Below are 43,591 nucleotides of genomic sequence, written 5' to 3' on the forward strand. Positions count from 1 at the left end.
ACGAGGTCCTGCTGCTCCGGGCTCTGCACCATGCCGGGGAACTCGCCGAAGACGCTGATGTCGAGCTCGCCGCCGAGGACGCTCCGGTAGAACTCCATCGCCTCCCGGGCCTCGGTGCGGAACGACAGGTACGGGTTGAGGTTGGGCATGACTGCTCCTGGTCGTGTTCGGACTGCTGAGGATCCCCGCCGCGCCTCAGTCTCCGCTCCGTCGCGCGCCGCCGCAAGGGCAGGGGTACGACCGCGCCGACACCCCGTCCCGGAGGTGCGGTGCCGGAGGGAGGGTCAGGGGTGCGCGGTCTCCCCGAGCCACTCCGCGAACGTCTGCCGGCCGAGGTCGGCGTCGGGTCCCGGAAGCGCCTTGCCCTCCCGCATTCCCTTCATCTGCGGGCCGGGCACGCTCAGCGCCGGAACCCAGCCGCGGTAGCCCTGGTGTCGCGCGAATGCCCGGATCATGTCGGCCAGCTGTTCCTCTCGCGGCCCGGCGAAGTCCGCCACGCGACCCCGCGGCTCCCCGACGGCGAGAGCTGCGAGACGCTCGCCGACCTCGCGGGCGGCCACCGGCTGCGTGCGGGCCCGGGGTGCCACGTGGAGCGGGCCGAGCGTCGCGCGGGCGAACATCTGCGCGGCGAACTCGTGGAACTGGGTGGCGCGCTGGATCGTCCACGGCACGGGTGACGCCTCCACGATCTTCTCCTGCGCGACTTTGCCCGCGTAGTAGTCGTAGGGGATGCGGTCGATGCCGACGATCGAGAGGAGCACCGCGTGTCGCACGCCCGCGTCGGCGGCGGCCGACAGCAGGTTGCCGGTCGCCGCGGTGAAGAACTCGATCGCCGCGCTCGCCTTCAGCGTCTCGATGCTCGCGACGTCGATCACCGCGTCCGCTCCGCGCAGCGCCTCGGACAGCCCTCTCCCGCTCACCAGATCGACGCCGGTCGAGCGGCTGAGCACCACCGCGTCATGCCCCGCCTCCCGGACCGCGTCCACGGTGTGCCTGCCCACGACGCCGGTGCCACCGGCGACAGCGATTCTCATGCGTGCGTTCTCCTTCGTCTCGGGAATGGTCCTGCCTCTCCGACGATGCAGCCCGCCCGAATGTGAGGCGATCGGCGACATCCGCCGTGCCCGCGTGCGTCGCGCAGGGCCAGGATAGGAGACGATGGACGACCTCGAAGCCCCTGAATCCGAGCGGCGACCCCTGCTGGCCCTCGCGTACCGCCTGCTCGGCACGGTCGCCGACGCGGAGGACGCCGTGCAGGAGACCTACGCGCGCTGGTATCGGATGTCGCCCGCGGAGCGAGCGGCGATCGTCAACCCGGCCGCGTGGCTGACGAGGGTCGCCGGGCGCGTCTGTCTCGACGTGCTCGGATCGGCGCGTGCCCGCCGCGAGACCTACGTCGGTCCGTGGCTGCCCGAGCCGGTGCCGCACGGTTCCGCGTTCGCCGGGCCGCCGCACCCCGACCCGCTCGACCGCGTCACCCTGGACGAATCCGTCGGCCTGGCGCTGCTCGTGGTGCTGGAGTCGCTCACGCCCGCCGAGCGTGTGGCCTTCGTGCTGCACGACGTCTTCGGCGTGCCGTTCGCCGAGATCGCCGAGACGGTCGGACGCACCCCCGCCGCGGTCCGGCAGCTCGCCTCGCAGGGGCGCCGACGCGTGCGGGCTGGGCGATCCGGAGTCGCCGACCGAGCTCAGCACGACGCGGTGGTGCGGGCGTTCCTCGGCGCGGCGGCCACGGGTGAGTTCGACCGGCTCGTAAGGCTGCTCGACCCCGACGTGGTGCTCCGCTCCGACGCCGGAGGCAAGAAGTCCGCGGCACTGCGACCCGTGGTGGGGGCCGACCACGTGGCCCGGTTCGTGCTCGGCATCGCGCGCCGAAACCCCGAGGCCGAGGTCGCCCTCGTGTCTGCGCCGGACGGGCTCGCACTGCTCGCGACGCTCGATGGGGATGCGGACGCGGTGTTCTCGTTCGTCGTGCGCGGCGACCGGATCGCCGAGGTCTTCGCGGTGCGCAACCCCGACAAGCTCACGCAGTGGCGGGATCCTCGCGGTCGCTAGCATGACGAGGGTGACGACCCCCACCGTGCGTCCCGGTATCGCCGAGCGCCTCGCCCGCATGATCCGCCTCCCCACCGTCTCCGCGGAGCTGGACGAACGCGGCCTCGCGCCGTTCGAGGAGTTCGCGGCGCTGCTCGCCGAGCTGTACCCGCGCACGCACGCGGAGCTGACCCTCGAGCGGCACACCGACCTGGGGCTGCTGTTCCACTGGGCGGGCACGGGAGCGGTGACGGGCGGACCCGTCGTGCTGATGGCGCACTACGACGTGGTCCCGGTCGACGAGAGCGACGCCTGGACCCATCCGCCGTTCGCGGGGGTGATCGCCGACGGCTCGGTGCACGGGCGCGGGGCGCTCGACGACAAGGGGCCGCTGATCGTGGTGCTCGAGGCCGTCGAGAACCTGCTGACCGACGGCTTCCGCCCGCCGCGCGACGTGTACCTGTCGTTCGGCGGGAACGAGGAGACCTACGGGCGGGCGGCCGAGGAGATCGCGCGGGTGCTGCGCGACCGCGGCATCGTGCCGTGGCTCGTGGTCGACGAGGGCGGGGCGGTCGTCGACGCACCGCTGCCCTTCGTCCCCGGGCGTGCCGCGATGATCGGTGTCGGCGAGAAGGGCGTGATGACGCTGCGGCTCTCGGCGCGCGGCGACGGCGGGCACGCCTCGGCCCCACCCGCACTCACGGCCGTGCGCCGCGTGGCCCGCGCGGTCGACCGCCTCGGCCCGGACACCTTCCGGCCGCGCGCCTCGACCGCGGTGCTGCGCATGCTCGGCGTGCTCGGCGCGCAGACGCCGGGACCCGCGCGGCACCTCCTGCGGCTGCTCGCCGCGACGCCACCGCTCACCGCACGGCTCTTCGCGACGCTGGGCGGCGAGCCCGCGGCGCTGGTGCGCACGACGGTCGCGCCCACCATGCAGTCGGGCGGCACCGCCGCGAACGTGCTGCCCTCGCAGGCGTCGGCCACGGTGAACCTGCGCATCGCGCTCGGCGAGACCACGCAGCAGACCGTGTACCGCGTGCGCCGACGGGTGCGCGATCCGCTCGTCTCCGTGGAGGTGATGGAGGCCAGTGAGCCGTCGCCGGAGTCGTCGACCGAGAACGCGCAGTTCGCCCTGCTCGCCGCGGCGCTCGAGGTCTCGCACCCCGGCGTCCCCGCCGTGCCGTACGCGATGATGGCGGCGACCGACTCCCGGCACTTCCACCGGTTCGCCCCTGCCGTGTACCGCTTCGCGCCGCTGGACATGTCGAATGCGCAGCGCGCATCGATCCACGGCGTCGACGAGAGCGTGGAGATCGCGGCGCTGGAGCGGGGGGAGCGGTTCCATCGCGCCCTCCTCGAACGACTAGGGTGATCTCACCCCCTCCGGGATCCACCCCGGCACCCGACCTCTCGAAGCCGGAGACGCGATGACGCGCACCCGCACCCTGGGCACCCTCGCCGTGGTCGTCGGCTTCCTCGCGTTCGTCGAGTTCACCAGCGGCGTGCTCCAGGGGTACTACACGCCCATGCTCAGCGACATCGCCCGCCACCTGGGCATCCACGACGCCGACGTGAACTGGCTGGAGGGGTCGCAGCTGATGCTGTCGGCACTCGTGGTGCCCGCGTTCGCGAAGCTCGGCGACATGCTCGGCCACAAGCGCATGCTGCTGATCTCGACCGCCGTGACCGCGGCCGCCGCGCTCGTGCTGCCGTTCACCGACTCGTTCGCGGTGTTCCTGCTCGCCTGGTCGCTCATGGGCTTCTATGTGGTGTGGCTGCCGCTGGAGATCGCCCTGATCTGGTCGCGGTCACGGCGCATGGAGGGGCGCTCGTCGATCACGGCGAAGGCGGCGGGCCTCCTGGTCGCCGCCCTGGAGGGTGGGGCGATCATCGGCGCCCTCGTCGGCGGCGCGCTGATCGACGCCCTCCCGCTGACGGTCGTGCTGCTCGTGCCCGCCGTGCTGATCGTGGTGTGCTTCTTCGTGATCCTGTTCGGCGTGCGGGAGTCGCCCGAGCCGACCGGCGGCGTGTTCGACACGGTCGGCCTGGTGCTGATCTCCCTCGCGCTGCTGTGCTTCACGGGCGGGCTCAGCCTGCTGCGCCTCGAGGGCGGCCTCGGCAACCCGTGGTCGTGGGCGGTCGTGGCGCTGGGGCTTCTGCTGGTCGTGCCGTTCGTGCGGTGGGAGCTGCGCTGCGACGACCCGCTGATCGACGTGCGCATGTTCCGGTCTCCGGCGCTCGGGCCCGTGTTCCTCACGGCGGGACTGTTCGGGGTGAGCGTGCTGGGCGCGCAGGCGCCGCTGTCGACCTTCGCGCGCACCGACCCGGAGGTGTACGGCTACGGGCTGGGGACGACCGGCTTCGCGACGTCGCTGATCATCGGGGTGTACCTGGTCGCGATGATCGCGGGCGCGCTGCTGTTCCCGGTCGTGGCGCGCTGGGCGTCGCCGCGGATCACGCTCCTCGGGGCGTCGGTGCTGGTGGGCATCGGTTTCCTGCTGTTCCTGCCGTTCCACGACGCCTATGGGCAGGTGATCGCGAACATGGTCGTGGTGGGGCTCGGCTCCGGCGCCCTCGTGGCGGCGCTGCCGGCCGCGGCGGCGTCGGCGGCTCCGGCGACGCAGACGGGCGTCGCGACCGGGCTCACCAACTCCGTGAAGACCGTGGGCGGTGCGATCGCCTCGTGCGTCTTCGGCATCGCACTCCTGCACGGCGTCGCGAGTGGTGCGGGCGCGGTCGCCGACGGGACGGCGGGGTCGCTCGCGGGGTATGTCACGGTGTGGGTCGTCTGCGGGGCGACCGCGCTCGCCGCTGCGGTGCTCCTGCTGTTCGTGCCGAAGCAGGCGTTCACGGATCGCGCGGTCGAGGCCGAGGCGGCACCGGTCGCCTGACGGCCGGGCGAGCAGCGCGGTCGGACGGATCGGCCGCGTCAGGCGTCGCGGTCGAGGCCGAACGTGCGCTTCAGCAGGGCCTGCACATCGCGGTCGAGACCGTCGATCCGGGTGTGCACGGCATCGAAGCGCGCGTCGACGGCGTCGAACCGGGCGTCGACCGTCGCGAAGCGGGCGTCGATCGCATCGAAGCGGCCGTTCATCTCGTTGCGGAGCCCGCCGACCTCGCTGCGGAGCACGCGGACGAACATCGTCGACATCACGGTCAGGGTGCCGCACATCAGAGCGGTGAACGCGCCGATCATCGTCCAGATCTGTGCCGCATCCATCGATTCCATCTCCTCATCGTCGCATCGGATGATCCACCCTGCCAGCATCCTGGTGCCGGGCCCGACCACGTCTCCGAGAACCGCGGGACGGGGTGCTCGGCGCGTATCGGTGCAGCGAGAGTGGTCCTGCGACGGCGCGGTCAGGCGTCCTTCGGCGGGTTGTACATGAACTCGACGCGGATGCCGTCGGCGTCCTCCACGAAGGAGGCGTAGTAGCGCTCCGAGTAGCGGGGATACTCCTTGGGCTCCCGCACCGCGCTCCACCCGGCGTCGAGCGCGAGCGCGTGGAAGCGGTCGACCTCCGCGCGCGACGGCATCGCGAAGGCGAGGTGCTGCCACCCGATGCGTCCGTGCCGATGCGGCTCCGAGTCCTCGTCCCACGTGTAGAGGATGATCTCGGTCTCGTCGCCGTTGTGCCACGAGATGGAGTGGTCGTCCTCCCCGCCGGACTCGTAGCCGAGCGCGGTCAGGACGGGATGGAACTGCGCCCGCCCCCGCTCGAGGTCGCCGACGGTGATGCCCAGGTGATCGAGGAGTGCCATCGGCCCAGTCTGTCAGCGATCGCCGACGGTGTCAGTGGGGAGCGTGATACTCGGCTTCGCCCCGCTTCCAGTACCCCTTCACGACGGCCTTCGCGGTGTCGACGCCCCACCGGTCGAGAAGCGCGCGACCCGGCTTGACGATCGACTGCTCCGCCGCGATGAACACGAACGGATCGGTGCCGACGAGGTCGTCTCCCGACAGCGACTCCAGGAACGCGATCAGCGCCGAGCCGGCCGGGTCGTCCCCGCGGTGCAGCCACTGCACCGGTACCGGGGCGGCGAGGTCGAGCTCGCCGCTCTCGGCCACGGTCTCGATCACGATGCGGGCCGGGGCGTCGTCGGGGATCAGCGCGGCGAAACGGCGGATCGCGGGGATCGCGGTCTCGTCGCCGACGAGCAGCCAGGAGCCGGGGGTGCCGGTGACGACGGCGGCGCCGCGCGGACCGCCGACGCCGATCTCGGAGCCAAGGCGCGCGGTGGCCGCCCACGGTGCGGCGACGCCCTGGTCGCCGTGCACCGCGAACTCGACGTCGAGCCAGTCCTCGCCCCACGCGAGCGGCGTGTACTCGCGGCTGGGCGCGGCGCGCAGTTCCTCCACCGACTCCACGGGGCCGTCCGGGAAGAACAGGCGCATGTGGTCATCGGCGCCGGGGGAGTCGAATCCGGCGAGGTCCGGCCCGGTGAGGCGCACGCGCACGAAGTCGGGGGCGAGCCACTCGCGCGCGGTCAGGGTGACGGTGCGGAAGCGCAGCTCGAGGCCGCGACGCTCGATCGTGAAGCCGGATTTCGTATCGCTCATAAAGTAAGGCTAACCTAAAAAGCACGACGGATGGTTCCCTGCGATCCGCTCCGTCCGACCGGCGCCCTCGAGTGCGCGACCACCCCGCAGAACAGGAGTCTCTCCATGTCCGTGCCCAGAACCCTCACCGCCACCAGCGTCGCCCTGGTCGGCCTGCTCGCGCTCTCCGGCTGCGCCACCGGCGCCGAAGCCGAACCCGAGGAGACCGCCGCCGCCTCCGGCACCGTGACCGTCGAGGACAACACGGGCGAACACGAGATCGCCACCCCGCCCGCCTCGGTCGTCGCCCTCGACAACCGCACCTTCCAGACCCTGTCCGACTGGGGCATCGAGCTCTCCGCCGGCGCCGTCTCCCTCATGCCGGAGACCGTGTCGTACGCGAAGGACGACGGCATCGTCGACATCGGCCTGCACACCGAGCCCGACCTGGAGGCGATCGTCGCGGCCGACCCCGATCTCATCATCAGCGGTCAGCGCTTCACGCAGCACAACGCCGCGATCGCCGAGCTCGTGCCCGACGCCACGATCATCGACCTCGAACCGCGCGACGGCGAGGCGTTCGACGCCGAACTCACGCGCCAGACCACCGTGCTTGGCGAGATCTTCGGCAAGCAGGACGAGGCGCAGAAGCTGGTCGACGAGTTCGACGCCGCGGTCGAGCGGGCCAAGGCCGCCTACGACGAGGCCGACACCGTCATGGCCGTCAACACCTCGGGCGGCCAGATCGGCTACCTCGCTCCGACCGTCGGCCGCTCGCTCGGCCCGATCTACGACCTCCTCGGCCTCACGCCGGCCCTCGAGGTCGACGACGCGAGCGATGACCACCAGGGCGACGAGATCTCGGTCGAGGCGATCGCGGCCTCGAACCCCGACTGGATCCTCGTGCTCGACCGCGACGCGGTGTTCGCGGCGGAGACGCCCGACTACGTGCAGGCCGCCGAGATCCTGGAGAGCTCCGAGGCCCTCGCCGGCGTCACCGCGGTGAAGGACGAGCAGATCGTCTACATGCCCACCGACACATACCTGAACGAGAGCATCCAGACGTACACCGCGTTCCTGAACGACCTCGCCGACGCGCTCGAGAAGAGCGCCGACAAGTAAGGGCCGGGTGGCGGCGTCCGCGATCAGGGCGCCGCCACCGGCATCCCCCCATGACCTCTCCTCTCCTCGCCCCGATGCCGCGATCGTCCGCGCGGCTGTTCGACCCGAAGCTGCTCCTCGGGGTGCTCGTCGTCGCGGTTCTCCTGGCGCTCTCGCTCGTCACCGGCGTCTACGACATCGCCGGTGCCGACGACGGCGCGCAGATGTTCCAGATCACCCGCGTGCCCCGCACGATCGCCCTCGTGCTGGCCGGGGCCGCGATGGCGATGGCGGGCCTGGTGATGCAGCTGCTCACCCAGAACCGCTTCGTCGAGCCGACGACGACCGGCACGACCGAATGGGCGGGCCTCGGCCTGCTCGCCGTGATGCTGCTGGTGCCGCAGCCGTCCCTGCCGCTGCGCATGGCCGGGGCCGTGCTGGCCGCCTTCGTCGGCACGATGGTCTTCTTCGCCTTCCTGCGGCGGGTGGCGCTCAAGTCCTCGCTCATCGTCCCCATCGTCGGCATCATGCTGGGGGCGGTCGTCGGCGCGATCACCACCTACCTCGCGCTCGTCACGAACTCGCTGCAGATCATCGGCGTGTGGTTCGCCGGCAGCTTCACGTCGGTCATGCGCGGCCAGTACGAGATGCTGTGGATCGTCGCGCTCATCGGGGTGATCGTGTTCCTCGTCGCCGATCGGCTGACCATCGCGGGACTGGGGGAGGAGATCGCGACGAACGTCGGGGTGAACTACAACCGGATGATCCTGCTCGGCACCGTGCTGATCGCCGTCACCACCGGCGTCGTGACGGTCGTCGTCGGCAACCTGCCCTTCCTCGGACTGATCGTGCCGAACATCGTGTCGATGGTGCGCGGCGACGACCTGCGCAGCAACCTGCCCTGGGTCTGCCTGCTGGGCATCGCGATCGTCACCGTGTGCGACATCATCGGCCGCACGATCATCATGCCCTTCGAGGTGCCCGTGTCGCTGATCCTCGGGGTCGTCGGGGCGGTCGTGTTCGTGCTCCTCCTGCTGAGGCAGCGTCGTCGTGGCTGAGCGGACGGCGACGGAGTCCCGGCCGGACGCGAAGACCCGGTCGGCCGGTTCCTTCACGACGCCGCGCGCCCGTCGCCGCTACGTCGTGGTGCTGGTCGTGCTCGCCGTGATCGCCGCCGGATCCGCGTTCGGGCTCCTGGCGTGGGACAACCCGATGCCCGTCGGCACGCCGGGGTTCTGGCGCATCGCCCAGCACCGCGCGACCGCCGTGGTCGTGATGGCCGTCGTCGCCGTGGCCCAGGCCGTGGCAACCGTGAGCTTCCAGACCGTCACGAACAACCGCATCATCACGCCGTCGATCATGGGCTTCGAGTCGCTCTACCGCGTGGTGCAGACCACCACCGTGTACCTGTTCGGCGTCGCGGGGCTGGTCGCCGTCCAGGGGGCGGGACAGTTCGCCCTCCAGGTCGTGATCATGGTGGGCCTCGCCGTGGTCCTCTACGGGTGGTTGCTCTCGGGGCGCTACGGCAATCTCCAGATCATGCTGCTCGTGGGCATCGTGATCGGCGGAGGGCTGGGCGCGATCGCCACGTTCATGCAGCGGTTGCTGACGCCGAGCGAGTTCGACGTGCTCGCGGCCCGCCTGTTCGGCAACGTGTCGAACGCCGACCCGGCGTACCTCCCCCTCGCGATCCCGCTGGTCGCCGGAGCCTCGCTGCTGCTGTGGTCGCGGTCGCGTCGGCTCAACGTGCTCGCGCTCGGTCCCGACGCGGCCCGTTCCCTCGGGATCGATCACCGACGCGAGCAGTTCCTCGTGCTGACGCTGGTCGCGGTGCTCATGGCGACCTCGACCGCCCTGGTCGGTCCGATGACGTTCCTCGGGTTCCTCGTCGCGACGCTCGCCTACCAGTTCGCCGACTCGCACGACCATCGGCTGATCTTCCCGGTCGCGGTGCTCACCGCGTTCTCGATCCTCGCCGGGGCGTACTTCGTGATGAAGAACGTGTTCTACGCGCAGGGCATGGTGTCGATCCTGATCGAGATCGTCGGCGGCACCGTGTTCCTCCTCGTCATCCTCCGAAAGGGCAGACTGTGATCGCACTCGACGGCGTGCGCCGTGACTACAGCAGCGAGGTCGCGATCGGACCCGTCGACCTCCGCATCCCCGCGGGCGGCATCACCGCCCTCATCGGACCCAACGGCGCGGGCAAGTCCACGCTGCTGACGATGATCGGCCGGCTCAACGGCATGGACGCCGGCGCCATCGAGATCGCCGGACTGGATGTGGCGTCCACGAAGTCGAAGGACCTGGCGAAGGTGGTGTCGATCCTGCGGCAGGAGAACCACTTCGTCACGCGCCTCACCGTCCGCCAGCTCGTCGGGTTCGGGCGCTTCCCGCACTCCCAGGGGCGCCTGAACCGGCACGACGAGGAGGTCATCAGCCAGGCGATCGACTTCCTCGACCTCGGCGCGCTGGAGGGGCGATACCTCGACGAGCTCTCCGGAGGGCAGCGACAGCGGGCCTACGTGGCGATGGTGCTCGCGCAGGACACGGAGGTCGTGCTGCTCGATGAACCCCTCAACAACCTCGACATGCGGCACGCGGTGCAGATGATGAAGCACCTGCGGCGGGCGGCCGAGGAGCTAGGGCGCACGATCGTCATCGTGCTGCACGACATCAATTTCGCCGGTCACTACGCCGACCACATCTGCGCCATGAAGGACGGGCGGGTGGTGGAGTTCGGCCCGCCCGCGCAGATCATGACCGACGACGTGCTGACCCGCGTGTTCGACACCGAGGTGCGGGTGGTCGAGGGACCCTCCGGTCCCCTCGCGGTGTACTACTAGAGCTCGATGCCGTGGTCTTCGTCGTTCACGCCGGCGTTGTGGCCGCGGCGCGACTCGTAGCCCAGGAACCACCCGAGCCAGACGATCGCGGCGAGCAGCACCCCGAGCCACACGTTCTGGAAGATGAGACCGACGACCACGCCGACGATCAGCAGGCCGAGGGTGACGGTGATCCGGAGCGCGGCGCGGGACATGGCCTCAGCATACGTCCCGGCGCCCCGTGGGCGTGCGGCCGTATCGCGGCTCAGCGGCGACGGTGGTCCTCGGGGGCGAGCCGGGGTCCGCGTCGCGGTTCGACCAGGCCGCTCGCGAAGATGAGCCGGATCACGCGCTGGCGGTGGCCGGACCACGGCTCCAGCAGCTCGATCATCCCCGCGTCGTCCGTGCGATGACCCGCGAGGGCGTGGCCGACCTCGTGCGCGAGATGGTAGTCGCCCACGCTGACCGCATCCGGGTCGCCCAGCGCGCGGATCCTCGTCTCGGCCGCGGTCCACACGCCCACGCCGGGCAGGCTCGTGAGCACGCGGTCGCGGTCCGCTCCTGTCTCCGCCGCCTGCACGGCCCGCGCGATGCGGTCGCCGCGTTCGGCGGCGCGCACGATCGTCCTGGACTGCGGGGGTTCGACGCCCGCGCGGTGCCACGCCCACGACGGGATGCGCCGCCACTGCTCGGCGGTCGGCGCGACGGCCATGGGGCGCGGGGTGGGGCCGGGTGCGCGGTCGCCGTAGCGCGAGACCAGGTAGCGCCACGCGCCGAACGCCTGCATCGAGGTGACCTTCTGCTCCAGGATCGCGCAGGCGAGCGCGTCGAACACCTCGTCGGTGCGGGCGAGCCGGATGCCGGGGTTGCGCCGGGCGGCTTCGGCGACGAGGGGGTGGTGCGACGGGTCGAACCCGGTGGGGTCGTCGGTCGCGCCGCAGAGCGCGGGGACGAGGGACAGGGCGTGGTCGGCGCCCGGACCCCATGCGGTCGCCGTCACGGCGTTCCCCGCCATGCGCAGCGCGAGCGTGGACGGGCCCTGCGGAGTGCGCACCGCGCGCCAGATGACGTGACCGTCGAACACGGTGGTCGGGTCGGTGCCACCGCGGCGCAGCATCCCCACCGTGCGACGGAGGTCGAGGGGATGCGGCGGACGGTAGGTGGTCTCCCGCCGCAGGTCCGCCGGCACGGCCGCAGGGGGCGCTGACGGAGCGGTGAGGGTCATGCGCCCACCCTACGCGGCGCTCCTGACATCGGCTCCCGGCGTGCGCCGCGGCCCGCGGGGGCCGTGCTCGGCACGATGGCCGAGCCGCGCGGGCGTGCTCTCAGAAGCGGTCGGGCGAGGGGGTGCCGTGGCCATAGCGGATGACGACGTCGGCGTGGCGATCGAACCGGTAGCCGATGCCGCGGACCGTCCGGACGATGTCCTCGTAGCGGCCGAGCTTGGCCCGCAGCCGGCGCACGTGCACGTCGATCGTGCGCTCGCCGGGGGCCTCGTCGTCCTGCGCCTGCCACAGGGCGGAGACCAGCTCGCTGCGCTCGATCGTGCGGCCCTCGCGGAGCACGAGGTACTGCAGCAGCTCGAACTCCTTGTACGTGAAGGCGGCGGACTCGCCGTCGATCAGGACGCGCTTGCGGGAGATGTCGACGGTGACCCCGGTCTCCTCCGGCACCGCCTCCTCTTCGGCTGCGGCCTTGGTCCTGGCGATCGCGCCGGGCTCCTGCAGGGCGAGCCGGACGACGTCCAGGTCGCGGCCACCCGAGCCGTGCGGGGCGAGGGCGACGGTCGCGTGCGTCTCGGCGCCGGGCGCGAGCTCGGCGAGGGTGCGGCGGAGGGCGTCGACGAGGAGCGGGAGGCTGACGCCGGCTTCTGCTGCCTTGATCTCGTCGAGGCCGACGTAGAGGGCGAAGCCGCGCGGAGAGCGGACGGCGGGGAGGTCGGCACCGGCGGTGGCGGCGGAGTCGCTGCCGGGGTGGACGGTGCGGACGGGGGCGGTGGTGGCGGGACGCTCGAGAAGGGCGGAGTTCGACATGATGATGGAGTCCTCAAGACGTGAGCCCGAAGCGACGGGGGCTCGGATGCATTGCATGAATGACCGGCGGAGCCGGGAAGCGAGCAAGGGTGGATGCTCGAGACGCTGCTCCCGCAGATGGCGAGGAGTCAGGTCAGGCGGGGTGGCTGTTCGTTCAGCGACACATTCGGCAACACATGCCAACGCGACCGGGCATCATCATCCCGGCAGTCCCGTTCGCCTCCTGGGCGGACAAAGGGCGTGCGTTGGTGGTCATGGGGGGATTATGTCCGATCGTGACGACGCATGTCAAAACGCCCGGGCGTGGCGGAGGGGCGTAACGTGGCACGGATGACGATCTCGCACACCGTCGGCGGCTTCATCCTGACCGACGAGAAGGACGCATCGCGGTATACGCTCACGCGCGACGGGAAGCTGGTCAGCGTGCTGGACTATCGCGACGACGGCCACACGATCGCCCTGACCCGCGCCTTCACCGTGCCGACTTTCCGCGGCCATGGCTACGCGGGAATCGTGGTCGACGGGGCGGTCGCCGACATCGAGGAGCGGGGCGACCGCACGGTCGACGCGGTCTGCTGGTACGTGGCGGAGTGGTTCGCCGCGCACCCCGAGCGAGCCGGAGTCCTCCGCCGCCGCTGAGGCGCGAGTATGACGCCGTGTTACGTGCACGGTCGTGCTTCCTCCGGCCGGCTCGGCTGCCCGCGGCGGGCCTCAGACCGAATGTCGGAGGTCGTTCGTACGGTGTGAGTATGCGGATCCTGCACACCTCGGACTGGCACATCGGCCGGACCTTCCACGGCAACTCCACGCTGGAGGCGCTCGCCGAGGTGCTCGCCGCGCTGACCGTCCAGGTCGAGCAGGAGGGGGTCGACGTCGTGGTCGTCGCGGGCGACGTCTTCGATTCGGCGACGCCGTCCGCCGCGGCGTACACGCTCCTCGGCGACGCGCTGGTGGCGCTGCACGCCACGGGCGCGCGGGTCATCGTGACCAGCGGCAACCACGACTCGGCGGCGCGACTCGGCTTCCAGTCGCGGCTGCTCCGCGACGGCATCCATGTGCTGACCGATCCGCTCGCGATCGGGCGGCCCGTCACGATCGCCGACGACCACGGCCCCGTGCACTTCTTCGGCATCCCGTACCTCGAGCCCGCCATCGTGCGGCAACACTGGCCGGAGGGTGACGCCGACGGGCGGCAGCTGCGCACGCAGGCACAGACCATGGCCCATGCGATGCATCTCGTCCGCGCGGGGATGCAGGAGCACGACGGGCGCTCCGTCGCGATCGCCCACTGCTTCGCCGCGGGTGTCGAGCCCACCGAGGGCCTGGAGCGCGAGGTGCGCCAGGGCGGCCTCGACGTCGTCCCGCTGAGCGTGTTCGACGGCCCCGACTATGTGGCGCTCGGCCACATCCACGGGCGGCAGCAGGTGAGCGAGCGCGTGCGGTACGCCGGAGCGCCCCTGCACTACAGCTTCGGCGAGCAGCACAAGCCCCGAGGGTCCTGGCTCGTGGACCTCGACGCCGACGGGCTCGCCCGGGTCGAGTGGCGGGAGCTGCCGGTGCCGCGGCGTCTCGTCACGCTCACCGGCAGCTTCGCGGAGATCCTGTCCACGGAGAACATCACCGCCCATGCCGACGACTGGGTGTGCGCGGTGTACACCGATGCCGTGCCGCAGTCCGAGCCCATGCGACGACTGCGCGAGGCGTACCCGCACTGCGCCATGGTGCAGCACCAGCCGATCGCCACGGGTGAGACGGCGGAGCACTCGTACGCACAGCGCCTGCGCTCCGCGGTCACCGACGCCGACCGGATCGGGGCCTTCCTCGAGCACGTGCGCGCCGGGCAGGGCGTGACGGAGGTCGAGCGCGAGCTGATCCGCGAGGTGCTCGACGACCGCGTCCGAGCGGAGGCTCTCGTCTAGATGCGTCTGCACCGCCTGGAGGTCGAGGGATTCGGACCCTTCCGCGCACGCCAGATCGTCGACTTCGACGCGTTCGCCGACGACGGCATCTTCCTGATCGCCGGTCGCACGGGCGCCGGGAAGTCGAGCATCCTCGACGCCGTGTGCTTCGGCTTGTACGGCGGGGTACCCCGGTACGAGGGTGGCGAGAAGCGGTTGCGCAGCGACCACTGCGAGCCGGACGACCCGTCGGAAGTGGTGGTCGAGTTCAGCACGCCGTCCGGCCGCTACCGCGTGACCCGGTCGCCGGAGTACCTCCGCCCCGCGCGCCGCGGTGGGGGCATGACGAAGCAGGCCGCAGCCGTCTCGCTCGAGGAGTCGACCGCGTCGGGGTGGGTCGGCCGAGCGGCGCGCGCCGTCGATGTGGCGCAGGAGCTCGATGAGATCCTCCAGCTGAGCAGGGAGCAGTTCCTGCAGGTGATCCTGCTCGCGCAGAACCGGTTCTCGGAGTTCCTGCTGGCCGGAAGCCGGGACCGGCAGTCGCTGCTGCGGCGGCTGTTCGGCACCGAGCGCTTCGAAGATGTGCAGGCGCGCTTCGACGAGCGGCGCCGACAGGCCGAGCAGGCGCTGGGTTCGCGGCTGGCGACGGTCGTCGCGCGACTCGAGGAGGCCGAGCGCCTGGTGACGGACGCGGGCCTGGGCGGGGAGAACGGCGGCGGTGAGGACATCGGCGGCGAAACGACGGAGACCGCGACGACGCCCACTGTGCAGGATCGGCTCGACGCGCTCGGGCGCGCACTCGCTCGCGCCGAGTACCGCTCCGAGCGTCGGGCCTCGGAGCGTGCCGACGCCGAGCGGCGGTCGGCGGAGGCGGACGCGGCGCTGGCGGCGCGGCGGGAGGATCGCCGTGCCCAGGTCGAGCGCGACAGGGCACGCGCGGCCCTCGCCCGCCTCGACGCCGAGGAGCCCCGGATCGCGGAGGCCAGGGTCGAGCTCGGGAACGCGCGTGCCGCTGAGGCGCTGCGACCGACCATCGCGGCCGCGGCTCGCGCGCGCGAGGCCCTGGCGGAGGCTGTTGCAGGCGAATCGCGCGCCGCGGAGGAGTGGACGGCGTACGGCATCGAGGTGGACGACCTGGAGGCGTGGGTCACCGAGCGCCTGCGCGAGATCGGCGGGTGGGAACGCGCGGTCGTGCTGGAGCGGCACGCGACCGAGCGCGACGCCGAGCAGCGGGCCGCGGAGGCCGATGCGGCCTCGGCGCAGGCGCGGGTCGAGACGGCCGAGACCGAGCGCGACGCCCTTCCGGTCCAGCTCGCCGAGGTGGAGGCGGAGCGTGCCGCCGCCAGAGACCTCGCCGCGGGTCGACCGGGGCGGGAGGCCGCACTGCTCGCCGCGAAGGACCGGTGGGATGCCGCCAGGACGGCCGAGCGTCTCGCCGCGGCATGCGACGCAGCGGAGGCCGAGCTCGCACGGGTGACCTCGGAGCACGCGACGGCGCAGTCCCGGCTCGCGCAGCTGCGCCAGCGCCGCATGGACGGGATGGCGGGGGAGCTCGCCACGGCCCTGGTGGAGGGTGAGGCCTGCGCCGTCTGCGGCTCGACGGAGCATCCCGCGCCGGCCACCCACACCGACCCCGTCTCGGTCGACGACATCGCCCTGGCCGAGTCCGCCCGCGACGCGGCGGCGGCGGGGGAGCGCGCCGCCGGCGACACGTGCGCCGGGCTCCGTGCCGAGCTCGCGGCCGCGACGGCGAAGGCCGACGGACGCGATCCTGAGCGCGCCGAGCGCGAGTACCGGACCGCCGAGGACGAGCACACCGCCGCGGTCGAGGCGGAGCAGCGAGCGGCAGAGCTCGAGGCCGTGCGCGCCGACCTTCTTGCTCGGAAGGAGCGTCAGGACTCCGAGGTCGCGACGGCCGCAGCGGCGCTGGCCCAGGCGCGCGAGCACCTGGCGCTGCTGGTGCAACGGAACGGCGACGCGGACGAGCAGATCGCGCAGGCCCGTGGCGACGCGGCATCGGTCGCCGAGCGGATCGCCGAGACCACCGCCCGCACCGAGGTCGCCCGGCGGCTGGCGGGCGCGCGCGCGGAGCGCTCTCGTCGAGAGAGGGCGGTCGTCGAGGCCGACCGGGAGCGCGATGCCGCGCTGCTCGCCTCGGTGTTCGCCGAGGTCACGGATGCAGAGGAGGCTCTCCGCTCGTCGGCGGAGCAGGAGGCGCTCGACGCCCGCATCACCCAGCACACGGTGCAGCGGGAGAAAGAACGGGAGATCCTGTTCGACCTCGAGCTGAAGACGCTGCCCGAGGAGCCGATCGACACCGCGGCCGCAGAACGCGTGTCGAGCGAGGCCCGGGCGCTCTGGTCGGCCGCCGTCGACGCCGCGACCGTCGCCGCTGGAGACGCCGCCCGGTTGTCCGGACTCCTCGCCGCGGCCGGGGACGAGCACGCGCGCACGGCCGAGGACGCGGCGGAGTTCGAGGTGCTGAAGAACCTCGCCGACACGATCGCCGGGCGCGGCGCGAACACCCGCAAGATGACGCTCGAGACCTTCGTGCTCGCCGCGGAGCTGGAGGAGATCGTCGAGGCGGCCAACCGTCGCCTGCACGACATGTCGGAGGGGCGTTACCAGCTGCGCCACTCCGACGCACTGGCGGCGCGAGGGGCCGCGTCGGGCCTCGGGATCGTGGTGGCCGACGCCTTCACCGGCCAGACCCGACCTCCGCAGTCGCTGTCCGGCGGCGAGACGTTCCTCACGTCGCTCGCCCTCGCGCTCGGACTCGCCGAGGTCGTCACAGCGCGCGCCGGAGGGATCCGCCTCGACACGCTGTTCATCGACGAGGGCTTCGGCTCGCTCGACGGCGACACGCTCGACATCGCCATGCGCACACTCGACGAACTGCGCCAGGGCGGTCGCACGGTGGGGGTGATCAGTCACGTGGAGGCCATGCAGGAGCAGATCCCCGCACAGCTCACCGTGCGGGCGCTGGCGAACGGTCCGAGCGTGATCGAGGCGCGCTGACGCGGGTCAGACCCCGTACTCGGCGCGGATGACGTCGCGCAGCTGGACGCTGCATCGCGCGACCGCGGCGCGCCAGTCGGTGAGGGCGCCGTCCTCGGCCTGATCGGAGACGGCACGGAACGCGCGGATCGGCACCCCGAACTGCCCGGCCACCCAGATGTACGCGTAGGTCTCCATGTCGACGAGGGCGGCACCGGTGGGCCGGATGACCGCGGTCACCTCGGCGTCCTCCACGAAGTGGTCTCCGGTCGCGATCAGCACGCCGTCACGGCCGGTGCTCACGCGTGCGGGAAGCGAAACGTGCTGGCCGGAGACGCCGTCGAGGTCGGTCACGTCGTGCTGGAATGCGGAGCCGATCTCGTGGACGGTGGCCTCGAGCCCCGGCTCGATGGCCCCCGCCGTTCCGACGACGACGACCTCGTCGTAGCGCCGGGCGTCGAGGGCGCGGGTGAGCGCGTAGGTGGCCTGCAGCTTGCCGGGGCCGGTGACCAGCCGGTCGAAGCCGTCGAGCTCGTCGGGGAAGGCGGACAGTTCGGACGCGAGCGCGGCGACGAGGAGTTTCACTGCCTCATTCTCTCAGGTCTCGGCTGGATGCCGCGTGCGAGCGCCGCGCCGCCGCCCCGCCGCTGCGCGGAGGGAGGATACTGGGGCCAGGCGAAGAGCGGAGGATCACGTGTCGTTGCAGAAGCAGATCGCGGAAGACCTGGGTGTCCGGCCCGACATCGACCCCGAGTCGGAGGTGGAGCGGAGGGTCGGCTTCCTTGCGGACTACCTGCGCACGACGGGTGCCAGGGGGTACGTGCTCGGCATCTCCGGCGGTCAGGACTCGACCCTCGCCGGCCGGCTCGCGCAGCTCGCGGTCGAGCGCGTGCGGGCCGAGGGCGGCGAGGCCACGTTCCTGGCGGTACGGCTGCCCTATCGCGTGCAGCACGACGCGGACGATGCGCAGGCCGCGCTCGACTACATCGCCCCGGACTCCTCGGTCGAGGTGAACATCCAGAACGGCGTCGACGGCGTGGAGCGCGACATCGAGGCGGCGGTCTCCGGCGACATCACCGACTTCAACCGCGGCAACATCAAGGCGCGACTGCGCATGGTGACGCAGTACGCCCTCGCGGGACACGACGGCCTGATCGTGATCGGCACCGACCACGCGGCCGAGGCCGTGACGGGGTTCTACACGAAGTTCGGCGACGGCGCCGCGGACGTGCTGCCGCTGTCGGGCCTCACGAAGCGACAGGGCCGCTCGCTGCTGCAGTTCCTCGACGCGCCCGACCGGTTGGCGCTCAAGGTGCCCACGGCCGACCTCCTCGATGGCCAGCCCGGACGAGCCGACGAGGACGAGCTGGGGCTGACGTACGAGCAGATCGACGCGTTCCTGGAGGGGGAGGAGGTCGACCCTGACGTCGCCGGTCGCATCGAGTCGCGCTACCTCGCGACCCAGCACAAGCGCCACCTCCCCGTCACTCCCGACGACACCTGGTGGCGCTGAGGCGTCGAGGGAAGGGCGCGGTCGCGCTCGCTTTCGCCCGTGTCGGATGCCGCGGATAGTGTCGAAGCATCCGAGAGAACGGGAGAATCGTGCGGATCGACACGGAGGCGCAGCGGGTCGTCTGGAGCGCGAGCGACCTCAAGGCGGCGGCGGAGTGCGAGTTCGCCTGGTGTCGGGCGATCGACGCGAAGCTCGGCCGCGTGCCGGTGGTCGAGGAGCCGGAGGATGCGACGCTGCAGCGGGCCGCGCAGCTGGGAGACGTGCACGAGCAGAACGTGCTCGACCGGTACCTGAGCGAGCTCGGGCCGGAGCGGGTGCACCGCGTCGACAAGATCCGCTCGAACGATCCTGAAGCTCTGGCCGCGGCCGTCGGCGAGACGATCGATGCCCTGCGCTCCGACGCGCTGGTGGTGTTCCAGGCGGCGTTCGCGACGGAGGACTTCGTCGGCTTCGCGGACTTCCTGCGTAAAGACGCCGACGGGCGGTGGCGCGTGCAGGACTCCAAGCTGGCGCGGAAAGCCCGCGTCACGGCGCTCATGCAGCTCGCGGCATATGTCGATCAGCTCGATCGCCTCGGCATCCCCCGGGCCGACGAGGTCGACCTCATCCTGGGCGACCACAGCGTCAGCACGCACGCGGTTGACGATCTGCTGCCGCTGTTCCGGGTGCGTCGGGCGCGGCTGCGCGCGCTCATCGCGGATCGGGCCGTGGCCGAGGGACAGGAGGGAGAGCCGCTGGCGTGGGGCGACGACCGCGGCGATCTCCGCATCGTGGCGTGCGGACGCTGTGCGACGTGCGAGGAGCAGGTGATCGCCCACCGCGACCTGCTGATGGTCGCGCGGATGCGGCCCGTCCAGCGCGCGCGGCTGCGCGCGGCGGGCATCGAGACGATCGACGACCTGGCCGCGGCGTCCGGGGCCCCGGAGGGTATGAACGTCGACACGTTCGAGAACCTCCGGTCGCAGGCGAAGCTCCAGCTCCGCGCCGATGTCGAGGGCGCACCGACGTACGACGTGCACTACGCCGCTGCGATCCACACGCTGCCGGTACCGAGCCACGGCGACATCTTCTTCGACTTCGAGGGAGACCCGCTGTACACCGAACCCGCGCCAGACGGAGAGTCGGAGTGGGGCATCGACTACCTGTTCGGGTGGGTCGACAACGCCGATCAGTACACCGCGCTGTGGGCGCACACGTTCGCCGAGGAGCGCCGGGCGCTGGAGACGTTCCTCGATTTCGTGAAGCTCCGCAGGGCCGCGCACCCGGGCATGCACATCTACCACTACGCGCCGTACGAGACGTCGCACCTGGTCGCGATGGCCGCCCGCCACGGAGTCCGCGAGGGCGAGGTGGACCGGTTGCTGCGCGAGGGCGTGTTCGTCGATCTGTATCCGCTGGTGCTGCGCACGGTCCGCGTGGGGTCGCGCTCCTACTCGATCAAGAAGCTCGAGCCGCTCTACATGGGCGACGACGTGCGCACGAGCGACGTGCAGAAGGGCGACGACTCGATCGTGCAGTACGTGGCCGCGCGGGAGCTGGCGGCGGCGGGCGCGCAGGCGGAGGCCGACGCGGTGTTCGCCGACCTCGCCGACTACAACCGCTACGACTGCGTGTCGACGAGGCGGCTGCGCAACTGGCTGATCGAGATCGCGCGCCGAGAGGGGGTGACGCCCGCGCCTCCGGACGACGCCGACGAGGTGATCTACGAGCCGTCGCCTCGCTCGCTGGCCCTGCTCGGGGATGCCGAGAGGGACGTGGAGGCCGGCGGCGACGGGCTCGTGCATCGGATCGCGGCGGCGGCGATCGACTACTTCCCCCGGGAGGCGAAGAGCTTCTGGGTGTCGCACTTCCAGCGACTCCGCGAGCCCGTGACCATGTGGGATGGCACGCGCGACGTGGTCAAGGTCGATGCGCCATCCTCGCGCGTGCGGAGCGACTGGAGCATCGGCGAGGGCCGGAGGGTCATGTCGCGCGAGGTCGAGATCCGGGGGGAGGTGTCACCGGGCACGACCCTCGGCCCCGGCGCTCAGCCGTTCGCGCTGTACGACGCGCCGGCGCCGTTCGACACCGAGGTGCCGTCGCGCGCCGTGCACGTGCCGCACACCGTGAGCGTGCGGGAGGTGCTCGACGACGGCTATCTGATCGTCGAGTCGGCGGTGCAGGGGCAGACGTGGGACGAGCTGCCGGTCGCCCTCACCCCGGCCGCGCCCCCGCGGGTGGTGTCGCTGCAACAGGCGATCGACGAGTGGGCCGATGCGGTGCATGCGGCCGCCCCGGGGTTCCCCGACGATGCGGCGACCGACATCATCCGGCGGCGCCCGCCTCGCACGGTCTCCGGGGCTCCGCTGCCGGAGCCGGGGAGCGATACGATCGACGCGATCGTCCGCGGGGTCCTCGACCTCGATCGCAGCTACCTCGCCGTGCAGGGCCCTCCCGGAACGGGCAAGACGTACACGGGATCGCGGGTCATCGCGCGTCTGGTGAACGAGCACGGCTTCCGGGTCGGTGTGGTGGCGCAGTCGCACGCCATCATCGAGACGCTGTTGGAGCGGATCGTGGCCGACGGCGTCGCGCCCGCTCAGGTCGCGAAGGCCCCGAAAGACGACAGCGGCGATCCCTCGTACACCGTCATCCCCAAGAACGGCATGGCGGCGTTCCTCGCCGAGCACGAGCATGAGGGGGCCGTGGTCGGCGGGACGGCGTGGGACTTCAGCAACACGCAGCGCGTGGCGCGCGGGGGCCTCGACCTCCTGGTGATCGATGAGGCGGGACAGTTCTCGCTCGCGTCGACGATCGCGGTCGCAGCCGCAGCACAACGGCTGCTTCTCCTGGGCGATCCGCAGCAGCTTCCGCAGGTCAGTCAGGGGGCGCACCCCGAGCCGGTCGACACGTCCGCGCTCGGATGGGTGATGGACGGCGATCCCGTCGTGCGACCGGAGTACGGCTACTTCCTGGCGCAGTCGTGGCGCATGCATCCGTTCGTGGCCGCCCCGGTGTCGCAGCTCGCGTACGCCGGCAAGCTCGCGTCTGCGCCAGGTACCGAGCGGCGGTCGATCGAGGGCGTCGACCCGGGGCTGCACATCGTCCCCCTGCGCCATCGCGGCAACGCGACCCAGTCGCCCGAGGAGGCTGCGGAGGTCGTCCGCATCGTGCGGGACCTGGTCGGTCGCCCCTTCCGCGACAACGATCCGGCGGGCTCCGCGCGGCCGCTCACCCCGGCGGACATCATCGTGGTCGCGCCGTACAACGCCCAGCGTCAGCTGGTGCACGACGCGCTCGAGGCGGCGGGCTTCGGTGAGGTGCCGGTGGGCACGGTCGACAACTTCCAGGGCAAGGAGGCCGTGGTCTCCATCACCTCACTCGCGGCGTCGAGCGGCCGCGACGCGCCTCGGGGGCCGGAGTTCCTGCTGCTGCAGAACCGGCTGAACGTCGCGATCTCGCGCGCCCAGGTGCTGGCCTACCTCATCCACTCGCCCGCGCTGCTCGACGACCTGCCCTACACGCCCGAGGGCGTCGCGCGGCTGAGCGCCTTCGCGCGGCTCGTGGGTGCGGCGGAGGAGGACTCGTGACGCCGGCCGATGCGCGGCCGAGTGCCGACGGCATACCCGCGGCAGAAGACGTCCTCCGTGCCGCCGCCGGGTGGGCCTGGTTCCCGCGGGGCAGCGAGCACGTCCGCGACGACCTGCTCCTCGTGCGCTACCCGGAGCGCTTCGGAGGCGGGGTGCGCGGCTCGCAGGTGTCGTCGACGCGTTCCGCCGCGGAGGTCGTGGAGCGGGCGCTGGAGCGCGTGGAGGCCTGGGGCGAGACCGTCTTCACGTTCTGGACGAACCCGGCCGACGAGCCCGACCTCGAAGAGGAGTTGGTGGGCCGCGGGGCCGAGCACGTCGACACCGTCACGGTGTTCGCCCGTCCGACGACTGAGGGCGCGGTCGATGTGCCGCCGGGCGTCTCGGTCGAGGTCGTGCGCACGGTCGACCAGCTTCGGGAGGTGGATGAGATCAACGTCCCCGTCTGGGAGCAACGGCCGCTCGACGACGACGGGCTTCGCGCCGAGTTCGCGGAGCTGACGGCCGCCCTCGATGCGGGCACCGGGTTCCGGGTGCTGGGTCGCATCGACGGTCGCGCGGTGAGCACGGGCGGGTGCACGATCGTCGACGGGTTCACGCGACTGTGGGGTGCGGCGACCCTCGACGGCGACCGAGGGCGTGGTGCCTATCGGGCCGTGCTCGCGGAGCGGCTGCGGGAGAGCGCGGCGCGCGGTGCGGCGACCGCGCTGGTCAAGGGCCGCGTCGCGACCTCGGCGCCGATCCTCGCCAGGGCCGGATTCACGCGGTACGGAGACGAGCGCGCGTACCGCCTGACGCGCTGACGCGGTGACCCGTCATGCGTTGCCGTGCTGACGCGCTGCCGTGCTGACGTGCTGCCGTGCTGCCATGCTCACGCGCTGACGTAGCCTCGGGCCCCCCGGGGTCGGGCCGCCCGGGTCAGACGGTGCCGTACAGGCGGTCGCCCGCGTCGCCGAGGCCGGGCACGATGTAGCCCTTCTCGTTCAGGCGTTCGTCGAGGGCACCCAGCACCAGGGTCACATCGCGGTCGCCGGCCATCGCCTCGATCGCGGCGACGCCCTCGGGGGTGCCGAGCAGGCAGATGGCCGTGACGTCTTTCGCGCCGCGGTCGAACAGGAACTGGATGGCCGCGGCCAGCGATCCACCGGTCGCGAGCATCGGGTCGATCGCGAAGCACTGGCGGTCGCTGAGGTCGTCCGGCAGCCGCTCGGCGTAGGTGGTGGGCTCGAACGTCTCCTCGTCGCGGACCATGCCGAGGAAGCCGACCTCGGCGGTCGGGAGCAGCTTCACGAGGCCTTCGAGCATGCCGAGGCCGGCGCGCAGGATGGGGACGACGATGGGGCGCGGCTCGGAGATCTTGACGCCCGTGGTGGTGGTGACCGGGGTCGTGATCTCCACCGGCGACACCTTCACGTTGCGCGTGGCCTCGTACGCCAGGAGGGTCACGAGCTCCTCCGTCAGCTGCCGGAACACGGGCGACGGGGTGCGCGCGTCGCGCAGCACCGAGAGCTTGTGGGTGATGAGGGGGTGGTCGGCGACGTGAACACGCATGGATACAGGCTAATGCGCCGCGACCGCGCGCACGACATCGGTCCTCCGGGGCGCAGCTGCCGCTGCCGTAGGCTCGACGCATGACCGCCGCCGACCGCACTGCGATGCAGCGCGCGCTCGTGCTGGCCGCGGAGGCCGCCGCAGACGCCGAGATCCCGGTGGGCGCCGTGGTGCTCGACGCCCAGGGGCGGATGCTCGCGGAGGGCCGCAACACGCGGGAGACCACGCACGACCCGACCGGTCACGCCGAGGTCGTGGCCCTGCGGGCGGCCGCGGCGGCACTCGGCTCGTGGAACCTCGACGGCTGCACGCTCGTGGTGACGCTGGAGCCGTGTCTCATGTGCGCCGGCGCGATCCTGCAGGCGCGCGTCGGGCGCGTGGTGTTCGGCGCGTGGGACGACAAGGCGGGTGCGGCCGGGTCGATGTACGACGTGCTGCGAGACCGGCGTCTTCCCTACCGTGCGGAGGTCATCGGCGGGGTCGACGAAGAGGCGTCCACCGCGCTGCTGCGTGACTTCTTCGCGCAGCGGCGGTGACTGCCGGGTCGGATCACTGCGCGACCGCCGCGCCTCAGTCCGAGGACTTGAGCACGAACACGTCCGTCGAGGGCTCCGGGTCGATCGCGGGGCGGTACACATCGGGCTCGATGTAGACGACGCGCGCCACCGGAACGGCCTCGCGGATGCGGCTCTCGATCGCGTCGATGTCGTCGGCGACCTCGCGCAGGGGCTTGTCGGCGTTGAGGGCGATCTTCGCGGCGACCATGAGCTCGTCCGGCCCGAGGTACAGGGTCTTCAGGTGGATGATCTTCTCGATCTCCGGGCCGTCCGTGATCGCGTCCACGATGCGGTCCTCGTCGGCCTGCGTGGCTCCCTCGCCCACCAGGAGGCTCTTCGTCTCGACGCCGAGCACGATCGCGATCAGCACCAGCAGCACGCCAATCATGACGGTGCCGAGCGCATCGAAGAGGGGGTTGCCGGTGAGGAGGGTGAGGCCCACGCCGAGCAGCGCGAACGTCAGACCGGTCAGGGCGCCGACGTCCTCGAGCAGCACGACCGGAAGCTCGGGGGCCTTGGCGCGTCGCACGAACGACCGCCACGACTGGCCCCGGTCGCGCACGAGGTTGCTCTCCTTCACGGCGGTGCGCAGCGAGAACGACTCCAGGCCGATCGCGATCAGCAGCACGACGAGAGGCAGCCACCACCAGGTCTTGTCGAGCTCGTGGGGGTTCGTGAGCTTCTCGACGCCCTCGTAGATGGCGAAGAGGCCGCCGACCGAGAACAGGATGATCGAGACGACGAAGGCGTACACGTAGCGTTCGCGTCCATAGCCGAACGGGTGCGCTCGGTCGGCTCGGCGCTGGGCCTTGCGTCCGCCGAGCATGAGGAGGAGCTGGTTGCCCGAGTCGGCGACCGAGTGGATGGCCTCCGCGAGCATGGAGGCGGAGCCGGAGAGGGCCCACGCGAGGAACTTCGCGAGAGCGATGCCCAGGTTCGCCAGGAACGCCGCGACGATGGCCTTGCTTCCTCCGGATGCACTCATGCGTCGAGTCTAGAACCGCCGGTCGTGGGACGCCGGAGCGCCCGCCGTAGGATGACCACATGGCTGACTCGCTTCCCTCCCTCGCGTTCCTCGGTGCCGGTTCGATGGGCGGGGCGATCCTCCGCGGCGTGCTCGCATCGGGCGTCCCGGTCGACGGCGGGATCACCGCGACGAACCGCACGACGGAGAAGGCGGCGTCGTTCGATGGGCTCGACGGGGTGACCAGCATCGCGCTGTCCGAGCGGCCGGAGGGCAACGCCGAGGCGGTGTCCGGGGCCGGGATCGTGCTGGTGGGCGTCAAGCCCGCGATGGTGCCGGAGCTGCTGCGCGAGATCGCTCCGCACCTGACCGCCGACACGATCGTCGTCAGCCTCGCCGCCGGGGTCACCCTGCAGACGTTCGCCGACCACCTGGGCACCGGAGCGCGCGTGATCCGGTCGATGCCGAACACGCCGTCGACCGTCCGCAAGGGCGTGACCGGCCTCGCCGCCGGGGCCGCGGCGACCGCGGACGACGTGGCGCTCGTGCGACGCCTGTTCGAGACGGTCGGCGCGGTGATCGAGGTGCCGGAGTCGCAGATCGACGCGCTGTCCACGATCTCCGGCTCGGGCCCCGCGTACGTGTTCCTCCTGATCGAGGAGGTCACCACGGCGGCCATCGGGATGGGGTTCACCGAGGCGGATGCGCGGCTCATGGTCGAGCAGACCTTCATCGGTGCGACCGCCCTGCTCGACGCGTCGGGCGAAGACCCGGCCGAGCTGCGGCGCCGTGTGACCAGTCCCAAGGGCACCACCGAGCGCGCCGTCGCCGTGCTGCAGGACGCCCACCTCGACCGGACCTTCGCCGAGGCCGCCGCGGCCGCGCTCGCCCGTGCGAAGGAGCTCGCGGCGGGGGCGTGACATGCGGCTGCGGGTCGAGGGGGAGATCTGGTTCTGGCGCGGGCCGGCGCCGTTCCACTTCGTCACGGTGCCGCCGGTCGAGAGCGCGATGATCCACGATGTCGCCGCCGTCGTCACCTATGGCTGGGGCATGATCCCCGCGACGGTGACGATCGGCGGCACGACCGTGACCACCGCGCTGTGGCCGAAGGACGGCGGCTACATCGTGCCGATCAAGAAGGTGCTGCAGGATCGGGAGGGGCTCGGCGTGGGCGATGCGGTCGAGGTCGTCCTCGACATCGACGCCTGACCCCCGCGGGGCTCAGCCCTCGCTCGACACCTCCGCGAGCACCTCCGGCCACCGCCGTTCGAGCGTCTTGCCGCCCAGCACGGTCCCGCCCCACACGGCGGCGGTCCCGATCACGACCGCGCACGCCAGACTCACCCAGCCCAGCGGCGGCATCCAGATCGCGGCGATCCCGAAGCCCAGAGCCGGGCCGCCCAGGATCAGCGTGATCGGCGACATGATCAGCATCGCGAGGAAGGACTGTGCGCCGCCCGCCGATCCGCGACCGAACGGGTTCGCCTCGGGAGCGGGAGCGCGACCGGGGAGGAACGCGCCCACCCACGCGCCCGCGCCGGCCGACACCGCCATCAGGCCGAGCGCCGCGCCGAGGCTCGCGGGCAGCAGGTCCGGTCGTCCGGCGACCAGGCACGTCGCCACGCACAGGGCGATCGTGACCGGGAGGCCGATCAGCCCGAAGCCGAGCAGCCGTCCCGCCCGGTCTGCGGTGCCGCTGACACCGGTCAGGATGTGCAGGGCGACCGCGTCGTTGTCGTAGGCGATGGCCAGCTGCACGATGCTCCCCGCGAGGAGAGCGTTGATGGCCGGGATCAGCACGATGGCGGGAGCGAGTCCCACGGACTCCTCCCGCAGGCCGTTCATCACGGCGAGACCGAGGAAGATCGCGGGCAGGATCAGCAGCATCACCACATTGACGACCTGGCGCGGGTCGCGGCGGAAGTAGTGGAGCGTGCGGCCCGCGATCGCACCGACCGGTCCCGCCGGCAGCATCCGGTCGAGCAGGCCGCCCGAGCGGACCCGGCCGCCCCCGCTGGACACGAGAGGTGCCGTGAGGCGGGCGTCGAGGTGGACGCGGGCCGCGACCCAGAGGAGCACGACCGTGCCGACGGCGATGAGCAGCCGGAGCAGTGCGACCCCCACCGCCCCCTGCGCGAGCGCCGCGGGAACCCCGAACACGGCGGCGACCGGGGTCCAGGCGGCGACCTCGGCCACGGTGGCGAACGCCCCGCCGACGTCGTGCACGGTCGTCAGCGCCTGGAGCCCGATGTTCAGCAGCAGTCCGGACGACGCCAGCAGCACGACACCCACCGTGAGCACGAGGTCGCGGGTGCGGCGCCGGGCGAGCCACTTCCCGAGCAGCCCGCTCACGACGCGGGCGCCCAGCACGCAGGTCGCCAGGGCTACCGGGATGAGGACGAACGCGGCGAGCAGGGCGAGCACGTCGACCGACCAGCCGAGGAGCATCAGCAGCAGGGCGAGTGCGGTGCCGATGCCGCCGATCGTGGTGACGCCCGCGACCACGAGCCCCGGGAGCATCCGCTTCGCCGTGACCGGCAGCAGGGCGAACCGGTCGGGCGCCAGGGCGTCGTCGCCGCTTACGAGGATCGACCCGACCCACCAGCCGAGCATGATCACGGCTCCCGTCAGCACGAGCGCGGTCACGGCGGCGTCGGGCGCACCGATCCGCAGCAGCACGAGCCCCACCGTCAGGGTCGCGAGGATGCCGACGGCCAGGAGGCCGACCACGACGAGCGTGACGATCATCCACGGGTTGCGCGCGAGCTGGTGACCGAGCTGACGCAGCCGCAGGCCTACGAGGAGCGCAACCACGCGAGCGTCTCCGTTCCCAGGTCGTGGGCGCCGACGAGCGACAGGAAGCGCTGCTGCAGCGTCATCCCGGCTCGGACCTCATCGAGTTCTCCGTGCGCCAGCAGCCGCCCCTCGGCGACGATCGCGACGCGGTCGCACATCGACTCGACCAGCTCCATGACGTGACTGGACAGCACCACCGTGCCGCCGCTGTCGACGAAGGCGCGCAGGATCTGCCGGATGGTCTGACCCGACACCGGGTCGACGGCCTCCAGCGGTTCGTCCAGCAGCAGCAGCCGCGGCGCGTGGATCAGCGCGCACGCCAGGCCGATCTTCTTGCGCATGCCGGCGGAGTAGTCCACGACGAGGGTGTCGCGGTCGTCGCCGAGGCCCAGCGCGTCGAGCAGCTCGCCGGTGCGGGTGTGCACCTCGGCCTCGGGCATGCCGCGGAGCAGGCCGGTGTAGCGCAGCAGCTCGGCGCCGGTGAGGCGGTCGAGCATGCGGATCCCGTCGGGGAGCACGCCCATGAGCGCCTTCGCCCCCGCCGGGTCCTGCCAGACGTCGTGTCCGAGCACCCACGCCGAGCCCGCGTCCGGACGCAGCAGCCCCGTCGTCATCGCCAGCGTGGTGGTCTTGCCCGCACCGTTCGGGCCGAGCAGGCCGAGCATCGATCCGGCGGGGACGTCGAGCGAGAGGCCGTCGACGGCGACCTTCTGGCCGAACTGCTTGCGGAGCCCGCGGAGGGCGAGCACGGGAGGGGCCGGGGCGTGGTCGGTCATGGCCCCCATCCCATCACGCGGGAGTCGAGCGACGCATCCACCGCGAGGGGGAGTCGGGATGGGGCGCGGTCAGCGGTCCAGGGCGGCGAAGCGCTCGATATCGCTGTTGGTGCCCGACACGATGATGAGGTCGTGGTTGGTGACGATGGTGTTCGCCTCGGCGTAGCGGAACGGCTTGCCGGGGCTCTTCACGCCGACGACGGTGACCTTGTACTTCGAGCGCACGCCGGACTCGTTCAGGCCGACGCCGCGGATGAACTTCGGCGGGTACATCTTGGCGAGCACGAAGTCGTCGTCGAAGCGGATGAAGTCGAGCATGCGACCGCTCACCAGGTGGGCGACGCGCTCGCCGGCCTCGCGCTCGGGGTAGATCACGTGGTTGGCGCCGACGCGGGCGAGGATCTTGCCGTGCGACTGGGAGACGGCCTTGGCCCAGATCTGCGGGACCTTGAGGTCGACGAGGTTCGCGGTGATGAGCACGGATGCCTCGATCGAGGAGCCGACCGCGACGACCGCGACCTGGAAGTCCTGGGCGCCGATCTGGCGCAGGGCGTCGATGTTCCTGGCATCGGCCTGCACGGTGTGGGTGACCCGCTCCGACCACTTCTGCACGAGCTCGAGATTGTCGTCGATCGCGAGGACCTCGCGGTCGAGACGGTCGAGCTCACCGGCGCACGCCGCACCGAACCGGCCGAGGCCGATGACGAGGACGGGGGCGTCTCCGCGCAGGACTTCAACCAACGATCGGCCTTTCCACCGGCAGTGAGTAGTACTGCGTTCGCGACGTCGCGGCGACTGCCGCGGCGAGAGTCACTGTACCAACGCGCCCCATGAAGATGGTCGCGGCCATGACGTACGAGGCGGAATCCGGCAGCTCGCCGGTCAGGCCCGTCGAGAGGCCGACGGTGCCGAACGCGGAGATGACGTCGAACAGCACGTGGCTGATGTCGGCCTTCGTGATCTGCGCGATCACGATGGTCGACAGGGCCACGATGGTCGCTCCCCACGCGACGACGCTGAGGGCGACGCGCTGCACGTCGCTCGGGATGCGCCGCCCGAAGGCCTCGACCGACTGGCGTCCCTTCGCCTCCGACCACACCGCGATCGCGAGCACGGCGAGGGTGGTCACCTTGATGCCTCCCGCGGTCGACGCGGAGCCGCCGCCGACGAACATGAGCATGCTCGCCGCGAGCAGGGAGGAGCCGTTGAGATCGTCCATCTCGATCACGTTGAAGCCGCCGGAGCGCGTCATCGCGGAGAGGAAGAACGCCTGGAAGGTCGTGTCGGCGGCGTCCATCGACCCGAACGTCTTCGGGTTGTCGTACTCGAGGATGAGGAACGCGGCGGCACCGACCACGAACAGCAGCACGGTGGTGACGATCGTGAGCTTGGAGTGCAGCGACCACCGCTTCACGTGCCACACGTGCTTGGCGAGCGTGTAGATCACGGGGAAGCCGATGCTGCCGAGGAAGACCCCCACCATGAGCAGGAACAGCACGAGGTAGTCGTCGGCGAACACCGCGACGCCGCCGTCGTTGGGGGCGAAGCCGGTGTTGGTGAACGCCATGGCGGCGAAGTAGGGCGCCTCCCACAGTGCGGCGATCGGGTCGACCTTGGCCATCACCAGGGCCGGGTAGAGGAGTGCGGCGAGGGAGGCCTCGATGATGAGGGCGGAGACGGCGACCGTGGTGAGGAGCTGCCCGACCTCGCCCAGCCGCACCGTCTGGCTCTCGTTCACGACGCCGCCGTGCGCGCGCAGCGGGTTCGTGTCGCCCGCGGCCATGAGCTTGGCGCGCAACCCGAGGCGCTTGGAGATGAGCATGCCCATCAGCGAGGCGAGGGTCAGCACGCCCAGCGCACCGATGTTCACGCCGATGAACACCAGGACGTGCCCGAACGGCGACCAGTGGTTGGCCATGTCCACGGTCGCCAGACCCGTGACGCAGATCGTGGAGACGGCGGTGAAGAGGGCGTCGCTCAGCGGCGTGACGGTGCGGTCGGCCGATGCGATCGGCAGCGAGAAGAGGACGGTGAAGACGAGGATCAGCAGCGCGAACACGGAGATCGCGAACCGCGACGGCGACGACGTGATGAGGTGCTTGAAGCGCCCGCCCGACCCCGGGAACCGCTGTCGGGGCGACGACGCCGAAACGATGCCCGACATCGCTGCCCCCTCGTTCGAATCCATCCGTGCACGACGCCGCCCGCCGAGCCCTCGTCATGGTACTCCGTGCCGGGGGCGACTACCCTGATGCCATGACGGACATCTTCGACGTGATCGCAGACGGTACGAGGCGCGACATCCTCCAGCTCCTGCTCCGGCGAACGTCCGAAGGCGAGTCCGGCACCAGCGTGAGCCAGATCGTGGCCGACCTGGGGATCAGCCAGCCCACCGTCTCCAAGCACCTCAAGGTGCTGCGCGATGCCGAGCTCGTGACCGTGCGCGAGGACGGGCAGCGTCGGTTCTACAGCCTCGCCGTCGAGCCGCTCGAGGTCGTCGACGACTGGCTGGTCCCGTTCCTCGTCGACGCCTACGGCGACGCGGCCCCGGACATCGCCTACCCGGGTGGTCTTCCCGATGGCGCGGCACACGCCGCCGAGGTGGTCGGACGCGCGGCCGCATCGGCCAAGCACGTGGTGACCACGGCGCTCAAGCGGCTCGGCGCCTGACGCGCGCGCAGCCGCGCCGGAACGGACATCGCCCCTGACGACCGGGGGGCATGTCGTCAGGGGCGATCCACGGACCCCAGCTCCGCAACGGACTCGGCGGTGCCGGCACAAGTCCTGCATCGACAGTGCCAGAGCTGTCTGGGCGACCGGCGAGCGGCGGCTATGCGCGGGCTGGACGGGACGGGCTCAGCGGCGGCCCGCCTTGCGGCGGAACAGCCACGCGCCCCACACGACGGCGACGCCGAGGATCACCACGCACCACAGCACCGCCCACCACGGCTGCGTTCCGGCGTCGGTACCGAGGAGCAGGCTGCGGATGGTCTCGACGATCGGGGTGATGGGCTGGTGCGCGGCGACCGGCTGCAGCCACTCCGGCATGCTCGCCACCGGCACGAAAGCGCTGGACAGGTAGGGCAGGAACAGCAGCACGAAGCCGTAGCCGTTGGCACCCTCGGGGCTGCCGGCGGCGAGGCCGATCGCCGCGAACAGGTACGTGATCGCGAGGATGTAGAGCGTGATCAGCCCGCCCAGCGCGATCCAGTCGCCCGGCGACGCGGTCGGGCGGAACCCGACCAGCACCCCGACGCCGATGACGATGGCCGTCGCGACCAGGTTGCGCAGGACGCTCGCCACCACGTGCCCGGTGAGCACGGCTCCGGCGCGCAGCGGCATGGTGCGGAACCGGTCGATGATGCCGGAGCGCATGTCGTTCGCGACATACACCGCCGTGGAGGACGCCCCGAACCCCGCGCACGTGAGGATGATGCCCGGCACGACGTAGTCGACGTAGGCGCCGGAGGGGTCGATCGCCCCGCCGAACACCCACGTGAACATGAGCATGAGCATGACGGGCAGCATGATCGCCATGAGCAGTGATTCGCCGTCGCGCAGCGAGTGCCGCAGGCTGCGTCCGACGAAGACGGTTTCGGCCGTCAGCCCGCGCAGGCGCGGTCGAGGCGTCGGCGTGGGGGAGGCGTGCGGGGGCATGGGGGTGGTGATGGTGACCGCGGTGTTCATGCGAGCTCCTCGAGGGTGCGTGAGGCGGCGTCGACCGGCTCTCCGGATACAGGCCGGCCCGCGGGGGACGATGTGACCGCCAGGAACACGTCGTCGAGGGTGGGCCGTCGGAGCGTGACGACGCCGTCGTCTCCCTCCGTGTCGAGCCGATCGAGGGCGCGCCGCAGCCCGGCGACCGTGCCGTCGGTCGGGATCTCGCGCCGCAGCTCTCCCCGGCTGTCGTGGAGCTCGACCGTGTCGCCGCCGATACGCGCCTTGAGCTCGGCGGCGGTGCCCAGCGCCGCGATCCGGCCGTCGTGCAGGACGGCGATCCGGTCGGCGAGCTGATCCGCCTCCTCCAGGTACTGGGTGGTGAGGAACACCGTCGTGCCGGCACCCGCGACCGTGCGGATGATGTCCCACAGGTCGCGGCGGCTACGGGTGTCGAGCCCGGTGGTGGGCTCGTCGAGGAACAGCACTTCCGGGGTCACGACGAAGCTGAGCGCCAGGTCGAGGCGACGGCGCATGCCGCCGGAGTAGGTGCGCACGGCGCGGGACGCCGCGTCGGTCAGCGCGAACCGGGCGATGAGGTCCTCGGCGCGGTGCCGCGCGGCCGCCCGCCCCAGTCCCGAGAGGCGCGCGAACATGACGACGTTCTCGGTACCGGTGAGGGCGTCGTCCACGGCGGCCGCCTGCCCGGTGAGGCTGATGCGCCGGCGCACCTCGTCGGGATGCGAGCGCACATCCCACCCCGCCACGGTCGCCGATCCCGCATCCGCGGTGGTGAGGGTGGTGAGGATGTTGATGGTCGTCGTCTTGCCCGCGCCGTTCGGTCCGAGCAGAGCGAAGACCTCGCCGCGGCCGACCTCGAAGGCGAGGTCGTCGACCACGGGCTTCGGCCCGAAGGCCTTGCGCAGGTCGCGCACCTGGATGGCTGTCTCCATCAGGATCCCTTTCTGTGTATCGCGAAAACTGTGTATGGGCAACGCAATTGTGTATGACGGTAACACACTGTTTATGAAATAAACAGAAGTAGGATGGGCGGATGACCGACATCGAGCCTCCCGAGCTCCCCCGGGGCATCGCCCTCGCCTGGGGCGTCGCGGCGAATCCCCAGCGCGGGCCGAAGCGGGAGATGAGTGTCGAGAAGATCGTGGAGGCCGCGGTGGAACTCGCCGACGGCGAGGGCATCGGCGCCGTCTCCATGGCAGCGGTGGCCGCCCGGCTCGGCTTCACCCCCATGTCGCTGTACCGCTACGTCTCCGCGAAGGACGACCTCCTGCTGCTCATGCAGGAGGAGGCGACCGGACTCCCTCCGGAGAGCCACCTCGAGGTCGAGGGCTGGCGCGCGCGGCTGCTCGCGCTGTACGAGGCCCAGATCCTCGTCTACCTGCGCCACCCGTGGATCCTGTCGTTGCCGATCTCGGGTTCGCCGATCACCCCCAACAGCTCCGCCTGGCTGGACGCCAGTCTCGCCGCGCTCGATGACACACCGCTCACCGCCGACGAGCGGATGGCCGTCGCCCTCGCGATCACCGGCCACGCTCGCTGGTGCGGCATCGTGCAGGCGGGGTACTCGGAGCAGTCCCGCTCCTCCGGTCTCTCCGCCGAAGAGGTGGCGATGCGGGAGGCGTCGCTGTTCGATCGGGTGATCTCGGCCGAGGAGTTCCCCGCGCTCCGCCGGGCGATCGAGGACGGCGTGTTCCTGTCGCCGGCCGATCCGTTCCGCTTCGCCGTGGAGCGCACGCTCGACGGTGTCGCGGCCTACCTCGACGGTCTCGATCGCGGGGAGCAGCACCGGGTCTCCGAGGAGTGGGTCGCCCTCGATGCGGCGGAGCTCGCCGGGGACAAGCGCCTCAAGGAGGCGCAGAAGGCCAGCCGTGATGCCGAGAAGGCGCTGCGCGCGGCGCGCAAGCTCGAGCGTCAGGCTCTTCGCGAGGCGCGAGAACGGGTGGCGAAGGCCAGGAAGTCCGGCTGAGCGACCCCGGCGCCGCGCCGGATGGGCAGGATGGGGGGATGACGACCGCTCCGCACCGCGCTCACTTCGATTTCTCGATCACGTTCGCCAACGGCGGCGGCATGCACGGGGAAGGGTTCCGCCTCGACCTTCCCCGGGAAGACCTCTCGGCCGAGGAGATCGGCACCCTGCTCGTCCGCCACCTGGGACTGGCGCTGGTCGACGAGGTGCACCTCCGCGACCTGCGCATCGTCGAGGAGCCGCATCGCGGAAGCCGCGGGGTCGAGGCACCGAGCGGCGGTGGGGCCGAGGACCGCATCGTGGATCTCAGCCACCCCATCGAGGCCGGGATGATCACCTATCCCGGGCTGCCGGCGCCGACCATCGCCCCGTTCCTCACGCGCGCCGCATCCCGGGAGCGCTACGCGCCGGGGACCGAGTTCGCGATGGACGTGATCACGATGATCGGCAACACCGGCACCTACCTCGACGCCCCCTGGCACCGCTACGGCGACGGCGACGATCTCGCCGCACTCGACCTGCGCACCCTGGTCGGCCTCCCCGCCGAGGTCTTCCACCTGCGCGACGCCTGGTCGCCCGAGCGCCGCGGCATCCGCGCGGCGACCCTGGCGGACCGCGACCTGCGGGGCTCGGCGGTCCTCCTCGACACGGGGTGGAGCCGGCTCTTCGGCACGCCCGAGTATGCGGAGGGGGCGCCGTACCTCACGGAGGACGGCGCCCGCTTCCTGGTCGAGGCGGGGGTGCGCCTGGTCGGGATCGACTCGCTCAACATCGACGACACCGAGAGCGGCGGAGAGCGTCCGGCGCACAGCATCCTCCTCGCCGCCGGCGTGCACGTGGTCGAGCACCTCACGGATCTCGACGCGGTGCCCTCGCGGGGTGCCCGCTTCACCGCGGCCCCGCCCGCGATCCGCGGGTTCGGCACCTTCCCGGTGCGGGCGTTCGCCACGGTGCCCGCGTCCCACTGATCACACGAGTCACGTGGGTTTACACGCGTCCCAGGAAACCCATAGAGTGTGCACATCGAGAAAGGGGTACGTGGGATGCCCGAGGTTCCAGATGTCCGATTCCTGACGGTGGCCGAGGTCGCCGAGCTCATGCGCGTGTCCAAGATGACCGTGTACCGGCTCGTGCACTCCGGAGAGCTGCCCGCCATCCGCTTCGGCCGCAGCTACCGCGTCCCGGAGTCGGCCGTGGCCGAGGCGCTGCAGCGACCGATCGCCGACGCGGGTTGATCCGCAGGGCGGCGCGAGGCGGCCCGCGGGTTTGCTAGGATGATCCGAGGCATTTTTTCGTGCCCGTACCCGGGTGTCCGATTCGGCGACACCCAGCCCCTGACTTAGTGAGGTTTCCGTGGGTTCTGTCATCAAGAAGCGCCGCAAGCGCATGGCGAAGAAGAAGCACCGCAAGCTGCTTCGCAAGACTCGCCACCAGCGCCGCAACAAGAAGTAAGCGGCCAGACACCGAGCGCCTGTCTTCGGACGGGCGCTTTGTGTCTCTGCCGTGCCGCACCGCCGAGAGGATGTCATGAAGTCGATCACCGTCGCCGAGCTCGCCGAGCGCTCCGGTACCCCGCTCATCGATGTCCGGGAGGTGCACGAGTTCGCGGCCGGCCACGTTCCGGGCGCGGTGAACATCCCGATGTCCGAGATCGGCAACCGTCTCGACGAACTGCCCGCCGAGTGCTTCGACGTGATCTGCCAGGCCGGCGGCCGTTCGGCTCGCGTGGTCGAGGCGCTCGAGGCGCGCGGCTATGACGCGACGAACGTGGAGGGCGGCACGGGCGAGTGGATCGCGCAGGGTCGCGAGGTCGAGGTGCCGTCGGCGTGACCACGCTCACCCTGATCGGCAAGCCCGACTGCCATCTGTGCGACGTGGCCTCCGAGGTCGTCGACGCCGTGGTCGCCGAGCTGCCCGACGCCGCCGCCGAGCGGATCGAGATCGTCGAGGCGTCGATCGCCGAAGACCCCGCGCTGTACGAGCAGTGGTGGGAGAAGATCCCGGTGGTGCTGATCGACGGCCGCCTGCACGCCCACTGGCGCGTCTCGCCCGACCGCCTGCGCGAGGCGCTGGAGGAAGCCGTGAGCGCTGACGCCCTGACCGATCAGGAGACACCCCGATGACCATTCGCCATGTCGTGGCCTGGAAGCTCGCCGCCGACGATGCGCAGACCCGCGCGGACCAGGCGGCCGAGGTCGCCCGCCGGCTGAACGCGCTCGACGGCATCGTTCCCCAGCTGCGCAGCATCTGGGCGGGCGCGAACGACGTCTACCCCGACGCCAACTGGGACGTGACGCTCGTCGCGGAGTTCGACTCCGTCGATGCTCTGGAGCAGTACCAGGTGCACCCTGCGCACGAGGAGGTCGCCGGATACATCCGTTCCGTCGTCTCCGGTCGTGTGGCCGTCGACGTCGAGGTGTGAGACCGGGTGCCGCGCGGGGAGGCACCGAAACACAAACGTAATGCGGTCGTCTGCCCGTGTCATTGGTCACGCGACGAGCCGCATGTTTAGATGATCTCCTACCCGTCCGCGGGCGCACCCGCCCCCGAACCCCAGGAGTCGACATGCCTCGTCGTACCCTCTTCGCCGGTCTCGCACTCGTGGCCACCGCCACGTTCGCGCTCGCCGGATGCGCCACCGGATCGACCGACGCGGGCAGCAGCGACGCTCCCGCGGCCGGCGACGACTACGGTCTGATCGAGGCGGGCACCCTCTCTGTCTGCTCCGACATCCCCTACCCGCCGTTCGAGTTCCAGGGCGACGATGGAGAGTACACGGGCTTCGACATCGACCTGCTGGGCGCAATCGCGAAGCAGCTCGACCTGAAGCTTTCGGTGCAGGATGTGGGCTTCGAAGCTCTGCAGTCCGGGACCACCTTGGCGGCCGGTACGTGCGACGTCGGCGCCTCGGCCATGACGATCACCGAGGAGCGCAAGGCCAACATCGACTTCTCCGACCCGTACTACGACTCGCTGCAGTCGCTCCTGGTGCGCACCGACTCGGGCATCGAGTCGATCGACGACCTCGACGGGAAGAACGTGGGCGTGCAGCAGGGCACGACGGGTGAGTCCTACGCCGGGGAGAACGCGAAGGGCGCTCAGCTCGTGCAGTACCCGTCGGACGGCGAGCTGTGGCCGGCCATGCAGGCCGGGCAGATCGACGCGATCCTGCAGGACCAGCCGGTGAACCTCGAGCACGAGAAGGCCGACTCCGCCTACAAGATCGTGGAAACGTACGAGACCGACGAGTCCTACGGCTTCGCGTTCGCGAAGGGCGAGAAGGATGCTCTTCTCGAGGCGGTCAACGGCGCACTGAAGGACCTCCGCGACAGCGGCGAGTACCAGAAGATCTACGACGAGTACTTCACGGCCAACTGAAGACGGAACTGAGTCGGTCGGGAGGACCTTGACAATGGCGTTGAGGCGCACCACGAAGAAGAAGCTGTACCGCTACACCGTCTATGCGGTGCTGATCGCTCTCGTCATCTGGGCGGCGATCAGCACCGACTGGGCGCGGATCGCCACGATGTACTTCAACCCGGAGATCGCGGCGAAGATGCTCCCGGGGATCATCACCACCGCGCTCGTGAACACCCTGTGGTTCACCGCCGTGGCGTTCGTGGGCGGTTTGCTGCTCGGCGTGGTCCTCGCGCTGATGAAGCTGTCGGAGATCGGGCCGTTCCGCTGGATCGCGACGTGCTGGATCGAACTGTTCCGCGGACTCCCGGCGATCCTCACGATCTTCGCGATCGCCTACATCGTGCCGATCGGCATGGGTATCCCCGGTACGAAGCTCGGCGGGCCGGTAGTCCTCGGGCTGATCGGTCTGATCCTCGTGGCATCGGCGTACATGGCCGAGACCATTCGCGCCGGCCTGCAGGCGGTGCCGAAGGGGCAGACCGAGGCGGCCCGCTCGCTCGGCATGTCGCCCATGAAGACGACGTTCTGGATCGTGGTGCCGCAGGGCTTCCGCATCATCATCCCGCCGCTGACGAACGAGTTCGTGCTGCTGCTGAAGGACACCTCGCTGCTGTTCGTGGCCGGGTCGTTCATCTGGTCGAAGGAGCTCACGACGTTCGCCCGCGACGCCAGTACGCAGAACGCCAACGGGACGCCGCTGATCATGGCCGCGATCCTGTACCTGATCGTGACGATCCCCCTCACGCGGTTCAGCGCGTGGCTGGAGCGACGGATGGCGAGGAGCCGATGACCACCGATCTGATCGACGTCCACGCGCCCGCGATCGACATCCAGGGGCTCGTGAAGACGTTCGGAGACAACGAGGTGCTCAAGGGCATCGACCTCACGGTCACGGCCGGCGAGGTCGTCTGCGTGATCGGCCCGTCCGGCTCGGGCAAGTCCACGCTGCTGCGCTCGGTGAACCTGCTGGAGGAGCCCACCGGCGGCAAGGTGCTGATCGAGGGGATCGACATCACCGACCCCGACGTCGACATCGACCGCGTGCGCACCCGCATCGGCATGGTGTTCCAGAGCTTCAACCTGTTCCCGCACCTGAGCGTGCTCGGCAACCTGACGATCGCGCAGCAGCGGGTGAAGAAGCGGTCGAAGGCGGAGTCCGAGAAGGTCGCGCACGCGATGCTCGAGCGGGTGGGCCTGGCCGAGAAGGCGGGCGCCTACCCCGGTCACTTGTCGGGCGGGCAGCAGCAGCGCGTCGCGATCGCCCGAGCGCTGTGCATGAACCCCGACATGATGCTCTTCGACGAGCCCACCTCCGCGCTCGACCCCGAGCTGGTCGGCGAGGTGCTGTCGGTCATGCGGTCGCTCGCCGACGAGGGCATGACGATGCTGGTCGTGACCCACGAGATGGGCTTCGCGCGTGAGGTCGGCTCGCGGCTGATCTTCATGGACGGCGGTCACATCGTCGAGGAGGGCGACCCGCACGAGGTGCTCGCCGATCCGCAGCACCAGCGCACCAGGGACTTCCTGTCCCGCGTGCTCTGAAGCACCGACGAACGAACCCCCTGCCGCCGGGATGGCGACAGGGGGTTCGTTCTTCTCACCGCGGTCCCTCGGCTGCGACGACCTCCGCGGGGAGGCCGGAGACGCGCTACCGATATACAACGCGGGGGAGGGGCGTTCGGAGGCGCGGATCCGGAGGTTCGCCGGGTATCGTGTGCAGGTCGATCGCTGGGGCGGTCGACGGAATCTGGGGACAAGTCGGCGGCGATCCAGGACGGATCGGCGACGACTCGTGGTGACACAAGGGGGACCGATGGCTGTCTTCGGCCGTCGTCGACGTGAGATCGACGTTGCGAGCACACGCGCGGAATCGGCCGACGCCGCCGCGCCCGATGACGACGCGCTCCGCGCGCTCGAGGACCTGTTCTCGACACTCCCGCCACCGCCTCCGCGCCCCGCGCTGCGCGCGCACGCACTCGTCGACCGCGACGCGGGCCCGGCGCTCCTTCCGACCCTCACGCCCGGCGGCGACGACCCGATCGCACCGACCCCGGGCACACCCCTCATCGAGCGGGACACCTCGCTCGACCGCACCCGTACAGAACCTCAGGGAGAACGAATGGCACAACTGGAACAGTCCGTGCAGGAGCTTCTGACGATCGACGGCGCCGTGGGCGTCGCGATCGCGGACTCCGCGTCCGGCATGGCTCTCGCGCAGGGCGGTCACCCCGCCTTCGACCTCGGTGTCGCCGCGGCCGGGAACTCCAATGTCGTCCGCGCGAAGCTGCAGACGATGAAGGAGCTCGGCATCGCCAGTCGGATCGACGACATCCTCATCACGCTCGACGACCAGTACCACCTGATCAATGTGCTCAGCAGCAGCGGCACCGAAGGACTCTTCGTCTACCTGGTGCTCGACAAGGCGAAGGCGAACCTGGCGCTCGCCCGCCACAAGCTCGCCACCGTCGCCGGGCAGATCACCATCTGACCCGGAAACCGAACGGAGACCCTGCGGCCAGACGGCCGCGGGGTCTCCGACGTTCCAGGTGGGCCTCCGCCGCTCAGCCGCGCGGATGGACCACCACGGGCTCCGGGTCGACCGCGATGCGGACGCGGTCGCCGAACGCGGGGTGCACACCCGGCGCGTGCTGCACGCGGACGAGCTCGCCCGACTCCGTGCGCACGAGCGTGCGGCGCATGCTGCCGAGGAACGTGCTCTCCTCCACCAGCGCATCGGTCGCCGCGTCCGCCTCCGACGCGAAGTGCACGTTCTCCGGTCGCAGGTACACGTCGACCGGGCCGTCGGCCGGCGTCTGCAACGGCAGGCGCTGCCCCCACACCACGACGTGGTCGCCCTCCGCGACACCGGACACCACGCTCGACAGCCCGACGAACGCGGCGACCCCCGCCGTGGACGGAGCGGTGTACAGCTCCTCCGGGGTGCCGATCTGCTCGATGCGCCCCGCGTTCATCACGGCGATGCGGTCGGACACCGCCAGCGCCTCCTCCTGGTCGTGCGTGACGAAGACCGTGGTGATGCCCAGTCGGAGCTGGAGGCGGCGGATCTCGTCGCGCAGCTGCACGCGCACCTTCGCGTCGAGCGCCGACAGGGGCTCGTCCAGCAGCAGCACCCGGGGCTCGGTGACCAGTGCCCGCGCGAGGGCGACCCGCTGCTGCTGCCCACCCGACAACTGGTGCGGGAAGCGATCGGCGAGGTCGGCGAGACCCACGAGAGCCAGGGCGTCGAGCGACCGTCGTGCCGCCTCGGCCCGGCCGACTCCGCGGCGTCGCAGACCGAAGGCCGTGTTGTCGACCACGCGCAGGTGCGGGAACAGCGAGTACGACTGGAACACCATGCCGATGTCGCGCTTGTTGGTCGTCACCCGAGAGACGTCTCCGCCGCCGAGCAGGACCGCACCGCCATCCGCGACCTCGAGCCCGGCGAGCACGCGCAGCAGCGTGGTCTTGCCGCATCCGGACGGGCCCAGCAGCGACACGAACTCGCCCGGCGCGATGTCGAGATCGACGCCGTGCAGCACGGTCGTGCCGCCGTAGCGCTTCACGATGCCCTCGAGCTGCACGCGGGTGCCCTCGCCGGCCCGCGCGAGCAGCAGGTTGTCCTTCGTGCGGGGGAGGGCCTGGTCGAGGGTCATGAGCGGGCCTTTCGGGAGCCGCGCGCGACGCGGCCGATCAGGAGGAGCAGGAGGAAGACGAGCAGCAGCGCCAGCAGGGTGAAGATCGCCGGCGCGTAGGGGTCCTGCTTCTGCACGACGAGCATCGCCGTCTGGAACACCGGACGGTTCAGGAGGGAGGCGATCGTGAACTCTCCCAGGACCACGGCGATCGACAGCAGCGACGCGGCCAGCAGCCCCTGGCGGAGGTTCGGCGCGAGCACGCGGAGCACCACGGACGGCCAGCTCGCGCCGAGGGAACGGGCCGCCTCCGACAGCGTGCGCAGGTCGGCCGCGTCGATCGCCGCCTGGATCGACCGGAAGGCGAACGGCAGCACGGTGATGCCGTAGGCGAACGCGAGCGTCCAGGTGCCGGTGCCGAGGGTACGACCGATCTGCAGATAGAGGGGTGCGAGGCCGACCACCAGCACGATCGCCGGGATCGAGATGGGCAGGAGCGCGAGGAACTCGAACGCGGGCTTCAGCCGCGGGAAGCGCAGGTTCACCAGGATCATCGTCGGGGCGAGCACCAGCAGGACGATCGCGACGGTCACGACGGCGAGGATCAGCGAGTTGCCGAGTCCCGTCCAGATCGGCCGGAGCGCGGCCGCCGCGGCGGGGTCGAACAGCGCGGCCCAGTGCTCGAACGACGGTCCGTCGGCACCACGGAGCGTGAACAGGAACGTCGACACGAGCGGTACAGCGAAGAACGCGCCGACGAGCACACCGATCACCCAGCGCGTGGTGCGCGACGGGGCGAGACGGTTCACGAGCGCCACCGCGCAGCCCGGCGTTGGATCAGCGAGTACAGGCCCATCACCACGCCGACCACCACGATCATGCCGAGGGCGAGCGCCCCGGCGAGGTTCTCCCTCCCCAGCAGCGTCTCGCTCGTGAGGGCGGTTCGGATCTGCAGCGGCACGATCTGCGAGCCCTGGCTGGCCAGCGCCGCGGCGGTCGCGTACGACGAGAAGGCGTTCGCGAACAGCAGCAGCAGGCTGGCGAGGAACGAGGGCGCGAGCACGGGCAGGCCGACGCGCAGCCAGAAGCTCGCCCGCGTGCCGCCCAGCGTGAGGTTCGCCTCGGCCCACTGCGGCTGCAGGGCGGCGAGGGCGGGCATGAACGTGATGACCATGAGCGGCACCTGGAAGTAGATGTAGGGCAGGACGAGCCCGGGCAGCTCGTAGAGCCAGGTGCCGTTCGCGAAGATGTCGACGCCGAGCGTGTCGCGCAGGAAGACCGTGATCACCCCCTGGATGCCGATCGTGGCGATGAACGCGAACGCCAGCATCACCCCGCCGAACTGGGCGAGCACCCCGGCTGCTGCATCGACCGCCCGGCGCACGGCGCCCTCGGGCGGAGCGCCGAGCAACGCGTAGCAGACCAGGGCCCCCACGACCGCTCCGACCGCGGCCGTGAGCAGCGACAGCCCGGCCGAGTTCGCGAACGTCCTCAGGACCACGGGGTCGCCCAGTGCCTCGACGTTCGCCATCGTGACCGCGCCGTCGTCATCGAAGAACCCCGAGCCGACGGCGAGCACCGTCGGCACGGCGAGGAACAGCACCACGTAGGCCGCGAAGGGGACCAGCCCCAGCCACGCGAACGACGGCGCGGACCGGGGGGGGCCCCCGCCCCACGCGGGGTCGGTGGTGGGGGGGGGGGGGGGGGGAGAAGAGGCCGTCCCCCCCATTCCGGCAAGTAGTTC

The 43,591-nt window shown here is 71.1% G+C and carries 48 protein-coding genes (1 of these 48 only partly in view); 28 read left to right on the forward strand and 20 right to left on the reverse strand.

Going from position 1 to position 43,591, the window contains the following annotated elements; all coding sequences use genetic code 11:
- On the reverse strand, positions 1-149 hold the 5' end (the start) of the coding sequence (locus ACFV3I_RS05080; RefSeq protein ID WP_206251759.1) for a VOC family protein. The gene continues 262 nt to the left of window position 1, outside the view; the window shows 149 of its 411 coding nt (coding positions 1-149); it begins with the start codon at positions 147-149; its stop codon lies off the left edge, out of view.
- A 135-nt stretch (positions 150-284) separates the two neighbouring features.
- Entirely contained in the window at positions 285-1,034 is a 750-nt protein-coding gene (locus ACFV3I_RS05085) for an SDR family oxidoreductase (RefSeq protein ID WP_378822479.1), read from the reverse strand.
- 124 nt (positions 1,035-1,158) lie between these two features.
- On the opposite strand from ACFV3I_RS05085, the gene sigJ reads away from it, so the two are divergent.
- Genes sigJ through ACFV3I_RS05100 form a run of 3 tightly spaced genes read left to right on the forward strand, consistent with a single transcriptional unit; the run spans position 1,159 to position 4,925 of the window.
- Positions 1,159-2,055, forward strand: coding sequence for an RNA polymerase sigma factor SigJ (sigJ, locus tag ACFV3I_RS05090; protein ID WP_136031754.1), 897 nt, complete (start codon positions 1,159-1,161; stop codon positions 2,053-2,055).
- Position 2,056: 1 nt separating this feature from the next.
- Complete coding sequence (locus ACFV3I_RS05095) at positions 2,057-3,406, forward strand: M20/M25/M40 family metallo-hydrolase (protein WP_378822480.1); 1,350 nt, start codon at positions 2,057-2,059, stop codon at positions 3,404-3,406.
- A gap of 55 nt (positions 3,407-3,461) precedes the next feature.
- Positions 3,462-4,925: an MFS transporter gene (locus ACFV3I_RS05100; protein ID WP_136030589.1), complete on the forward strand. Its 1,464-nt coding sequence runs from the start codon at positions 3,462-3,464 to the stop codon at positions 4,923-4,925.
- A 38-nt stretch (positions 4,926-4,963) separates the two neighbouring features.
- On the opposite strand, the gene ACFV3I_RS05105 is transcribed toward ACFV3I_RS05100, so the two are convergent.
- The 3 genes from ACFV3I_RS05105 to ACFV3I_RS05115 all read right to left on the reverse strand — a co-directional run bounded on the left by ACFV3I_RS05105 (position 4,964) and on the right by ACFV3I_RS05115 (position 6,595).
- On the reverse strand, positions 4,964-5,254 hold the full coding sequence (locus ACFV3I_RS05105) for a hypothetical protein (protein WP_378822481.1): 291 nt from the start codon (positions 5,252-5,254) through the stop codon (positions 4,964-4,966).
- 140 nt (positions 5,255-5,394) lie between these two features.
- Positions 5,395-5,796: a VOC family protein gene (locus ACFV3I_RS05110; protein WP_136030594.1), complete on the reverse strand. Its 402-nt coding sequence runs from the start codon at positions 5,794-5,796 to the stop codon at positions 5,395-5,397.
- A 31-nt stretch (positions 5,797-5,827) separates the two neighbouring features.
- Positions 5,828-6,595: a siderophore-interacting protein gene (locus ACFV3I_RS05115; protein WP_136036046.1), complete on the reverse strand. Its 768-nt coding sequence runs from the start codon at positions 6,593-6,595 to the stop codon at positions 5,828-5,830.
- 105 nt (positions 6,596-6,700) lie between these two features.
- On the opposite strand from ACFV3I_RS05115, the gene ACFV3I_RS05120 reads away from it, so the two are divergent.
- Genes ACFV3I_RS05120 through ACFV3I_RS05135 form a run of 4 tightly spaced genes read left to right on the forward strand, consistent with a single transcriptional unit; the run spans position 6,701 to position 10,521 of the window.
- Positions 6,701-7,696, forward strand: a complete 996-nt coding sequence (locus ACFV3I_RS05120; protein ID WP_378822482.1) for a siderophore ABC transporter substrate-binding protein — start codon at positions 6,701-6,703, stop codon at positions 7,694-7,696.
- A gap of 50 nt (positions 7,697-7,746) precedes the next feature.
- A complete protein-coding gene (locus ACFV3I_RS05125) occupies positions 7,747-8,733 on the forward strand; it encodes an iron chelate uptake ABC transporter family permease subunit (protein WP_136030600.1) in 987 nt (328 codons plus the stop codon).
- Entirely contained in the window at positions 8,726-9,769 is a 1,044-nt protein-coding gene (locus ACFV3I_RS05130; RefSeq protein WP_378822483.1) for an iron chelate uptake ABC transporter family permease subunit, read from the forward strand. Before ACFV3I_RS05125 ends, ACFV3I_RS05130 begins: the two co-directional genes overlap by 8 nt.
- Positions 9,766-10,521, forward strand: a complete 756-nt coding sequence (locus ACFV3I_RS05135) for an ABC transporter ATP-binding protein (protein WP_136030605.1) — start codon at positions 9,766-9,768, stop codon at positions 10,519-10,521. The genes ACFV3I_RS05130 and ACFV3I_RS05135 overlap by 4 nt, the downstream gene beginning before the upstream one ends.
- Here the strand turns inward: ACFV3I_RS05135 and ACFV3I_RS05140 are convergent.
- From ACFV3I_RS05140 to ACFV3I_RS05150, 3 genes are all read right to left on the reverse strand, one after another.
- Positions 10,518-10,715 carry a hypothetical protein gene (locus ACFV3I_RS05140; protein ID WP_136030607.1) on the reverse strand — a complete coding sequence of 66 codons (198 nt, stop codon included), beginning with the start codon at positions 10,713-10,715 and terminating at the stop codon, positions 10,518-10,520. The genes ACFV3I_RS05135 and ACFV3I_RS05140 overlap by 4 nt on opposite strands.
- A 50-nt stretch (positions 10,716-10,765) precedes the next feature.
- Positions 10,766-11,725, reverse strand: a complete 960-nt coding sequence (locus ACFV3I_RS05145) for a DNA-3-methyladenine glycosylase family protein (RefSeq protein ID WP_378822484.1) — start codon at positions 11,723-11,725, stop codon at positions 10,766-10,768.
- Between the two features lie 100 nt (positions 11,726-11,825).
- On the reverse strand, positions 11,826-12,533 hold the full coding sequence (locus tag ACFV3I_RS05150; RefSeq protein ID WP_378822486.1) for a winged helix-turn-helix domain-containing protein: 708 nt from the start codon (positions 12,531-12,533) through the stop codon (positions 11,826-11,828).
- A gap of 330 nt (positions 12,534-12,863) precedes the next feature.
- On the opposite strand from ACFV3I_RS05150, the gene ACFV3I_RS05155 reads away from it, so the two are divergent.
- From ACFV3I_RS05155 to ACFV3I_RS05165, 3 genes are all read left to right on the forward strand, one after another.
- Complete coding sequence (locus ACFV3I_RS05155) at positions 12,864-13,172, forward strand: GNAT family N-acetyltransferase (protein ID WP_136030613.1); 309 nt, start codon at positions 12,864-12,866, stop codon at positions 13,170-13,172.
- Positions 13,173-13,282: 110 nt separating this feature from the next.
- A complete protein-coding gene (locus tag ACFV3I_RS05160; protein ID WP_378803396.1) occupies positions 13,283-14,452 on the forward strand; it encodes an exonuclease SbcCD subunit D in 1,170 nt (389 codons plus the stop codon).
- Positions 14,453-17,449: an AAA family ATPase gene (locus ACFV3I_RS05165; RefSeq protein ID WP_378822487.1), complete on the forward strand. Its 2,997-nt coding sequence runs from the start codon at positions 14,453-14,455 to the stop codon at positions 17,447-17,449.
- A 6-nt stretch (positions 17,450-17,455) separates the two neighbouring features.
- Here ACFV3I_RS05165 and ACFV3I_RS05170 read toward each other — a convergent pair whose 3' ends face one another.
- Complete coding sequence (locus ACFV3I_RS05170; protein WP_136032007.1) at positions 17,456-18,013, reverse strand: nucleoside phosphorylase; 558 nt, start codon at positions 18,011-18,013, stop codon at positions 17,456-17,458.
- A gap of 109 nt (positions 18,014-18,122) precedes the next feature.
- Between ACFV3I_RS05170 and nadE the strand changes: the two genes are divergently transcribed.
- From nadE to ACFV3I_RS05185, 3 genes are all read left to right on the forward strand, one after another.
- Entirely contained in the window at positions 18,123-18,941 is an 819-nt protein-coding gene (gene nadE / locus ACFV3I_RS05175) for an ammonia-dependent NAD(+) synthetase (protein ID WP_136045442.1), read from the forward strand.
- 89 nt (positions 18,942-19,030) lie between these two features.
- Positions 19,031-22,510 (forward strand): TM0106 family RecB-like putative nuclease, encoded by a 3,480-nt coding sequence (locus ACFV3I_RS05180; protein WP_378822488.1) that lies wholly within the window; start codon positions 19,031-19,033, stop codon positions 22,508-22,510.
- Positions 22,507-23,310, forward strand: coding sequence for a GNAT family N-acetyltransferase (locus tag ACFV3I_RS05185; protein ID WP_378822489.1), 804 nt, complete (start codon positions 22,507-22,509; stop codon positions 23,308-23,310). The genes ACFV3I_RS05180 and ACFV3I_RS05185 overlap by 4 nt, the downstream gene beginning before the upstream one ends.
- Before the next feature lie 115 nt (positions 23,311-23,425).
- Here the strand turns inward: ACFV3I_RS05185 and upp are convergent, their stop codons facing one another.
- Positions 23,426-24,058 carry a uracil phosphoribosyltransferase gene (gene upp / locus ACFV3I_RS05190; RefSeq protein WP_136032000.1) on the reverse strand — a complete coding sequence of 211 codons (633 nt, stop codon included), beginning with the start codon at positions 24,056-24,058 and terminating at the stop codon, positions 23,426-23,428.
- 80 nt (positions 24,059-24,138) lie between these two features.
- Between upp and tadA the strand changes: the two genes are divergently transcribed.
- Entirely contained in the window at positions 24,139-24,594 is a 456-nt protein-coding gene (tadA, locus tag ACFV3I_RS05195) for a tRNA adenosine(34) deaminase TadA (RefSeq protein WP_136031998.1), read from the forward strand.
- Positions 24,595-24,628: 34 nt separating this feature from the next.
- Here the strand turns inward: tadA and ACFV3I_RS05200 are convergent, their stop codons facing one another.
- A complete protein-coding gene (locus ACFV3I_RS05200) occupies positions 24,629-25,600 on the reverse strand; it encodes a cation diffusion facilitator family transporter (protein WP_136031996.1) in 972 nt (323 codons plus the stop codon).
- Between the two features lie 59 nt (positions 25,601-25,659).
- On the opposite strand from ACFV3I_RS05200, the gene proC reads away from it, so the two are divergent.
- Together proC and ACFV3I_RS05210 are read left to right on the forward strand one after the other, a co-directional pair.
- On the forward strand, positions 25,660-26,499 hold the full coding sequence (proC, locus tag ACFV3I_RS05205) for a pyrroline-5-carboxylate reductase (RefSeq protein ID WP_378822490.1): 840 nt from the start codon (positions 25,660-25,662) through the stop codon (positions 26,497-26,499).
- Between the two features lies 1 nt (position 26,500).
- Positions 26,501-26,788: a DUF1905 domain-containing protein gene (locus ACFV3I_RS05210; RefSeq protein ID WP_247638373.1), complete on the forward strand. Its 288-nt coding sequence runs from the start codon at positions 26,501-26,503 to the stop codon at positions 26,786-26,788.
- 12 nt (positions 26,789-26,800) lie between these two features.
- Here ACFV3I_RS05210 and ACFV3I_RS05215 read toward each other — a convergent pair whose 3' ends face one another.
- From ACFV3I_RS05215 to ACFV3I_RS05230, 4 genes are all read right to left on the reverse strand, one after another.
- Entirely contained in the window at positions 26,801-28,393 is a 1,593-nt protein-coding gene (locus ACFV3I_RS05215; RefSeq protein ID WP_247638374.1) for a hypothetical protein, read from the reverse strand.
- Positions 28,375-29,151 (reverse strand): ABC transporter ATP-binding protein, encoded by a 777-nt coding sequence (locus tag ACFV3I_RS05220; RefSeq protein WP_136035873.1) that lies wholly within the window; start codon positions 29,149-29,151, stop codon positions 28,375-28,377. The genes ACFV3I_RS05215 and ACFV3I_RS05220 overlap by 19 nt, the downstream gene beginning before the upstream one ends.
- Before the next feature lie 69 nt (positions 29,152-29,220).
- Positions 29,221-29,892 carry a TrkA family potassium uptake protein gene (locus ACFV3I_RS05225; protein WP_136031985.1) on the reverse strand — a complete coding sequence of 224 codons (672 nt, stop codon included), beginning with the start codon at positions 29,890-29,892 and terminating at the stop codon, positions 29,221-29,223.
- Positions 29,885-31,315, reverse strand: coding sequence for a TrkH family potassium uptake protein (locus tag ACFV3I_RS05230; protein ID WP_136031982.1), 1,431 nt, complete (start codon positions 31,313-31,315; stop codon positions 29,885-29,887). Before ACFV3I_RS05230 ends, ACFV3I_RS05225 begins: the two co-directional genes overlap by 8 nt.
- 92 nt (positions 31,316-31,407) lie before the next feature.
- Between ACFV3I_RS05230 and ACFV3I_RS05235 the strand changes: the two genes are divergently transcribed.
- A complete protein-coding gene (locus ACFV3I_RS05235) occupies positions 31,408-31,821 on the forward strand; it encodes a helix-turn-helix transcriptional regulator (protein WP_136031980.1) in 414 nt (137 codons plus the stop codon).
- Between the two features lie 186 nt (positions 31,822-32,007).
- Here ACFV3I_RS05235 and ACFV3I_RS05240 read toward each other — a convergent pair whose 3' ends face one another.
- Both ACFV3I_RS05240 and ACFV3I_RS05245 read right to left on the reverse strand, forming a co-directional pair.
- The gene (locus tag ACFV3I_RS05240; protein ID WP_247638375.1) at positions 32,008-32,838 is read right to left on the reverse strand and encodes an ABC transporter permease; all 831 of its coding nucleotides are present in this window, start codon (positions 32,836-32,838) and stop codon (positions 32,008-32,010) included.
- Complete coding sequence (locus ACFV3I_RS05245) at positions 32,835-33,761, reverse strand: ATP-binding cassette domain-containing protein (protein WP_247638376.1); 927 nt, start codon at positions 33,759-33,761, stop codon at positions 32,835-32,837. Before ACFV3I_RS05245 ends, ACFV3I_RS05240 begins: the two co-directional genes overlap by 4 nt.
- 101 nt (positions 33,762-33,862) lie before the next feature.
- On the opposite strand from ACFV3I_RS05245, the gene ACFV3I_RS05250 reads away from it, so the two are divergent.
- From ACFV3I_RS05250 to ACFV3I_RS05300, 11 genes are all read left to right on the forward strand, one after another.
- A complete protein-coding gene (locus ACFV3I_RS05250) occupies positions 33,863-34,795 on the forward strand; it encodes a TetR/AcrR family transcriptional regulator (protein WP_136031978.1) in 933 nt (310 codons plus the stop codon).
- 38 nt (positions 34,796-34,833) lie between these two features.
- Positions 34,834-35,763: a cyclase family protein gene (locus tag ACFV3I_RS05255; RefSeq protein ID WP_247638377.1), complete on the forward strand. Its 930-nt coding sequence runs from the start codon at positions 34,834-34,836 to the stop codon at positions 35,761-35,763.
- A gap of 75 nt (positions 35,764-35,838) precedes the next feature.
- Positions 35,839-36,030: a helix-turn-helix domain-containing protein gene (locus ACFV3I_RS05260; RefSeq protein ID WP_116242548.1), complete on the forward strand. Its 192-nt coding sequence runs from the start codon at positions 35,839-35,841 to the stop codon at positions 36,028-36,030.
- A gap of 118 nt (positions 36,031-36,148) precedes the next feature.
- Positions 36,149-36,247, forward strand: coding sequence for a 30S ribosomal protein bS22 (locus tag ACFV3I_RS05265; RefSeq protein ID WP_003792170.1), 99 nt, complete (start codon positions 36,149-36,151; stop codon positions 36,245-36,247).
- A 75-nt stretch (positions 36,248-36,322) separates the two neighbouring features.
- Positions 36,323-36,625: a rhodanese-like domain-containing protein gene (locus ACFV3I_RS05270; protein ID WP_247638378.1), complete on the forward strand. Its 303-nt coding sequence runs from the start codon at positions 36,323-36,325 to the stop codon at positions 36,623-36,625.
- Positions 36,622-36,918, forward strand: a complete 297-nt coding sequence (locus ACFV3I_RS05275; RefSeq protein ID WP_136031972.1) for a glutaredoxin family protein — start codon at positions 36,622-36,624, stop codon at positions 36,916-36,918. Before ACFV3I_RS05270 ends, ACFV3I_RS05275 begins: the two co-directional genes overlap by 4 nt.
- The gene (locus ACFV3I_RS05280; protein ID WP_247638379.1) at positions 36,915-37,217 is read left to right on the forward strand and encodes a Dabb family protein; all 303 of its coding nucleotides are present in this window, start codon (positions 36,915-36,917) and stop codon (positions 37,215-37,217) included. The genes ACFV3I_RS05275 and ACFV3I_RS05280 overlap by 4 nt, the downstream gene beginning before the upstream one ends.
- 143 nt (positions 37,218-37,360) lie before the next feature.
- Positions 37,361-38,173 (forward strand): basic amino acid ABC transporter substrate-binding protein, encoded by an 813-nt coding sequence (locus ACFV3I_RS05285; RefSeq protein WP_136031969.1) that lies wholly within the window; start codon positions 37,361-37,363, stop codon positions 38,171-38,173.
- A gap of 34 nt (positions 38,174-38,207) precedes the next feature.
- The gene (locus ACFV3I_RS05290) at positions 38,208-39,005 is read left to right on the forward strand and encodes an amino acid ABC transporter permease (RefSeq protein ID WP_136031967.1); all 798 of its coding nucleotides are present in this window, start codon (positions 38,208-38,210) and stop codon (positions 39,003-39,005) included.
- Positions 39,002-39,757 (forward strand): amino acid ABC transporter ATP-binding protein, encoded by a 756-nt coding sequence (locus tag ACFV3I_RS05295; protein ID WP_136031965.1) that lies wholly within the window; start codon positions 39,002-39,004, stop codon positions 39,755-39,757. Before ACFV3I_RS05290 ends, ACFV3I_RS05295 begins: the two co-directional genes overlap by 4 nt.
- A gap of 271 nt (positions 39,758-40,028) precedes the next feature.
- Complete coding sequence (locus ACFV3I_RS05300; protein WP_240744583.1) at positions 40,029-40,703, forward strand: hypothetical protein; 675 nt, start codon at positions 40,029-40,031, stop codon at positions 40,701-40,703.
- Positions 40,704-40,776: 73 nt separating this feature from the next.
- On the opposite strand, the gene ACFV3I_RS05305 is transcribed toward ACFV3I_RS05300, so the two are convergent.
- From ACFV3I_RS05305 to ACFV3I_RS05315, 3 genes are read right to left on the reverse strand one after another with little or no spacing between them, the layout of a single operon-like run.
- Positions 40,777-41,868 carry an ABC transporter ATP-binding protein gene (locus tag ACFV3I_RS05305; RefSeq protein WP_247638380.1) on the reverse strand — a complete coding sequence of 364 codons (1,092 nt, stop codon included), beginning with the start codon at positions 41,866-41,868 and terminating at the stop codon, positions 40,777-40,779.
- Positions 41,865-42,656 (reverse strand): ABC transporter permease, encoded by a 792-nt coding sequence (locus tag ACFV3I_RS05310; RefSeq protein WP_378822491.1) that lies wholly within the window; start codon positions 42,654-42,656, stop codon positions 41,865-41,867. The genes ACFV3I_RS05305 and ACFV3I_RS05310 overlap by 4 nt, the downstream gene beginning before the upstream one ends.
- The gene (locus ACFV3I_RS05315; protein WP_378822492.1) at positions 42,653-43,453 is read right to left on the reverse strand and encodes an ABC transporter permease; all 801 of its coding nucleotides are present in this window, start codon (positions 43,451-43,453) and stop codon (positions 42,653-42,655) included. The genes ACFV3I_RS05310 and ACFV3I_RS05315 overlap by 4 nt, the downstream gene beginning before the upstream one ends.
- Between the last annotated feature and the right edge of the window lie 138 nt (positions 43,454-43,591).

The organism is Microbacterium sp. NPDC059771, assembly GCF_042732495.1.
In the GTDB taxonomy this organism is placed as follows: Bacteria; Actinomycetota; Actinomycetes; order Actinomycetales; family Microbacteriaceae; genus Microbacterium; species Microbacterium sufflavum.

Bases quoted from the DNA above. Each gene is read 5' to 3' on its own strand.
- proC (WP_378822490.1), top strand. From the start codon at position 25,660: ATGGCTGACTCGCTTCCCTCCCTCGCGTTCCTCGGTGCCGGTTCGATG.
- ACFV3I_RS05105 (WP_378822481.1), bottom strand. From the start codon at position 5,254: ATGGATGCGGCACAGATCTGGACGATGATCGGCGCGTTCACCGCTCTG.
- ACFV3I_RS05270 (WP_247638378.1), top strand. From the start codon at position 36,323: ATGAAGTCGATCACCGTCGCCGAGCTCGCCGAGCGCTCCGGTACCCCG.
- upp (WP_136032000.1), bottom strand. From the start codon at position 24,058: ATGCGTGTTCACGTCGCCGACCACCCCCTCATCACCCACAAGCTCTCG.
- ACFV3I_RS05145 (WP_378822484.1), bottom strand. From the start codon at position 11,725: ATGACCCTCACCGCTCCGTCAGCGCCCCCTGCGGCCGTGCCGGCGGAC.
- ACFV3I_RS05155 (WP_136030613.1), top strand. From the start codon at position 12,864: ATGACGATCTCGCACACCGTCGGCGGCTTCATCCTGACCGACGAGAAG.
- tadA (WP_136031998.1), top strand. From the start codon at position 24,139: ATGACCGCCGCCGACCGCACTGCGATGCAGCGCGCGCTCGTGCTGGCC.
- ACFV3I_RS05240 (WP_247638375.1), bottom strand. From the start codon at position 32,838: ATGAACACCGCGGTCACCATCACCACCCCCATGCCCCCGCACGCCTCC.
- ACFV3I_RS05245 (WP_247638376.1), bottom strand. From the start codon at position 33,761: ATGGAGACAGCCATCCAGGTGCGCGACCTGCGCAAGGCCTTCGGGCCG.
- ACFV3I_RS05305 (WP_247638380.1), bottom strand. From the start codon at position 41,868: ATGACCCTCGACCAGGCCCTCCCCCGCACGAAGGACAACCTGCTGCTC.
- ACFV3I_RS05120 (WP_378822482.1), top strand. From the start codon at position 6,701: ATGTCCGTGCCCAGAACCCTCACCGCCACCAGCGTCGCCCTGGTCGGC.
- ACFV3I_RS05295 (WP_136031965.1), top strand. From the start codon at position 39,002: ATGACCACCGATCTGATCGACGTCCACGCGCCCGCGATCGACATCCAG.
- ACFV3I_RS05160 (WP_378803396.1), top strand. From the start codon at position 13,283: ATGCGGATCCTGCACACCTCGGACTGGCACATCGGCCGGACCTTCCAC.
- ACFV3I_RS05260 (WP_116242548.1), top strand. From the start codon at position 35,839: ATGCCCGAGGTTCCAGATGTCCGATTCCTGACGGTGGCCGAGGTCGCC.
- ACFV3I_RS05110 (WP_136030594.1), bottom strand. From the start codon at position 5,796: ATGGCACTCCTCGATCACCTGGGCATCACCGTCGGCGACCTCGAGCGG.
- ACFV3I_RS05125 (WP_136030600.1), top strand. From the start codon at position 7,747: ATGACCTCTCCTCTCCTCGCCCCGATGCCGCGATCGTCCGCGCGGCTG.
- ACFV3I_RS05100 (WP_136030589.1), top strand. From the start codon at position 3,462: ATGACGCGCACCCGCACCCTGGGCACCCTCGCCGTGGTCGTCGGCTTC.
- ACFV3I_RS05235 (WP_136031980.1), top strand. From the start codon at position 31,408: ATGACGGACATCTTCGACGTGATCGCAGACGGTACGAGGCGCGACATC.
- ACFV3I_RS05115 (WP_136036046.1), bottom strand. From the start codon at position 6,595: ATGAGCGATACGAAATCCGGCTTCACGATCGAGCGTCGCGGCCTCGAG.
- ACFV3I_RS05220 (WP_136035873.1), bottom strand. From the start codon at position 29,151: ATGACCGACCACGCCCCGGCCCCTCCCGTGCTCGCCCTCCGCGGGCTC.
- ACFV3I_RS05280 (WP_247638379.1), top strand. From the start codon at position 36,915: ATGACCATTCGCCATGTCGTGGCCTGGAAGCTCGCCGCCGACGATGCG.
- ACFV3I_RS05095 (WP_378822480.1), top strand. From the start codon at position 2,057: ATGACGAGGGTGACGACCCCCACCGTGCGTCCCGGTATCGCCGAGCGC.
- ACFV3I_RS05150 (WP_378822486.1), bottom strand. From the start codon at position 12,533: ATGTCGAACTCCGCCCTTCTCGAGCGTCCCGCCACCACCGCCCCCGTC.
- ACFV3I_RS05165 (WP_378822487.1), top strand. From the start codon at position 14,453: ATGCGTCTGCACCGCCTGGAGGTCGAGGGATTCGGACCCTTCCGCGCA.
- ACFV3I_RS05230 (WP_136031982.1), bottom strand. From the start codon at position 31,315: ATGTCGGGCATCGTTTCGGCGTCGTCGCCCCGACAGCGGTTCCCGGGG.
- ACFV3I_RS05285 (WP_136031969.1), top strand. From the start codon at position 37,361: ATGCCTCGTCGTACCCTCTTCGCCGGTCTCGCACTCGTGGCCACCGCC.
- ACFV3I_RS05140 (WP_136030607.1), bottom strand. From the start codon at position 10,715: ATGTCCCGCGCCGCGCTCCGGATCACCGTCACCCTCGGCCTGCTGATC.
- ACFV3I_RS05255 (WP_247638377.1), top strand. From the start codon at position 34,834: ATGACGACCGCTCCGCACCGCGCTCACTTCGATTTCTCGATCACGTTC.
- sigJ (WP_136031754.1), top strand. From the start codon at position 1,159: ATGGACGACCTCGAAGCCCCTGAATCCGAGCGGCGACCCCTGCTGGCC.
- ACFV3I_RS05290 (WP_136031967.1), top strand. From the start codon at position 38,208: ATGGCGTTGAGGCGCACCACGAAGAAGAAGCTGTACCGCTACACCGTC.
- ACFV3I_RS05250 (WP_136031978.1), top strand. From the start codon at position 33,863: ATGACCGACATCGAGCCTCCCGAGCTCCCCCGGGGCATCGCCCTCGCC.
- ACFV3I_RS05085 (WP_378822479.1), bottom strand. From the start codon at position 1,034: ATGAGAATCGCTGTCGCCGGTGGCACCGGCGTCGTGGGCAGGCACACC.
- ACFV3I_RS05300 (WP_240744583.1), top strand. From the start codon at position 40,029: ATGGCTGTCTTCGGCCGTCGTCGACGTGAGATCGACGTTGCGAGCACA.
- ACFV3I_RS05210 (WP_247638373.1), top strand. From the start codon at position 26,501: ATGCGGCTGCGGGTCGAGGGGGAGATCTGGTTCTGGCGCGGGCCGGCG.
- ACFV3I_RS05200 (WP_136031996.1), bottom strand. From the start codon at position 25,600: ATGAGTGCATCCGGAGGAAGCAAGGCCATCGTCGCGGCGTTCCTGGCG.